This is a genomic window from Nostoc sp. LEGE 12447 (assembly GCF_015206985.1).
In the GTDB taxonomy this organism is placed as follows: Bacteria; Cyanobacteriota; Cyanobacteriia; order Cyanobacteriales; family Nostocaceae; genus Nostoc.
The window spans coordinates 57,672-115,342 of sequence record NZ_JADEXT010000008.1 but is presented as its reverse complement, the minus strand read 5'-3'; the positions used below and the strand labels follow the sequence as shown (position 1 = coordinate 115,342).

The 57,671-nt window shown below is 41.8% G+C and carries 38 protein-coding genes and 2 pseudogenes (2 of these 40 cut by a window edge); 12 read left to right on the top strand and 28 right to left on the bottom strand.

Annotated features, from left to right (window positions below; all coding sequences use genetic code 11):
• Positions 1-171 carry the final stretch of a Ni/Fe hydrogenase subunit alpha gene (locus tag IQ274_RS11820; protein ID WP_194142378.1) on the top strand. Its footprint begins 1,278 nt before the window's first position, so the window shows 171 of its 1,449 coding nt (coding positions 1,279-1,449); its start codon lies off the left edge, out of view; its stop codon occupies positions 169-171.
• A 215-nt stretch (positions 172-386) separates the two neighbouring features.
• Entirely contained in the window at positions 387-1,142 is a 756-nt protein-coding gene (locus IQ274_RS11815; protein WP_194142377.1) for a TspO/MBR family protein, read from the top strand.
• A 161-nt stretch (positions 1,143-1,303) separates the two neighbouring features.
• On the opposite strand, the gene IQ274_RS11810 is transcribed toward IQ274_RS11815, so the two are convergent.
• Positions 1,304-2,374: a Photosystem Q(B) protein 1 gene (locus IQ274_RS11810; protein WP_194142376.1), complete on the bottom strand. Its 1,071-nt coding sequence runs from the start codon at positions 2,372-2,374 to the stop codon at positions 1,304-1,306.
• Between the two features lie 293 nt (positions 2,375-2,667).
• Here IQ274_RS11810 and IQ274_RS11805 point away from each other — a divergent pair, with 293 nt between their 5' ends.
• Together IQ274_RS11805 and IQ274_RS11800 are read left to right on the top strand one after the other, a co-directional pair.
• The gene (locus tag IQ274_RS11805; protein ID WP_163935924.1) at positions 2,668-3,123 is read left to right on the top strand and encodes a hydrogenase maturation protease; all 456 of its coding nucleotides are present in this window, start codon (positions 2,668-2,670) and stop codon (positions 3,121-3,123) included.
• Between the two features lie 31 nt (positions 3,124-3,154).
• A complete protein-coding gene (locus tag IQ274_RS11800; protein ID WP_194142375.1) occupies positions 3,155-5,962 on the top strand; it encodes a bifunctional acetate--CoA ligase family protein/GNAT family N-acetyltransferase in 2,808 nt (935 codons plus the stop codon).
• Positions 5,963-6,365: 403 nt separating this feature from the next.
• Here IQ274_RS11800 and IQ274_RS36475 read toward each other — a convergent pair whose 3' ends face one another.
• The 19 genes and pseudogenes from IQ274_RS36475 to IQ274_RS11710 form a co-directional block, all read right to left on the bottom strand.
• Positions 6,366-6,515, bottom strand: coding sequence for a hypothetical protein (locus IQ274_RS36475; protein ID WP_322745227.1), 150 nt, complete (start codon positions 6,513-6,515; stop codon positions 6,366-6,368).
• A gap of 70 nt (positions 6,516-6,585) precedes the next feature.
• Positions 6,586-7,155, bottom strand: a complete 570-nt coding sequence (locus IQ274_RS11790; protein ID WP_163935906.1) for a pentapeptide repeat-containing protein — start codon at positions 7,153-7,155, stop codon at positions 6,586-6,588.
• Between the two features lie 247 nt (positions 7,156-7,402).
• The gene (locus IQ274_RS11785) at positions 7,403-7,861 is read right to left on the bottom strand and encodes a dienelactone hydrolase family protein (RefSeq protein WP_322745226.1); all 459 of its coding nucleotides are present in this window, start codon (positions 7,859-7,861) and stop codon (positions 7,403-7,405) included.
• A gap of 227 nt (positions 7,862-8,088) precedes the next feature.
• The gene (locus tag IQ274_RS11780) at positions 8,089-8,751 is read right to left on the bottom strand and encodes a phosphoribosyltransferase (protein WP_163935899.1); all 663 of its coding nucleotides are present in this window, start codon (positions 8,749-8,751) and stop codon (positions 8,089-8,091) included.
• Between the two features lie 12 nt (positions 8,752-8,763).
• Positions 8,764-9,696 carry a ribose-phosphate diphosphokinase gene (locus IQ274_RS11775; protein WP_194142374.1) on the bottom strand — a complete coding sequence of 311 codons (933 nt, stop codon included), beginning with the start codon at positions 9,694-9,696 and terminating at the stop codon, positions 8,764-8,766.
• 2 nt (positions 9,697-9,698) lie between these two features.
• Positions 9,699-10,460 (bottom strand): PRC-barrel domain-containing protein, encoded by a 762-nt coding sequence (locus IQ274_RS11770; RefSeq protein WP_194142373.1) that lies wholly within the window; start codon positions 10,458-10,460, stop codon positions 9,699-9,701.
• A 612-nt stretch (positions 10,461-11,072) separates the two neighbouring features.
• Positions 11,073-11,261, bottom strand: coding sequence for a hypothetical protein (locus tag IQ274_RS11765; RefSeq protein ID WP_163935889.1), 189 nt, complete (start codon positions 11,259-11,261; stop codon positions 11,073-11,075).
• 214 nt (positions 11,262-11,475) lie between these two features.
• A complete protein-coding gene (locus IQ274_RS11760) occupies positions 11,476-11,676 on the bottom strand; it encodes a hypothetical protein (RefSeq protein ID WP_163935886.1) in 201 nt (66 codons plus the stop codon).
• Between the two features lie 689 nt (positions 11,677-12,365).
• Positions 12,366-13,514, bottom strand: coding sequence for a hypothetical protein (locus IQ274_RS11755; protein ID WP_163935883.1), 1,149 nt, complete (start codon positions 13,512-13,514; stop codon positions 12,366-12,368).
• Between the two features lie 22 nt (positions 13,515-13,536).
• A complete protein-coding gene (locus IQ274_RS11750; protein ID WP_163935881.1) occupies positions 13,537-13,764 on the bottom strand; it encodes a hypothetical protein in 228 nt (75 codons plus the stop codon).
• 36 nt (positions 13,765-13,800) lie between these two features.
• Complete coding sequence (locus tag IQ274_RS11745) at positions 13,801-14,139, bottom strand: hypothetical protein (RefSeq protein ID WP_228058153.1); 339 nt, start codon at positions 14,137-14,139, stop codon at positions 13,801-13,803.
• Positions 14,140-14,906: 767 nt separating this feature from the next.
• Entirely contained in the window at positions 14,907-15,512 is a 606-nt protein-coding gene (locus IQ274_RS38010; protein WP_345940644.1) for a carboxylate-amine ligase, read from the bottom strand.
• Positions 15,509-16,018 (bottom strand): carboxylate-amine ligase, encoded by a 510-nt coding sequence (locus IQ274_RS38005; RefSeq protein WP_416209834.1) that lies wholly within the window; start codon positions 16,016-16,018, stop codon positions 15,509-15,511. Before IQ274_RS38005 ends, IQ274_RS38010 begins: the two co-directional genes overlap by 4 nt.
• Positions 16,019-16,302: 284 nt before the next feature.
• Positions 16,303-16,398 (bottom strand): annotated as a pseudogene (locus IQ274_RS11735) (IS5/IS1182 family transposase); the annotation flags it as partial.
• Positions 16,399-16,415: 17 nt separating this feature from the next.
• The gene (locus tag IQ274_RS11730) at positions 16,416-16,607 is read right to left on the bottom strand and encodes a hypothetical protein (protein ID WP_190936748.1); all 192 of its coding nucleotides are present in this window, start codon (positions 16,605-16,607) and stop codon (positions 16,416-16,418) included.
• Positions 16,608-16,794: 187 nt separating this feature from the next.
• A complete protein-coding gene (locus IQ274_RS11725; RefSeq protein WP_194142372.1) occupies positions 16,795-17,397 on the bottom strand; it encodes a YbhB/YbcL family Raf kinase inhibitor-like protein in 603 nt (200 codons plus the stop codon).
• 84 nt (positions 17,398-17,481) lie between these two features.
• Complete coding sequence (locus tag IQ274_RS11720; RefSeq protein WP_194142371.1) at positions 17,482-17,679, bottom strand: archease; 198 nt, start codon at positions 17,677-17,679, stop codon at positions 17,482-17,484.
• A 49-nt stretch (positions 17,680-17,728) separates the two neighbouring features.
• Entirely contained in the window at positions 17,729-18,910 is a 1,182-nt protein-coding gene (locus IQ274_RS11715; protein WP_194142370.1) for a M20 metallopeptidase family protein, read from the bottom strand.
• A 14-nt stretch (positions 18,911-18,924) separates the two neighbouring features.
• Complete coding sequence (locus IQ274_RS11710) at positions 18,925-19,356, bottom strand: pentapeptide repeat-containing protein (RefSeq protein ID WP_194142369.1); 432 nt, start codon at positions 19,354-19,356, stop codon at positions 18,925-18,927.
• A gap of 352 nt (positions 19,357-19,708) precedes the next feature.
• Between IQ274_RS11710 and IQ274_RS11705 the strand changes: the two genes are divergently transcribed.
• From IQ274_RS11705 to IQ274_RS11695, 3 genes are all read left to right on the top strand, one after another.
• Entirely contained in the window at positions 19,709-19,873 is a 165-nt protein-coding gene (locus tag IQ274_RS11705) for a hypothetical protein (protein ID WP_194142368.1), read from the top strand.
• Between the two features lie 63 nt (positions 19,874-19,936).
• Positions 19,937-20,503 carry an HPF/RaiA family ribosome-associated protein gene (locus IQ274_RS11700; RefSeq protein WP_163934890.1) on the top strand — a complete coding sequence of 189 codons (567 nt, stop codon included), beginning with the start codon at positions 19,937-19,939 and terminating at the stop codon, positions 20,501-20,503.
• A 742-nt stretch (positions 20,504-21,245) separates the two neighbouring features.
• Positions 21,246-21,563: a hypothetical protein gene (locus IQ274_RS11695; protein ID WP_163934865.1), complete on the top strand. Its 318-nt coding sequence runs from the start codon at positions 21,246-21,248 to the stop codon at positions 21,561-21,563.
• A 92-nt stretch (positions 21,564-21,655) separates the two neighbouring features.
• On the opposite strand, the gene IQ274_RS11690 is transcribed toward IQ274_RS11695, so the two are convergent.
• The 7 genes from IQ274_RS11690 to IQ274_RS11660 all read right to left on the bottom strand — a co-directional run bounded on the left by IQ274_RS11690 (position 21,656) and on the right by IQ274_RS11660 (position 29,090).
• Positions 21,656-24,133 (bottom strand): filamentous hemagglutinin N-terminal domain-containing protein, encoded by a 2,478-nt coding sequence (locus IQ274_RS11690; protein ID WP_194142367.1) that lies wholly within the window; start codon positions 24,131-24,133, stop codon positions 21,656-21,658.
• A gap of 117 nt (positions 24,134-24,250) precedes the next feature.
• Complete coding sequence (locus IQ274_RS11685; protein ID WP_228058152.1) at positions 24,251-24,568, bottom strand: hypothetical protein; 318 nt, start codon at positions 24,566-24,568, stop codon at positions 24,251-24,253.
• A 221-nt stretch (positions 24,569-24,789) separates the two neighbouring features.
• Positions 24,790-24,960 carry a hypothetical protein gene (locus IQ274_RS11680; RefSeq protein ID WP_163934892.1) on the bottom strand — a complete coding sequence of 57 codons (171 nt, stop codon included), beginning with the start codon at positions 24,958-24,960 and terminating at the stop codon, positions 24,790-24,792.
• Positions 24,944-25,210 (bottom strand): hypothetical protein, encoded by a 267-nt coding sequence (locus IQ274_RS11675; protein ID WP_228058151.1) that lies wholly within the window; start codon positions 25,208-25,210, stop codon positions 24,944-24,946. The genes IQ274_RS11680 and IQ274_RS11675 overlap by 17 nt, the downstream gene beginning before the upstream one ends.
• Before the next feature lie 208 nt (positions 25,211-25,418).
• Positions 25,419-26,312 carry a bile acid:sodium symporter family protein gene (locus IQ274_RS11670; RefSeq protein ID WP_228058150.1) on the bottom strand — a complete coding sequence of 298 codons (894 nt, stop codon included), beginning with the start codon at positions 26,310-26,312 and terminating at the stop codon, positions 25,419-25,421.
• 138 nt (positions 26,313-26,450) lie between these two features.
• Positions 26,451-28,805: an arylsulfatase gene (locus tag IQ274_RS11665; protein WP_194142366.1), complete on the bottom strand. Its 2,355-nt coding sequence runs from the start codon at positions 28,803-28,805 to the stop codon at positions 26,451-26,453.
• A gap of 75 nt (positions 28,806-28,880) precedes the next feature.
• On the bottom strand, positions 28,881-29,090 hold the full coding sequence (locus IQ274_RS11660) for a hypothetical protein (protein WP_163934869.1): 210 nt from the start codon (positions 29,088-29,090) through the stop codon (positions 28,881-28,883).
• Between the two features lie 819 nt (positions 29,091-29,909).
• Here IQ274_RS11660 and IQ274_RS11655 point away from each other — a divergent pair.
• Complete coding sequence (locus IQ274_RS11655; protein WP_194142365.1) at positions 29,910-32,606, top strand: PAS domain S-box protein; 2,697 nt, start codon at positions 29,910-29,912, stop codon at positions 32,604-32,606.
• A gap of 45 nt (positions 32,607-32,651) precedes the next feature.
• Here IQ274_RS11655 and IQ274_RS36470 read toward each other — a convergent pair whose 3' ends face one another.
• Positions 32,652-32,945: a hypothetical protein gene (locus tag IQ274_RS36470; RefSeq protein ID WP_228058149.1), complete on the bottom strand. Its 294-nt coding sequence runs from the start codon at positions 32,943-32,945 to the stop codon at positions 32,652-32,654.
• Positions 32,946-33,149: 204 nt separating this feature from the next.
• Here IQ274_RS36470 and IQ274_RS11645 point away from each other — a divergent pair.
• The 4 genes and pseudogenes from IQ274_RS11645 to IQ274_RS11630 all read left to right on the top strand — a co-directional run.
• A pseudogene (locus IQ274_RS11645) lies at positions 33,150-34,431 on the top strand (transposase).
• Positions 34,432-35,276: 845 nt separating this feature from the next.
• Positions 35,277-48,446: a non-ribosomal peptide synthase/polyketide synthase gene (locus tag IQ274_RS11640; protein WP_194142364.1), complete on the top strand. Its 13,170-nt coding sequence runs from the start codon at positions 35,277-35,279 to the stop codon at positions 48,444-48,446.
• Positions 48,443-52,192, top strand: a complete 3,750-nt coding sequence (locus IQ274_RS11635; protein WP_194142363.1) for a type I polyketide synthase — start codon at positions 48,443-48,445, stop codon at positions 52,190-52,192. Before IQ274_RS11640 ends, IQ274_RS11635 begins: the two co-directional genes overlap by 4 nt.
• A gap of 71 nt (positions 52,193-52,263) precedes the next feature.
• Positions 52,264-57,671, top strand: the 5' portion of a protein-coding gene (locus tag IQ274_RS11630; RefSeq protein ID WP_194142362.1) for a non-ribosomal peptide synthetase. It continues 4,465 nt past the right edge of the window; the window shows 5,408 of its 9,873 coding nt (coding positions 1-5,408); the start codon lies at positions 52,264-52,266; its stop codon lies off the right edge, out of view.

Genomic DNA, 57,671 nt, shown 5'->3' with positions numbered 1-57,671 from the left:
TTTATTCACAGTTCAGAAATTGCTGAAGGGATGTTAAACCGCGTTGAGGCGGGAATCAGAGCTTTTGACCCTTGTTTGAGTTGTTCAACTCATGCGGCAGGACAAATGCCTTTGCATATTCAATTAATTGGGAGAGATGGGAATATTGTAAATGAAGTTTGGCGAGATTAATCTATTCTGAATTCTTGCTTAAAAACAACACAGCTACAAAAGTTATCTCCTAACATTCGACATTTGCATGGCTAACAATAACTGATTAATGAATCGAATGCGAGATTCTATTCCAGATACCTCTGAATCTAAAGATTTCTTGTTCTCCTCTGCCTAGAGTAATGGAATAGCGATATAATCACCTATTGTTACAAACTAGACACAATATCTTAATTATGAATCAATCCAATAATAGTGGAATGCTTGAACAGTTTGTCAATACAGTGATGGGGGTAAAAGCTGGGAATCAACAACAGTATCGAGATACATCAATAGCTACTACACAAGAACTAGATATCAGAGCAATTTTAGTTTATACACTAGGAACTATCCTACAAATAGTAGTTATGATTCTCGTCTTACTGGGAATGGAAAAATTAGTAATGTTAATTGATAGCAATTCTTCTTTTACCAGTTGGTTTAGCACTTTATTGACTGGATTACTTTTTGCTCTCTTAAGTATCCGTTCACGGATTTTTTCTCTTTTAGATAATACCCGTTCTCGCCAGACTTATGACCAGGTAATCAGACCAAGATGGTCTCCTCCACCTTTAGTATTTCCCATAGTTTGGATGATAATTGCCGCTTTGCGGGTAATTTCTTCTGTATTGGTTTGGCAGCAAATGAATCACCAATTTTTAGTGCTGCCTTTAATTTTGTTTGTGGTACATCTGGCTTTAGGGGATACTTGGAATACTATTTTTACTGTAGAACGGAGATTAGGTGCTGCTGTTCCTGTAGTTATTTTAGGCCCTTGGTTATCTGCTGTAGTGGTGACGGCAATTTATTGGCAAACTAATCCTGTAGCGGGAATGACTTTATCATTTTCTTGTGTATGGCTAACTGTAGCTGCTGTATTGGTATTTAGAATTTGGCAATTAAATGGATCTGAGCCATTGTATCCTTTAAAATTAACACCTCTGGAGAAATAAATACCCAAAATTCATCAAGACAAGAAAGCAAAGAAAAAGCTCACTTGACTTTTTAGTACCGTATTCAAAATTCTTCTGATGAAAAACCTGCCTGCAATATTGACTAATACTAGAATTACAGGCAGGTTAAAAACCACTATAAAAATGGATGGATGCAATCTTTAACTAACTGGAATAGGTTGACCACTAGACAAAACTAAAGGAAAATTATGGACATTAGGAGCGTGCATTGCATTTATACCCAGATTGGCACGGTTCAGTATATCAGCGTTGGTTCTAATTACTTCACCCCGACTATCTAAGATGGAATGATTAAAGTTCAATCCATTGATATTAAACGCCATCGAACATACACCCATCGCTGCAAACCAAATACCCACTATTGGTAATGCTGCTAATAAAAAATGGAAAGCACGATGATTTTTGCTAGCAAAGGTAGGAATCAACAAGCGTCCCAAAAAGCCATAGTGTCCTGCCAAATAATTGTAGGTAACTTTCTTCTGACTCAACTTATGTCCGGCATTAATTGATTGATTTTCATCAGTATTCCGAATTAGCGTTGAAGTCACCAAAGAACCATGCAAAGAACTCAACAGTGCGCCACCGAATACACCTGCTACACCCAACATGTGGAACGGGTGCATAAGGATATTGTGATCCCCTTGGAAAGCCAACATAAAGTAGAAAGTTCCAGAAATTCCCAAAGGTAAACCATCAGAAAAACTACCTTGACCAATGGGATAAACTAGCAAAACGGAAGTAGCTGCGATTACGGGTGCAGAATAGGCAATTGCTATCCAGGGTCGCATTCCCAAACGATAGCTCAATTCCCAAAGTTGCCCTAAAAAGCACCAAATACCAATCAGAAAATGCAGCACAATCAATTGATATGGCCCACCATTGTAGAGCCATTCATCGATTGATGCCGCGTCCCAGATCGGATAAAAATGCAAACCAATGGCAGCAGAGGTCGGTACAACTGCGGCTGTAATTAAGTTATTACCATCCATCAGTGAACCCATAATTGGCTCACGAATGCCATCCATATCTACGCTGGGAGCGGCAATAAAAGCCAAAATAAAACAGGTGGTGGCAGCCAACAAGGTGGGAATCGCCAACACACCAAACCAGCCGATGTAAATCCGATTTTCTGTACTAGTAATCCAGCGACAAAAACTATCCCAGAAATCAAAAAAATTAAATTCTCTTTGAGGTTGAACAATGGTACTCATGGTGTGTAGCTCCTAAGCAATTCCAAGTTCAAAAATTTTCACTACTTTTGGCAGATGCCTATCTCTTTTGCTTAACCTATGTTTCTTGCTTCACAAATTTTCAAGCTAATTAATGCAATAGTTGGGCATCTTTATCTTGAAGTTAGAAAAAGAATTTGAGGAACTTGTGAGCATTTCTGCCAAGTTTCTCTATCTCCTCACAAGTTTCTCAAGTTTTTTATCTAACTTTAAAATAGTGTTAGACAGCTAAAAATATGAATTCTAATGCGATGGGCTACGCTCTGCCGGAAGCGATGTCTACGACGGGCTACGCCTACGCCATTGGTTACGGTAATGAGTTGCGTAGTGATGATGGCATTGGGCAACGAGTAGCTAAGGCGTTGCATCTATCAAACGTGAAATCTCTGGCTGTCCATCAACTCACCCCTGAACTTGCTGAAGCTTTAGCCTATGCTGATTTGGCAATCTTTATCGATGCTTGTTTCACTTCTGAAAGTTCTCAAGTGCGGGTACAATCACTTTCATCTGAATCTTTCAATATTATCGCTGGACATACAGCCGATCCGCGATCGCTCTTAGCTCTCACTCAAGCACTTTATAATCGTTGTCCACCAGCTTGGTGGATAAAAGTACCAGGCGTAAACTTTGAATTAGGTTGCTACTTATCACCATTTGCTGAAATTGGAGTAGCGATCGCTTTACAAAAAATTACCCAGATTATAGACGAAAATTTCAGCTTACTTCTTTAAAATATATTTCCACCACAGGTAACAGCAACTCATGCAAAAGCCTATCCAGTCATCTGGCAATCGCGCCTATGATATTTTGCGAACTGAGAAAGCGAATCCCCTTGATGCGATCTTTGCACCAAAAAGTGTGGCTGTAATTGGTGCTAGCGAAAAAGCTGGTAGTGTTGGGCGTACTCTATTATGGAACTTGATTAGCAATCCTTTTGGTGGAACTGTTTTCCCTGTTAATCCCAAGCGGCACAGCATTCTGGGAATCAAAGCATACCCGACTATCTTTGATGTACCCGAATTAGTGGATTTAGCAGTGATTGCTACCCCCGCAACAACAGTCCCAGGTATTATTGCTGAGTGCGTGGATACAGGTATCAAAGGTGCAATTATCCTCAGTGCTGGTTTTAAAGAAGCTGGCGCTGAGGGTGTAGCCTTAGAACAGCAAATACTTGAGCAAGCGCATCGTGGCAAAATGCGGATTATTGGCCCTAATTGCTTGGGTGTAATGAGTCCACGCACAGGTTTAAAAGCAACTTTTGCCAGTACAATGGCGCGTCCTGGGAATGTCGGCTTCATTAGTCAAAGTGGAGCGCTTTGTACGGCTATTCTTGATTGGAGTTTTCGGGAAAACGTTGGTTTTAGCGCCTTTGTTTCTCTTGGCTCAATGCTGGATGTGGGTTGGGGAGATTTGATTTACTATCTGGGTGATGACCTGCATACCAAAAGTATTGTCATTTACATGGAATCAATTGGAAATGCGCGATCGTTTTTGTCAGCAGCGCGGGAAGTTGCTTTAACTAAACCGATTATTGTCATAAAAGCAGGTCGGACTGAAGCCGCAGCCAAAGCAGCAGCTTCCCATACTGGCGCACTGACAGGAAGTGACGAAGTTCTGGATGCAGCTTTCCGGCGTTGTGGGGTGTTGCGCGTTAATAGCATCTCTGACCTGTTCGATATGGCAGAGGTGCTGGCAAAACAACCCCGTCCCCAAGGGCCACGCCTGACAATTTTGACTAACGCAGGTGGGCCTGGAGTACTTGCTACTGATGCTTTGATTGCTGCTGGTGGAGAAGTTGCACCAATTTCTGAAGAAACTAGCGCATCCCTTAATGAACTATTACCAGCACATTGGAGTCACGGCAACCCGATTGATATTCTGGGCGACGCTGACCCACAACGATATACCAAAGCGTTGAAAATTGCTGCTAAAGACCCAAATAGTGACGGCTTATTGGTGATTCTCACGCCTCAAGCTATGACAGACCCCACCCAAACAGCCGAGCAATTGAAACCTTATGCACAGATAGCTGGTAAACCCATCCTTGCTAGTTGGATGGGGGGAGCAGATATTGCAGCAGGTGAGATGATTCTCAATCGCAACCATATTCCCACATATCCTTACCCTGATACTGCTGCTCGAATATTTAGTTATATGTGGCAGTCTAGTTATAACCTGCGTGGTATCTACGAAACTCCGGTAATGCCTGCACTTGATCCTTCATCAGGGATACCAGACCGTAACTGTGTGGAAAAAATTATCCAAATAGCCCGTCAGGCTGGGCGAACTATTCTTACAGAGTTTGAATCGAAGCAGATTTTAGCTGCTTATGGTATTCCGGTGGTTGCAACTTGCGTTTCTAAAAGTGAGGATGAAGCAGTTCAATGTGCTGAAAAAATTGGTTATCCAGTTGTTTTAAAGCTGTTTTCCGAGATAATCACTCATAAAACTGATGTTGGCGGTGTGCAATTAAATCTGAGAGATGCTGAAGCTGTACGACACGCTTACAACACTATTAAATTATCCTTACACGATAAACTACAACACGACCCTCATTACTCAGCACTTAGCACTCAGCACTCAGCACTCTTCTTAGGTGTAACCGTGCAGCCGATGGTAAAAATGGCTGGTTATGAACTGATTATCGGCAGTAGTATCGATGCACAGTTTGGCCCGGTGTTGCTTTTTGGCACAGGAGGACAACTAGTAGAGATTTTTCACGATCGCGCGATCGCACTTCCACCCCTGAATACAACTTTAGCGCGGCGTATGATGGAGCAAACGCAGATTTACAAAGCGCTGAAAGGAGTCCGGGGACGCAAAAGTGTTGATTTGGCTGCCCTTGAACAATTAATGGTGGTATTTAGTCAATTAGTTGTAGAACAGCGTTGGATTAAGGAAATCGATATTAACCCGTTGCTGGCTTCATCTGAACAATTAATTGCCCTCGATGCGCGGATTATCCTTCATGAACCGAGTGTTAAAGAAAACGAACTACCAAAGTTAGCAATTCGACCATATCCTACACAATATGTCAGCAATTGGACTATGAAAGATGGCACTCCGGTTATTATTCGTCCCATCCGTCCAGAAGATGAACCGTTGATGGTGCAATTTCACAAGATCCTCTCAGAGCAAAGTGTTTATTTTCGTTATTTTCACTTAATTAAACTCCAGTCAAGAGTAGCGCATGAACGCCTAACACGTATTTGCTTTATTGATTACGATCGCGAAATAGCCCTAGTTGTGGAATATCAAAACCCCGAAACCCAGACACGGGAAATCTTGGCAGTCGGGCGGTTAAGTAAAATACATGGTACGAATGAAGCAGAATTTGCTATTGTGGTGTGCGATCGCTCTCAGTGCCAAGGTATAGGAACCGAGTTACTACAAAGGTTACTGCAAGTTAGTCGAGATGAGCAACTCAGCACTATCACTGCTGATATTTTGGTTGACAATTATGGTATGCAAAAAGTTTGTGAAAAACTAGGTTTTCGTATTCAACACACAGATGATCCAACTGTACTGAAAACCGAAATCGATATCAAAACATTTCACCCCGAAAATTAACGTGCGCCTCCGTTGGAGACTCACATAAAATTAATACTCATCGCAATACTACTCGGTTAAGCATTTTGAACTCAGAATTTGGTTTGGGGAAAAGGTTAAAGGGTAAGGGTTAAAGGTTTTTTCTTTCCCTTTTCCCCCGCCCCTTATCCCCAGAGGGGACCCCACCTTCCCCTTTTCCCCTTAACCGACAAGTATTGATACTCATCGACAAATTGAGGATGAACCCACAGAAATTCACGGCGTTTGTTCTGCACCCGCACTAGACCACCAAAACTAGGATCTTTTTGTTTCAGAAGGGCGTGTAATTCTCGCAAAATCGAGCCTTAAGCACGGATTGCATCGCCTTCCAAGAAGGAGGCATCGATTTTTCTTTTTGGGCGTTGCTGAGTGCGGTATGAATTAATCAAACACCAGGATAAAACGATACTTCAAGTAATTCAGATTTTACCAGACGCGCATCAGCCGAAACGCGATCGCCTTCTTTCAATTGCATAACATCCCCACGCACCAGTTCCCGTGCTGGTATTTGCTTGAGTTCACCATCTCGATACACTTTTACCTACATCGGTAACACATTCTTGAGTGCTGATAATGCTTGTTGTGCCTGAGACTCTTACCAAAAACTAAATATGAATAGTACCGTCAGGCATAATTGTCCCAGTTAAAAAGGCTTCACTTATATCTGTTGCATTTAAATTTGCCCCAGTCAGGTTTGCGTCACTCAAATTGGCCTCACTTAAATCAGCACCAGTGAGATCAGCTTCTCTCAAATCCGCCTTCCACATCCTGACTCCACTCATTTTGGCATCACAGAGATTCACACGCTGCAAGTTAGCTGTACTGAGTGATGCCATATGCAAACTTGCATTACATAAGTCTGCATCACAAAGATATGCACCGCTAAGGTCTGATTCATTCAGGTTAGCTGTCGATAGAGTAGCTTCACACAAATCTGCACCACTTAAAATCACTTCTGATAAATTTGCGTGTTCAAGGTTCGCGCCTTGAAGATTTGCTTGACACAAATTAGCGCCACTCATGGATGCTTTTGTGAGATTAGCACCACTTAGGTCTGCTCTACCAAAGTCTACACCACCTAAGTTAACACCTCTGAGGTCAGCTTTTGGTAAGGCAATACCGTAGAAGTTCCTTTCGCCTGCTGCATATCGATTTAGAAGTTCTTTAACGTCCATAGTCTTAAGTTTTAGTGAAATTTTAGTTTTCTATTAATGCTGCTGTAGTAACAATCCTTCGTCAATGTCCAATGCTGCTAGGGGATTTTCTGTATCTAGCCATACAACTTGGGCTTCTAGTTTGTCATTTACAAAAATTTTTGTGATACTTTGGTGGCTAAGTATTGGGGATTGGGAACTCTAGCAAAAGTAGGTTGTGAATAAGCCATGAGTGATGATTGTAGAACTAGGCTAAAGCCCTACACCCTTATCTGAGATAATACGTAAACCATTCACTTGCCAGTCGTGCTACTGCGGCTAATTTACCTGGTTCTTCAAATAAATGGGTGGCTTGGGGAACAATCTCTAAGCGTTTTGGCGATCGCAACTGTTCTAGTGTATCCTCGTTCATTGCGATCACTGGCATATCGTAACCCCCAACAATCAACAATGTCGGTGCTTTGACATAAGGTAAGGCTGAAGGAGCTAAATTAGGTCGTCCGCCACGGGAGACAATAGCCTGCACAACTTCTGGGCGTTCTGCGGCGGCAACCAGGGCTGCACCGGCTCCTGTACTAGCACCAAAGTAACCGACTTTTAGGTGTCGGGTATCTGGGTTATGTACTAGCCAATCTGTAGCCCCAACTAACCGCGATGCCAACAAAGCAATATCAAAGCGTAAATGTCTTGTTCGGAGGTCAATTTCTTCTTCTTCCAGAGTCAGCAAATCAATTAATAAAGTTGCGAGTCCCGCCTGTTGTAAGACTTCAGCAACATAGCGATTACGCGGACTGTGACGGCTGCTACCACTACCATGAGCAAATAATACTATGCCTGTAGCATGTGATCGGGAATCACCAAATTGCCCTCTAGCTGTACCTCACCTGCTGTCACCGACACCAGATGTTCTCGGGGGTTCTGTATTAATGTCCTATCCATTGACTCAACCTCCATTTACGAGTCGTTTGCTACCAGTAATTTTTGTCTTGTCAAAAGTTCACATACCTCTGCGTCGGTTGTTTGCTCAAAATCCTCGTACCAAATACCGATCGCATACAAATCTTCTGGCATCATCACGCATACAACTTTATCTACTTCTGCTTGCAGTTCTTCACAGGTGGATGCTGCTGCGACTGGAACTGCAACCACCAGTTCGCGGGGTTGTTGTTTTTTCAATGTTGCGATCGCTGCACGAATAGTTGCACCCGTAGCAATACCGTCATCTACAAGAATAATCGTATGATTTTTGACTTTTGGTAACGGATGATTACCCCGATAGGCTAGGTTGCGACGCTCTAATTCCCGCATTTCAATTGCTGCTACTTCATCAATAGTTGCTTGAGGAATCCGCAACCAATCTACAACATTTTCATTCAATACATGTACTCCTCCAGTAGCGATCGCACCCATCGCCAGTTCCTTGTGTTCAGGTACACCAAGTTTTCGCACTAAGCAAACATCTAATGGTACATCTAGTGTCCTTGCTACTTCAAATGCTACAGGTACACCGCCACGAGGAAGCCCTAATACTAAAACATCTGGACGATTGGCATACTCTGTTAACTGAGCAGCTAATAGTTTCCCAGCTTCCGTCCGATTACGGAAATTTTGCCACATATTTTTATACCTCTAAAACAAATCACTAATTGAACCATCAGTTTTAAATCGTTGAATAGTAGTAGCAATTAAAGGTGCGATTGAGACAATTTTTAATTGCTGCCAGTCGGTTTCTTTGGGAGTCACACTGTCGGTAACAAAAATCGCCTTAACGCTGGGATGACTTAACTTAGCCCGCGCTTCCTTGACAAACAACCCATGAGTAGCAGCAATAATTATTTCTGGACGTGCTTCGGCTTTGAGTAGGGCTTCAATACTTTTAGCAAGAGTGCCGCCAGTGGAAATCATGTCATCGATAATTAAGCAGGCACAACCCTTTACATCCCCGACAACACGAGTCACCTCTGTTTCTGTGCCACTGGTGCGGTGTTTGTGTAGCACGACTACAGAATTATCAAGTTTTTGGGCATATTGAGTAGCCATCTGTACGCGACCCGTATCTGGCGATACAACTACGAAATTAGGTGGTAAGTAATGGCGTATAGCTTCGCAAAAAATTGGTACAGCCGTCAGACTATCTACAGGAATGCGAAAGAAACCTTCAATTTGCAGTGTGTGTAAATCTAGTGTAACAACATGATTTACCCCGACAGCCTGTAATACTTCAGCTACCATACTGGCGGTGATTGGTTCGCGCCTACCGTGACGTTTATCTGCACGGGCGTAGCCAAAGTAAGGAATAATCGCTGTAATTCGAGTAGCCGCCGCCCGACGACAAGCATCTGCAAAGGCTAAAAGTTCTACTAGATGGTCATTAACAGGTGGTGCAGTGGACTGGAGGATAAACACAGCCTTTTGGCGTACCGATTCCAGTAACCGCACATTTACCTCACCATCTGGAAAGCGTTCAACTAGAGATTTACCCAAGGGGATATTGAGTTTCTGGGCAACTGCGGCAGCTAAATCAGAGTTAGCTGTGCCAGCAAAGAGGATGAAATTGTCCATAATCAAGACTTGATTTGGTGGATTTGCTTCCAGGCGGCATCTAGAGACGCTTTTGCACGCTCTTCTGCACGGGCAATACTTTGTTGTAAACTATGCCATTGCTCTTGCAAAAACTCTGTAGCTTCTTGCAAAACGTGATGAGCATGATTAGTAGAAGCTGCTACTTCGTCGCTGACTTCCTTGATTTTGACGCGGACAACTTCTGGTTTATCTTCAGGGGCAATCAGATGATGTAGGCGATCGTCTATTATATGTACCAGATGTTGTACCTGTTGTGATTTCTCACTGAAAAAACCCTTCAATCCTTCTGACTCTCCCCTAAGTTGGTTTTGAACATCTTCACGGATAATTACTTTATCGGTAGTAATTTCCTCGACATCTTCAGGATAAAGCACTGCTCTGCCACCAAAAGGAGTCGCAATTTCTCCAGCCACAATGTAAGCAGCGATTTCTCCTGTTTGCCAATCAAATAAAAAATCTTCCACCCAGCCAAGGGTTTCACCTAGCGTAGATTCAATCTTAATTTCATGCAAGCACCGAAGATTTTCTGGAGTGTCAATCACTGGGGGATAATAGACAGAAACCGCACCCATGCCTACCCCAGCAATTCCTTCTACTGGTAAATAAGTTTCCCCACCCGAAAAATAAGCAATACGTCCAGAATCATCTAGCCAGACTTCTTCTAACTCACCAACAAAATCAGCCGTTGAGCCATCTATTGCTATGCAACCGATAATTTGACTGCGACGCACAACGTTGAGCATAATTCCCCTCCAATACTCTCTACTTCTCTTGGAGTTTGATCAATAAACACAGTGGCTCACTTCTTACCACATTGTTGTTTTAAAAATGAACTCTACTTTAAGGTTAGAAATAAAATGTGAGGAAAACGTGAGGAATTGTTAATTAAATTCTCTAACAAAAGTAGTGGTGTGTCTATCTTTAGATAGTGGATTAATAAACCACAGAGACACAGAGGCACAGAGATTGTAGAAGAGATTTATGTACGAAATTAAAGTAGACGTGCTAGTAGAAGGGATTAGAGACGTAAATAGAAAGATGGAGTTTTTGTACTTTTTTAGAAGAGGTTGAAATTATTTATCCTCAAATTCAGCAACGCCCAAAATCCCAGTCTGATAGCAGGGATATACTTGATTATTATTTTTAATACTCATTCTAATGCCAATTAATCGACTATTTCTAATAAAGACTAGTTTATTATCAGGTATTGCTCATCAGCTGATCGCTCGACCTTTGGGTTCATCTCACAAAATTGCATTGCTCCCAGTAGCGAGTATTTGGTTAAATTTATGGCAGCCTGGGGCGGATTCTTCACCTCAGATGATGGAACAAGCTAATGGGAGTCTACAGAGCAATTATACCAATGCTACCGCGATTACTATAATCGCTTGAGCAGGGGTTAGGAACGCTGCACCGTTAGCTGTCAAGAATGCCGCAAGCGTGGTAGCTGCGGCAACTGCATCACCACCATTAACGGTAGTAGATTCTTCGGAATGTACTTGGGTAAACAGTTCCTTATTTTCGAGATCGATAATTTGCAACATAATTGTGTTCTTCTTAATTAAGCACATCTAGTCAGAAAGGTAAGTAATTATTCACTCCCCTACTCTCAGAAAAGTTTCCGAAAAAATGAAGTCTAAAAAATGCGCCCACCTCACTTTGCAGTAGTGAATGTCCGGTTGAATTTTTGGGAACCCAACAAGGGGCGCACTCTTTACATCATTTGATGGAACTAGCTAACAGAAGGTAGCATAGGGATTATACTGCTGCTATCGCTGTTACTATAACTGCTTGAGCAGGGGTTATACCGACCTGAATCGCAGTCCGAGCAGCTAAGAATCCGGCGAGTGCGGTAGCACCGTTAACCGCATTACCACCACTAACGGTAGCAGATTCTTCAGCAGACATTTCAGAGAACAGTTCGTTCTCTTGAACAGATTGCATGATTTGAGTTGACATAAAAGACTAACCTCACTTACTTAACCTTTACCTTTGTAGGTGTTATTAACCTACATATTTATGATGATTTAATTAGATATTTTTTTACTGATTCTAGGGGGAGATGTTAAGTAAATATTCTTCTCATTCTTTGGGTTGATGAAAACATGAAATAAAGGAAAATATTCGATTAATACAAAAATTTTAAAACAAGTAATTTACAACAATATAATCACAAAAAATAGAGAGGCAAACAAATGCTGCCTCTCTCCAATCGCTACTTCACATCATATACAAACTTCTCTTAAATCTAACTTGCAACCCCTACAAAAAAGTGCAGACGAGCAGGCATTCAAGCCTCTATTCTTGAAAGCGAGAGGTACTCTACGAGAAGCCATTCGCTCTATAGAAAGGAGTTTTAACAATCAGTTATATATTGCATTACTTGTATCATGATAAATAAAACCTTAACTAATATTTGCGCTTTGAAAAAAATTCCAAGTTTATTAGGCAATTGAGCCTGTAAATCTTGGTTCAATGCCATTTAAACTCTACTTATTAGCTGTCGCAAATTTCGATTTAAAAATAAAAACATTTTTGGTATATGAGTTAAGGAGGAAAGATTTTTTTACTCTTTCCTCCTTAACTTTTCTCTAGTCCACAACCGATAATGTTAGGTTAGTGGACTACTAATTGGCTAAGATGTGCTTCTAAAGCATCTGTTCTGCAATTTCTACCCGCAGGAGCGATCGCACATTTTCGATTTGATTGACAATAGTAGCTACTGACGAGCCAGCAAATAGTAACCCTACAGCAGCCGGGGTGTTATTCACCAAAGTCGCAACCAGTGAACCAGAATCACCACCAGCAGAAATATTAGTGGTAATAATTTGATCCTTGAAACGGGCTACCTTGCCGTTACCATAGCCGACATCAACAGTGGCGCTAATCGCTGTAATTCTACCGCTTGTAAAGTTTGTAGTGCGCCCAGTTTTAAACACAGGCATTCCCACAGTTACATCCTGCTTGCGTCGCCAGCCTCGCACATAACCCAACCAGTAGATTTCCCGATCAATATCATGAAATGCTGCTTCTGCGATCGCAGCATCTACAAGGTTGCGGTGCTGTTCTCTAGGAATTGTTGGTTCAAAGTCAATCGGTACAAATCGGTTCAGACGAGCGATAACATCTGTAGAAGCGTTTCCGCCATCAAAGGGGCCTGGTTGCAATATAGGATCGCCCACCGCAGCATCGTTGCTGTTAGCCAAAACGTGATTATTGCTGAGAATATAGTAACGGGGTGGAGTACCTACACCATGCACAGGCGGATTAGTAGAACCTCCTGGCAAAATATCATACACGCAAGTAGCAATAGTCCCTGCGGTAATCTTGTAATGTCCAACGCTGTAGCCTCCTTCAGCTGGGCGGGCGCGTTTAGCCAGCAACTCAACCCCCATCTCTGGTATCTCCATCCTTTCAGTAACACGATAAGTTCCAGTTGCACCATTAGTAGGTTGCATTAACTCGGTTCTTACCTGTGTGGGTTTTTGGCGTAACTCTCCCACTCCCGCGAAAGGATAACCGATTTCCAAAACATCAGTTTGCATATCTGCCAATCTCGATGGTATGAGATCAGCCCTACTCAACTCATCTCTTGGTATCTTGTGAGTTACTAATGTCAATAATGCTGGCTCACCTGTAGGTTCTCCATTCCGCCACTTTACGCCCACTCCCAAACCAACAACATTGGGGCGTAGCTGTTGTGGATTCATAAACTCTTCTACGGCGGCTCTGTGAGCTGTTTGTACCTCTGCTGTGTACTGTTGAGACAGTATCATCTTATTTTCATCTAATTTCATATCAAATCTCCCGTTGATTTGCTTAAATTTGTGCTGTTACAGTCCCAATTTCTTCAACATCTGTCTCACACCCTTCTATGGACTTGGGAACAACTTCCTGAGGCTGCAAATCGGATTCTGGAACTTTTTGAGTTACAAAAACCTTAATCACTGTCTTTCCCCTCCTCTCACCAATGCCAACCCCTGTAACGTTGGGTAGCCTCATCAGTTGTTCCTCGTAATCCTGTTTAACTGTATTAACTTGGTTCATCGTCATCTCCTATTTACAGAGATAAAATGCTTGTTATTATTTAGGCTGTGCTTGAATAGATCCCGTCACTTGTGTATCTACTTTGAATCCATTTAACTGCTTTGGTATTTGCTTTTGCACATTCAGAGATTCATTTTCTAAATACACTTTGATGCAAGGTTTATCTTCATATTCACTAATTCCCACACCAACAACACCATTAATACGCAGTAAATCAGATTCGTATTGCTCTTTTACCTGTTCAATAGTTTGCCTAATTGATAAGGAGTTTGACAAAAGCAAAGGTTGTTTATCTTGATTTACGGTAAATAATGGTAAAAATAGTAAACTTGCTAATGCTATAATAATAAAAACTAATATCACTTTATTATCCATATAACATTGTGTATTTTATAGGGAGAATTAAAATTTTTGTTAAAAAAATATTTTTTAAACAAAGGATGTGTGAGGTTATTCTTCTTTTTATCTAAACAAAAAAAGTTTTAAATTTTTATTGATCACCTGCAATATAAGCTAATTAGCTAAAGTGCCATATTCATTACTTCGGGATAATTTTCTATGAGTCCCAGTTTCATGCTAATATCATTAAACAATCCTGTATGAATATCGACAATACGCCTAACTTCTACGCAGCCAAGAAGGAAATTTTTATGCTCAAGCTTATTCTGAAAACAACTCCAATCCGCTACTAATTCTTCAATTATATTATCAGTTATTTTTTATTCTCAGTTTTAAATCTATAAATCTGCCACCATGCCCCAAAAATTGCTACAAAGACACCAATAGCTGTAATAATTTTCCCTATATCTATATTCATAGCTACTACCCACATGGTAATTTCAATTTCAAGAAAACCTTGTTAATACTTTTCTCATTGATTCACAAGGTATTCCTAAATGGTAAAAAATAACTAGATTAACTTATCAGGCAATGGATATAGTTTTTGAAAATATTTATCTCTACCTCAAGAGTGTGAAAGAGACAAAAACCTATGTCTTAAGAAAGGTATACTGATACTAATTTGAACAACTATTAGCTTTTTGGGCTTTTCTATCCGTCGAACTCACGTTAAAATCAAGCAGATGAATTAGTATGAAAAATGTGATCGCCGTAAGATATCATCAAATCCAAAGGTGATTAAATCATTTGTGTGTATACTGTATCTTGTCTTCTGGTACTAGTAATTCAGCTTCTAACTCGCTGACTAAAGAAGCAACTACTGCTTTTACAGAACCTGTGCTTTCAAACACTCGCCGTTGTCGAATATAACTTGCTCCTTGGTCTAATCTTTTTTCTAATTGGAATAGATATGAGCTATTTCCCAACGTATCGGCAGTTTCTGCTAGTACATTCAAGATATCTTTAACTATATTCCTGATGGATCTGCTATTACCTTGTTCATCTTCAATATAATTAGCATCTAAACCCCAACGAGATGCGCGAAAGTAGTTTTCTCTTTCAATCAACCAAGGAAGGGGAGTTAGCAAAAATTCTGTTGGCTTTCCTTGACTGTGATGATGCAAATACACAATTAAAGAATGGATAAAAGCCGCCAACATCATTGATTCTTTGATCGTTGGTTGAGCATCCATTACCCTAACCTCAAGAGTTCCGAAATCAGGTTGGGGACGCAAATCCCAATGGATATCGCGGATAATCTCAAACATCCCTGCATGTTGAGAATTAGCAAAGAAATTAGCAAAATCCTGCCAATTTTTAAAAGTGGGACAAATACCATAGGTTCTCATCGATGATAAAAACCTTTGGCGAAAGGAAGCAAAGCTAGTATCCTGACCCACCAAAAGGGTGAACTAGCAGACAGAGCCAACAAAATGGGGAGATAGGGTTTAAGTCTGCCCATAACATCTATAGCTGCATCACCCGATGGCATTCCTACATGAAGCTGAAGCGCACAAGTCATCATTAAATCTGCGAGATAGCCAGATGTATGTTGCTGGGACAGATACCTGGGAATAGGGGTAATAGCGGCAAAGCGATCGCAACATGGATAAGTTCCGGCTGCACAAATAGTCATACCCAGTGCTTGACATCTAGCTTTGAGGTCACGCAGAATTGCAAAAATATTGGCTTCTAACTCATAGATATTTGAGCAAACTTTGGAAGCAATCTCTACCATCGCTTGATTAAATTCTGGTTGAATCCAGGAATTTTCAGGAGCTTGTGCTAAAAGCGGTAAAATGCCATCTACCAATTGCAGCGTATAAGGATTGAGTAATTGCAACTCAATTTCCATCCCTAGTAGTCTGCCAACCCAAAAATGCGCTTGTGAGGTCTGGGGAAAGGGGAAAGGGTAAGGGATTTAAAACCTTTCCCCCTGCCCCTTATCCCCACTTCGTGGGGGCCCCACCTTCCCCCTTTCCCTTTACCCCGCCAAGTTCACTTGGCGAAGATAAACCGGACATAGACCCAGCCCGGATACTGATGCCTTGATGTTCTAGTTCGCCCTTGAGGCGATCGCCTCTAATTTCTCATTTAGCTTTGTGATGAATCATCAGAGACCATTTATAAAGTAAATCTTTAGCTGGCTAGTAGACGAAATAGCATAATACGAGTCATCACGGCATATATCGTAGCTTCACTCATTTTGGGAAGACGTTCATAATCCTTACTTAAACAGTTTGACTATTTACTCAAACATCAATATTTATCTGTTCTATTTGTCGAGCAGCTTTTTCCCACATCTTAGCTGAAGTTTCATCTTGCCAATGAGTTCGCAAATATTCTGCTTTTTTGTGACATATTCGCTCTAACATCTCTAGGATTGCAGCTAATGTCAATTTATCGATTAATTCTTCTAAAGCATCCATGTATTCTTTGTGCATACGAATAACTCCTGAATGTTAGAAATATCTTCTGTTCATACCCATATTTTTGGAACCGTCAAAGTATATTACTAACCAATATTCCACCTAAGAGTGAAGTTTTGGACTCACACACAATTCAATTACACTCAATTAGACTCAGATTTCTGCTTAGTCCTTTTGAGAAAATCATCAATTCGCAGGAAGTCTAACGCTGACTTTGGTAGCATCCGATTAACTCTGCTGTTGCCAAAATATGACCCTTCATTGCTTGCCAAATTTGCTCTTTTGTTGCGCCTGGTGGCAAACCCAAGTTTTTGTCTAAAGCATAAAGTTTGAAGAAATACCGATGTGTACCACTAGGAGGACAGGGGCCACCATAACCTAATTTGCTAAAATCATTCTTTCCCTGCACTCCACCACTTGGTAAGGTTTTCGTAGCAGTAATGTGTTCTGGTAATTGCCGAACTGTAGGAGGTATATCGTAAAGTACCCAATGTACAAATGTGTGTCTGGGTGCATCTGGGTCATCGACTATTAATGCTAAACTTTGGGTTTCTTTTGGAGGTTCATCCCAGCTAAGAGTAGGCGAAATATCAGCACCATCACAGGTATATTTGGCAGGAATTTGGCTATTAGATCCAAAGACACTTTCTAATTTCATGCTTTTCCTCTCTGTTGTTAATTTACTGCTTAGGGTGGAGGCAATTTTGGTATTTTTATTACCCACAGAACTACAAGCGATCGCAGATAATTCTACTAACCCAATTATACTGAAGCTTTGAAGTAGAAAGACTCGCCTCCTAACCATTAACTTGCACCTAAGATTTTTATAAATTTTTATGACAAATAATCATCTTAATACTTGTTGCTGCTTCTAAAAAAAAGATGAATTTCAAAATTCAAATTTGAAATTTGAATTTTTGGCAGCAATTCTTAACAGATGAAAAAAAATGCTGCCTAAATAATAAAGAGCGATCGCTGCTTGGATAAATAACTGAGTTAAATTCCGCCCCCAAACGCGATAAGCCCAGTCAGCTGTATGTTCAACTTCTTGAAACCCTGCCAAATTGATTAAATCTACGCTTTTCATGAATATTACTTAAGATATTGGTAAAATTTTGATTGCCTTCTGCTGTTTTTTACTGAGAATTATCTGCATATTCTGCGATCGCTTCTCGAACCACCCGATCAAAGAAAGCTGCGCCAACTTTCAATGCTTCTTCGTCAAAGTCAAAGGAAGGACTATGCAAAGGAATGTTCTCACAACCTTGTTGACAAGCACCAAATCTGACGTAACACCCAGGAACGTGTAACAAGTAGAAAGAAAAATCTTCTGCTCCCATGCTGGGATAATCCATTGTGACTAATCCCTTGGAACCCAAAATCTCAACTACAGCCCGTCGAGCAATTTCTGTTTCTTTTCCTGTATTAATGACAGGTGGGTATCCGTGGCGAATTTCTACCTCTACTCTGGCATTGTGCAGTTCTCCCACGGCTGTGGCTATGCGCTTTAGTCCGTCAATTATGTGGTTCTGCACATCTAAGTTTGTTGTGCGAATAGTACCTTCTAGAATTGCTTCCTCAGCGATGACATTACCTGCACTACCTGCTTCTACTTTACCGATGGTAACTACTGAAGGATAGGCGGGGTTGATTTCTCGTGAAACCAGGGTTTGCACAGCCATAATTAGCAGTCCGGCAACAACTACAGCATCAACAGCTTCATGAGGTCTAGCTCCATGTCCGCCTCTTCCTTTGACACGAATAGTAAAGCCATCAGATTGGGCAGTAATTACTCCCTTGGCAACCATAATCTCTCCGACTTGGTAGTGACGGGTAACATGACCGCCAAAGATGGCATTTACGCCTTCTAAAGCACCAGCTTGGATCATGACTTTCGCGCCACCACCCTTTTCCTCAGCAGGTTGAAAGATGAAAACCACGTTTCCCGGTGGCGGATTCTCTTTCAATAAAGCTACTGCGCCCAACACCATTGCCATGTGACCGTCGTGACCGCAGGCGTGCATCTTACCTGGGTGCAAAGAAGCAAAGGGCAATCCCGTATTTTCTTGTCCGGGGAGAGCATCCATATCAGCCCGCACAGCAATTGTCGGCGCTTTTTGTCCACTATTGATCAGCTTGGCAATGATGCCACTACCCACCCCACCATACGAAAAAGGAATACCTAAACGCTTAAGTTCATCTATTACGATGGATGCTGTCTTTTTTTCCTCAAATGCCAGTTCAGGATAGCGGTGTAAATATCTGCGTAAATCTACCATTAGAGGGAAGACTTTCTCAGATGTCAGGACATGAGCCATAACATATCTCCTTATTATTCTTCCAACTGCATCATTTTGGCGCTTACAGGGTCAAAATCCTCTGAAAAAACTGTGTAGCTGTCATATTTGGCTGCATTTAAGTTAGCCCCGTTCAAGTTAGCTCCTCTTAAATCTGCACCTCGGAGGTCAGCTTCACTCAAATCTGCTCCTACCAATTTATCTTTAAACAAATCTGCACCACTGAGGTTAGCTCCTCTCAGATTTGCCTTTCTTAAATAAACTCCACTGAGATTAGCACCACTCAAGTCTGCTCTACTAAGCTTGGCTGCATCCAAGTTGGCTCCGCTAAAGTCTACTCCTTCTAAATAAGTTTCTTGTAAGTCAACTTTAGATAACTCAGCTGCGCGAAAGTCTCTTTCTCCTGCTTCATACTTTCTTTTGAGTTCATGAGCACTTTTCACTGGTTGATTAGATAAGTTTTGCATAGTAAATTCACCAGTTTTTATAAGTTAGGAGTGTTTAAAATTCCAAGTGCAACGTGGCTAATTATTTGGCTTTAATTTGATGCTAAAAGAAAAATTTGAAGAACTTGTGAGGTAGTTTTGCTTTTCTCACAACTTTCTCAAATTTGTTATCTAACCTAAAAGATATCTGGTAAGCGGCGGTCAGTTATGGCTACTATCAGTCAAATCAAAACAAGATTCCGAAATCGCGCTGAAGCAGGGCAACAACTAGCTAAAATTATCAGATACATTGATTACTGAGTTGTAATTGTTGCTATATATGTCGCAGATATCACGATTTTTCCTTCCTGATTTAGTATGGGAGGTGAGTAGAATGACCATTGCAGCCACTCAACCAAAATTGCAGGTAAAAAAGGTAATTAAGAAAAAACAGTTATCTCAACATTCAACAGATATTGGTACTCCTCAAGTTCCCCTCCGTCAACTCCCAGTAAAACAAGAGCATGAGTTGTTATGTGATTGGAAAAACGCATCTTAATTAGCACCTTGCCTGAGCAATCTCTCAATCCAGGCAAGAGACACTTGAGAAATAGGAGAACACATGATAATCCCACTACAAATCACCTTTCACAATATTCCAGCATCAGAAGCAGTAGAAGCAAAAATTCGCTCCTTAGCTGATAAACTAGAGCATTTTTATAACCGGATTACGAGCTGTCGAGTCATAGTTGATGCCCCACATCGACATCACCGTAACGGTAAACTTTACCAGGTGCGAATTGACATCACTGTGCCAACGGGGGAAATCGTTGTCAGACGTGACCCACCTGAACATCAATCTCACGAGGATATTTATGTAGCAATTCGTGATGCTTTTGATGCAGCCAAGCGCAAACTGCAAGACCACACCAGTATGCTGCGTCAGGAAACCAAGACTCACGCAGAACAGCCTCATGGACGAATTGCGTCTTTGTTCTCTGATGAAGGCTACGGTTTTATCGAAACACCTGATGGTAGCGAAGTTTATTTTCACCGCAACAGTCTATTCAATGGTGATTTTGAGCAGTTGCAGGTGGGAGATGAAGTTCGTTTTGCAGAGGAAGAAGGTGATAAAGGACTGCAAGCTAGTACTGTTAGATTGATTGGTAAGCATCACCTACAAGGTTGAGGCTGTTGATTTAAACCACTTTTTGAATAGTCTAGGGAGCATTAACCACTTCTTCACAAGTTCCTCAAATTTTCCTTTTAACCTCAAGATAGGAGGAGAGTCTTTATTTGTTAAGCTGTTTCACATAAGTGTTGACTGTTAACTGTTAGTGATTTGTGTTTTAGCTTACCCCTCTTCTGTCACTCTCCGAAAACATTTACTATTTCTAAATTCTAGAGCTTTTGTATAGCAAGCAATCACACGCTTATTTTCTAATAACAAATACAAGACCCATTTTTTCTAATAGGATAGCTTGTATTGATTGCCTTATCAGGCTTCTAGCGATCGCCCTCCCGGAGAGTGACAGAAGAGGGGTAAGGCTAATCGAATTGAGACATAGCTAACTTCCTACTGCAAAATAGATATTCTTAAGTATTAAGCCTGAGTATATAGGAATCATATTTGATTTCTGAAAAAAACTACGAGATAATACGGAGAGATAATTTTGTCTAACAGCGAACAATAATAAATCAGTATCTACAAGCTAAAATCGCAGAATTACAAGAATTTATAGATGAGTGTCCAGATGCTTGATAAGAGACAAAATGTTCTAAAATGCTTATAGAATAGAGAGTGTAGCAATTTGTGGTAAAAGGAAAAGAGGATTTATTCTCAACAAGTTTTATTTAATAACTAAAGGGCTGGTTAGAGCATTTAACTTCTGTACTACAAAAGGAACAGTGAATTGCTGAGGCACAGCGAAATGGTGCTAGTATTCACAACAACGACGCTTAAGAACGCTCAAGTCAAACCCATGCCCGATTCAGAAGACCCAAAGCAAGTCTCCAGTAATGACTTACGCAATTCACAGTTTGGTGGTGGGTTGATTAACGCTGGCACAGTGAATGCTGGGCAAATTGGCGGCGACATCTACAACATTCACCTTGGGCAGCAGACGGCAGTATCACGTAATTCAGTTCAATCGCAGAATCAACGCCAGCGATCGCTCTCTGAAAGAGATTCACTAAAGGTAGCGATCGCCCTTAGCATCATTCCTGGAGTAAATAACTCACTTATCTAATATAAATAGAAAGGGTACGACTCTGATCACCAAAGACTTCCTTTACTGATTTAAAGTTAGAGTTCCCATTCAGGGCATTATTTATAACGTCATTAATTTTTAGGAACAGCAGCACAGGTTAATGGTTGTTGCGCCTGAGTAGGAGATTTATCTGCAATCAACTCAATTTTTCCTTGTGTATTACGTCGCCAACCTGTAGCCTGGACAAGAACTGCCTCTTTTGTGGGTATTTGAGCTATCACTTCGCCTGTTTTGCGGTATGCAGTCAGATTGCGGATATCAGACCAAGTGTGATCGCTCGTTACCTGCTGAAGGGGATTTTGCGGCACACCACCTCGTCCCGTTGCCACAAAGCGGCTGCCTTCACTATCCGCGCAGCCTGTAGCAATTTGCTGGGATGGATCGGTGACATTTGCAGGCAGTTCCACTAAACCCGAATTTGGATCGATACCGATAGTATTAACTTGAACCGTGCCACTCACCCCAAATTGGGAACTGGCGGTGATGTCACTTTCTGGAGTGAGTTGGGGACGGAATTTCAGCCCAAAGATGCCTTGGGTGGTGATTTGGATATTACCACCTCTGCCTCGTACTGCATTGGCAATAATGTCGCTGTTTTTTAAGCCGACGATGATAGGTGCATTGATGTTTATATTACCTCCATTCCCTGAACCTCCAGCTGTTGAGGTTATCTGGCTATTGTCTTGTAGAAGCAACAGGTTTTTAGCGGACAATTTAATATTGCCACCATTACCGGATTCTGTTTGTGCTTGAATAAAGCCTTGATTCTTTAATTGGATGGCATCTGCACTGATATTAATATTGCCACCATTTCCACTACCTTGACTGGTGACACTGACTGTCCCGCCATTCGTCAGCGTTAAGTTCGGTGTGGTAATGCTCAAAGTGCCGGCATTCGCCGTTAATATATCTGGCAGACCGAATCGTTTCCGCAATAAAGCATCGGGTCGGATGGTGGAGGCGTTAATGCTACTATTAGTTGCCCGACCTTGACCATTGATTGCGATCGCTTCAGTAGCATTGATGCTCAAATCTCCCCCATTACCTGCAAAAAATGAGGTGGTAGCAACTGCTCCCCCATCCAAAATTTGCAATTTGGCAGTATTCAGGGTCAAGGTTTTGGCACTTCCGGTTGCAAATGTAGTTGAGCTAATGTTGCTGTAAAGTCCAGAGGGACTTTCTCCCATCACCGTGGTGTTGGTGTTGCGAATCGTCACTTTACCGCTAGAACCACTGCCAAAGGTAGCCGAAGATAGTGAGGCACCGCTTGATACTAGTAGACTATTGCTATTGACAAAAACATCACCAGCATTCCCAGTGCCTAGTGTAGTAGTGTTGACTGTGGTGACATCAGCAGGATTATTGGGTGAAAAGCCAGACAGTTCAATGGCGGTTGCATCAATGTAAATATTGCCACTGGGAGCTTTTCCAAAAGTTGTGCTATTCAACCCCGCTCCCGACTTGATAGTGAAGTTGGGAGTAATAACGCTGATATTCCCACTAGCTCCCATACCAAAAGCATTACTACGCACTCCGCTCTGAATTGTGCCATCAGTTGTTTTGCCAATCAAATCAACCGCCTCTGTAGCCTGAAGGCGAATGTCGCCGCCGGGGAGATTGCCAAAATTTTGCGCCAGTACTAGAGAGCCATCGGTGAATTGAATTTGCCTACCCTGAATTTGAACGGAACCTGCATTCACGCCGCTGATATCTAATAGCGATCGCTGTGCCAATTGAATATCGCCAAAGCTTTGTACATTACCATATCCCAGTGTATAGCCCTGTGCGGTTGGTATCAGGTTGACCAATGCTTTTCCGCTTACACTACCCAATTCAACTCGCCCTCTTTCAGCGATCAGGTTTGCCCCATTTAGATGTATGTCGCCACCCACTAAAGCTAGGGTGTTTCCCGGCTGTACCCGCAGTTTTGTAGAATTGGGAGTCTGAATCGGGGGAAGCAGAGCCAGTCCACTGACATTCCTCAAAGTATGTCCTGTACCTTGAATGTTGATGGGTGCGGGATTGTTACCCAGTTGCAACCCAATGGGAACATTGATACTCAACAAGGGGGCAGATTCAGAATTAATTACACTAAACTCAGCGCCATCGGCAAATTTAATACTGCTGGCAGTGCTACCAATAAATGAACCCCCAATATTTAGTTGGGCATTGGCTCCAAAGATTATCCCACTAGGGTTGATCAAGAAGAGACTGACGGGGTTGTTGCCGTTAATCGTCTGAATCAAGCCATCAATGTTAGAAATATTACCGCCGGTAACACGGCTGAAGATGGTAGAAATGTTGGGCGTGTTTACTAAATCAAAAGTAGCCGAACCGCCAGTGGGAACCGAAAACTGCTGGAAACTGTGAAATAAGTTACTGTTGGCGGCACTACCATTAGTAATGGTGAAGTTATTACCGCTTTGGGAGACAGCAGTATTGAGGGTGCCATCGGGAGTTAGCTGGGCACTTACAGAGGCACACCAAAGGAACATCCCACCTGTCAGCATTATATCGATCAAACCCCAGCAAACAGAAGGTGCTTTCATCGCTCACTTTCTATTAATAATATATATAGGGTTCCCTAAACGGTATTGTGTTTGAACACCATCAACAGTTTTAGTAGTCATCTTGGTGTAGCTTTGTGAAAACGAAACAATCCATGTTCAGAGTGTCTCTTTAAGATAAGCGATCGCAAACTTCATCAACACCCCATCCACACAAGCAATTCCCAATTGCGGAAACTTCGCCAGCAACTTCTTGATCGCAATCACAAGTGCCGGATCATCATTCCAACACTCTTGCAAGAACTCAAAGCCCGGATTCTCCCCTGAATTTGCTGCTCGATTCAGTTTCTCCCTTCTTACAGGTGGAATATTTGACCTCGCTACGATCGCCTCATGTGACCATTTTTCAGTGACGGGCGCGGCGGAACCTTCACCCTCATGATCTGCTTTGACTTCTATGGCACAACGAATCCTCAAGCAACACTGGCAATAAATGGGGGATTGTATGTAGGAAGAGATTCCGATCCAGGAAATAAAAACTTACTGGTTGATGGTCGCATCAAATTAGAATCAGGTGTCATCCAAAGAGGAGGCCTATCTACATCTTCTGAAATCCTATTTGGTTTTGTTCATTTCTAGCCAGTTGTAGAGCCTTAACTGAACTCTTTTGATTGCTGCATCAATTATGTAGAGCGTTTTTACAGCACTCGTTTGACAACTGGCATAGCACGGGACACCAGAAGCGGAAAGTTTTGCCACATCCCTCGTACAACTTCTTCGCTGTCCCGTTGTGTTGCTAACTCCATTGAAACTGCAACCCAAAGCCATTGGATGCCAAATTGCCAGAATTGTTCAGGGTATTCTCCCATACTCCGACTCCAGAAGCGTCAACAATTTCTCTTCCACAGCAGTAAGATAAGGTCGATTCAGCTTACCCAATAACTGCAACAGATTTTTGACTGTCTCCTCCAGTGAGTCTGAATACACCCGATTAATGCGATCGCTGATTTCTTTGATCTGCTCACATTCAGCAGGCAAGTAATCGTAAGATTTCAGGTGCTGCGACCCAACGGCGTACTCGCCATCCCAGGTTTTGACAGTACAACTGAATTCGCCCACATGGTTAACGATACCCCAGCAGCTATCTTTGCCTCTTACCCCTCTTCTGTCACTTTCCGGGTATTCTAAATAAAAGTATTAGAAGAAAAAACCCTGGAAAGTAAGTAGGACAACGGATGTAGAATTACAAATCCTGAAACATCTGGCAAGAGATGCTCATCCAACAGTTGCGATCGTAGATGAATATTTTCCTCTAATTTGTGAGAAATTACGGTAATCTGCGTTTATTCCAGAATGAGTAAAGAACACCTACAAAAGCTCCCAAAATGAGATAAGCCACCAGTGTCGGAATCACCTGCTGTTGTACATGATTCAAAATAGCGATAAACAAAGCTAAACCAAAATTGCGAGCAATACAGAAAATCGCCAAGGTAGATCGGGTATCATCATCGAATCGGCCTAAAGCGTGTCCCATTCCTAGAGAGGCAATCACCATAATTGCGATCGCTACCAGTGGTAATTCCCCAACTTTGGAAAACATTGGCAGCCCTAAGATGCACACTAAAACAACTAGCGCCAAAAAGAGACTGTTAGCAATAAAAGTCAAGAGTTTAGCAATCTGTTGGGTAAATGTAGGTGCGAACTTTTGCATCAAAATACCGAGACTGACGGGTAATAACTGCACCATAATTACTTGTCGGGCAACTTCTAAAATTGCCACCTTTTGTGAAATACTCGCAAATAAGGTGGCGAAAATTGCCAAGGTAATGGGAGTAACAAAAACCGCAAGTATTGCCAGAGTTAGCTGAAGACTTGCTGAGTAGTGGAAGCTGCCTCCAGCCTGTTGCGATCGCTTTGTGGTCAGAGGCGCACCCGGAGAAGCTGCAAGTATTGCCAATCCGATCATCACTGCCGGTGGTAAGTTAAACAGTTTCAACAGGAGAATAACTACTAGAGGAACCAGCACAACAACCGCTAAAAGCGCACGGAATACTAAGGCAGGTTTTCGCCAGAAGGAGCGCATCTTTTCAAAAGAGAGGTTGCACCCTATGGCTAACATCAGAGAAAAAATAGTGACTTTAACGAGAACCAGTAATAAGGGATGGTGCATGGCTCCACTGATAGCGTAGCGTAAAGCCTTCTCTACGAGAGGCTGCGCCAACGGCATGGCTTCTCTACGAGACGCTACCGCGAACGCTTAGAGCGAGTCCGCGTTCGCTTTTAGCGTCTCGTAGAGAGCGTCTTGCAATTTTTAATTAATAATTTTTAATTTTTAATTGGAGCAAAGCGACTTGACTCTCTACTGTCGTGCCATAATGGTACGCATTTCAGCTTCCTTATCTTGAATCAAATCTCCACTAACATCCACTATCACACTATAAATCTTGCCCGTAAACTTGAAGGGCGGTTCATAATCGGGTGTTACAGGCGCACCAGGGGCAATTCCACAAGTCACACCACTGGTCAGACCTAGTGCTAAGGGAGTAGTTACAGGGACATCGGCTTGCCCAACTAATTTCCCATCGATATAAAGTTCGGCGCGACCTGGCGTTCCTTTCCCCTTGGCTAAATCTGGTTGACCCGTGACTTTAAACTCAAAGCGCAACTGGTGACGACCTTCCGGCACAGATAACCCAGACTCGACATGATAGAGCGATCGCGCTACATAATTATGAACCCAGTGCAGTTTGCCATCTTTGACATAGAAGGAGTAGCCACTATCATTACCCCCATGAGCAAGTAATATTCCTTCTGCGCCACCTGTGGGAATTTCCACATCAGCCGTAATACTGTGAGAACGATTGAGCAACTTGACGGCACAATTGGCTGGGATTGCCTGAGTATCAGGATAGTAAGTATAGCGGCTACGATTGACGACAATCTGAGGACGTTCTTCTGCAAATCGTTGTACGCCTCTGCCATCCACAGGCAACACATTGTATTTACCCGCCTCTACGTACCAAGTGGCAATCATTTCAATTAATTTAGGGCGATTATCAGCCGCAATATTGTGATTTTCCGCAAAATCTGAAGCGACGTGATACAGTTCCCAATGGTGGGTATCCAAGTCCGTCAGAGTTTCCGCCGAAATCGCCTCACCAAAAAACTGCCCTGCTTCTGTAAATGAGGGGCCAGGCCAAGGACAAACCGCCCGCCAACCATCATAGTAAAGAGAACGATGTCCCATCATCTCGAAATATTGGGTCAGGTGCTTAGTAGGTACGGTACTATGATTAAAAGTATGGGCAAAACTGACACCTTCAATGGGAGATTGAGTAACACCCTTAATCGTTGTTGGTGGTTCAATTTCCAGTAATTCCAGCACAGTCGGTACTAGGTCAATAGCATGAGCGTACTGAGTACGGATTTCACCTTTTGCCTCAATGCCTTGATTCCAATGGACTATCAAGGGATCGCTGATTCCACCCCGATAAGTTTCCCGTTTCCAACGACGGAAAGGCGTATTTCCTGCCCAAGTCCAACCCCAAGCATAATGGTTGAAAGTTTCTGGACTGCCTAGCTTATCTAGTGCCTTGAGATTTTCCTCTAGGGATTCTGGCACATTGTTAAAAAAGAGGTTCTCATTAACTGAACCAGTTGGCCCCCCTTCAGAACTGGCCCCATTGTCCGAAATCACCATAATTACAGTATTCTCGAACTCACCAATAGATTTCAGAAAATCGAGTAAGCGACCGATATGGTGGTCAGTGTGGGTTAAAAAGCCAGCATATACTTCCATCATCCGGGCATAAAGCCGTTTTTCTGCGGCTGAGAGGGAATCCCAGTGCGGGACATCGGGATCATGGCGGGAAAGTTCGGCATCTGCGGGGACAATCCCCATTTCCTGCTGACGGGCAAAAACCTTTTCCCTGTAAGCTTCCCAGCCATCATCAAACTGTCCGGCGTAGGCATCAGCCCATTCTTTCGGCACATGATGGGGGGCGTGCATCGCACCAGGACAGAAATACATGAAAAAAGGTTTATTGGGGGCAACCTGCTTGGCATCAGCGATAAAGCTAATTGCCTTGTCTGCCAAGTCTGCGGTCAAATGGTAGCCTTCTGCGGGGGTCTTTTCTGGCTTAACGGTGTGGTTGTCATAAACCAAATCTGGATAATACTGGTGGGTTTCTCCGCCTAGAAAACCATAAAAACGTTCAAAACCGCGACCAAGAGGCCAGCGATCATAGGGGCCGGCCGCAGATATCTGGTCTGCGGGCGTTAAATGCCATTTCCCGATCGCATAAGTGTTATAACCCTTCTGTAATAATATCTCCGAGAGAAACCCATTCTCAAAAGGAATATTCCCATTACCACCGGGATAACCCGTAGAACCTTCTGTAATGCAGGACATGGCATTAGAATGGTGATTGCGCCCAGTCAGAAGACAAGAACGGGTGGGTGAACACAACGCCGTTGTATGTAAATTGTTGTAGCGTAAGCCATTGGCGGCTAGTGCGTCTAGGTTGGGTGTTTTGATGGGACTTCCGTAACATCCAAATTGCCCAAAGCCTGTATCATCGAAAACGATAAATAGGACGTTTGGTGTTCCTTCTTTAGATCGCAACGGTTCTGGCCAAGCTGGACTGGATTTATCAACTGTCCGACCGATGACACCGGGGAAAGTATTTCCGGGTTTATATTCACGCAGAGACATAAATCTGACCTCTTGAGAATATGTAATTTTTAACAAAAACCCCAAAATTCTATATCCTCTTTAGGACTGGTTAATTTATAAATTCATTGCCCGAATTATCACACCCATAAAACTAACTAAGCCAATTACGAGTAAAGCCACTCCGATAATTTCTGCACTGTGAGAGGTTTCGTAGGTATAGCGATTATTTTGGATTTGTTTAAGTAACCGACGGCTGTACAGAGTGAATCTGCTTCGTTGTTGGCTGAAAATCAGGACTGTGGTGTTGAGCCGAGAGACTATCATGTTCGCGTAGCATCTCGTAGAGATGGTACTTGTTCCGCCACGCCCATTGCCGTAAATGAATTTTCTTCAAGTTCGGCGATGTGTAGTGACAAGCCGTTTCACGTCTACGCTAATCAAACACATGGTCAAGTAAAACAGGGTTATTCTGCTGTGTTGGTCTTGGAGTGAAAGCGGATCACGAGGGCAAAGGTTCCGCCGCGTCCGTGCCAAATGCTGAAAAGTGGTCACATAAGGCTATAGTTGCAAGCGTATGCAGAAACTCAAAGTTGCGGCGAATTCGGGGGAGAATCCGGGGTTTGACTTCTTGCAAGAGTGCTGGGATGATGATCCCGCGAAAGCAGATTGTGATCAAGAAATTGCTGGCGAAGTATCCGCAGTGGGGGATTGCTTGTGTTGATGGGGTGCTGGTTGATTGGGAGGGATAGCCAAGAACCCTCATACTATACTCGACATAATACCCTGGCAAACAATATTAAGCAGATTAAAGAATTGATGCTGTTAAGCAACAGGTGCTACCTTTACGTAACACTTCTTATCTCTAATTCAAAATATAAATGTTTACTTTACACCTCTTTTGGGAAACCTTTATTTAGTAGAGAATTAAGTTAAAACTAGCTTTTTCAGTAAAAACTAGTAGACAGTTATGGCCTCTACTATTAAGTTGATTACGTATTTACTCGTAAATTAAACAGGCTTCATAGGAGCTGATATTCAACGGTTTTTAGCTCGATAATATCCTATTAAGACGGTTATTAAATTTATGAAAAATGCATCAACTTATTTTACCTTTAACAAAAAAGATTTATACCTAAATATCTGATGAAATTAGTAGAATCTGGGTACAAACAATCTGAAGAAAAATACTCTCGATTTTTCTCACTTTCTATAGATTTATTGTGTATTGCTAACTTTGACGGTTATTTTAAGTATTTAAACCCAAAATGGGCACAAACATTAGGTTGGTCAGATGAAGAACTTATTAGCAAACCCTTTATCGAATTTGTTCACTCTGAAGACCGTGAATCCACTATCATCGCAGCCAAAAAAATTACACAATCTGTAGATGCAATCAGCTTTGAAAATCGGTATCTTTGTCGGGATGGTTCTTACAAATGGCTGTCGTGGAATGCAACTGGCTTCAGTGAAGAAAACTTGATTTATGCAGTAGCTCGTGACATTACTCTTAATAAACAGAAAGAGATAGAGTTACAGAAGTCTATCCAAGAGCTAGAAGCTTTTAAATTTGCCTTAAATGCCCATTCACTGGTAGCTATTACTGATAATACCGGAAGAATAACTTATGTTAATAACCAATTTTGTGAAATTTCTAAATATTCTAGAGAAGAACTTTTAGGGCAAGATCATCGTATTATCAATTCTGGACATCATACAAAAGAATTTTTTGCAAATTTATGGAAAACTATTGCTAAAGGAAAAATATGGAAAGGAGAAATTAAAAATAAAGCCAAGGATGGCAGTTTTTATTGGGTAGATACTTTGATCGCCCCAATGTTGAACCCAAATGAAAAACCCTATCAATATGTGTCTATTCGTACGGATATTACACAGCGTAAGCTTTCAGAGTTAGCTTTATTGGAGCGATCGCGCTTGTCAGTTTTGAGTGCAGAAGTCAGTTTAGCCTTATCTCAAAGTGGTACACTTCCAGAAATTCTGCAAAACTGTACAAATGCTATTTGCCAACATCTTGATATCGCCTTTGTTTGTATCTGGACATTTGAAAGACAGACAAATCAGCTACAATTACAGGCTGGTGTTCATTGTACAGATGTTGCTTGTAGTGCTTTGAGCGATACCCAAGATTTCCCAAATCACATGGTTTTAGCTAATAACATCATTGGCTTAATGAATCAAAACCACCAAGCTATTTTTAATGGAGAACTATCAATTAATAACTCAGAAAATCTTCTTGATTCTACATTTTCAATTGTTCGATTTTCTGCTTATCCCCTGATAGTAGAGCAGCAGGTAATCGGTATAATAGCTTTATTCAGCAAGCAGTTATTTACTGAACCAACTCATAATTTATTAAATTGGATCGCCAACAATATTGCTGTGGCTATTGACCGCATCTTGGCACGAGAAGAACTCCTCAGCCGGCGGGAAGCCTTATTACTGCGTCTAGCTAGTCAAATCCGCAGTTCTCTTAACCTAGATATGATCCTAGAAACTGCTGTTAATGAAATTCGTAGCTTATTACAAATTGATCGTTGCTACTTTCTTTGTTACTTACCGCACCCATCTCAACCAAGCCTGACTATTACCTATGAAGCACGAAATCTTAACTTACCAACGATGTTAGGCAGTCTTCCACTGCAAAAAAATACTTTTTTAACAAAAATACTTCTCTCTCAAGAGCTAATTTGTATCGACAATACTAATAGCAATTCACATCTTGATTATGATATACAAGAACTTTTAATTGAGTTTGGCATTACATCTCAACTACTGCTACCAGTTAAAAGTAATTCCGGAGAGATTGGGGCAATTGTGTGTAGTCATTGCAGTGGCGATCGCATTTGGACTAATAGTGAAATTAGCCTGCTACAAGCTGTTTGCGATCAACTAGCGATCGCCATCGATCATGCACAGCTTTATACCCAAAGTCGCTCTGCTACTTTAGCTGCTCAAACTCAAGCCACAAAGCTCACCGAAACCTTGCATAAATTGCAGCAAACTCAATCTCAACTGATCCAGAATGAAAAAATGTCCAGCTTAGGACAATTAGTAGCTGGAGTTGCCCATGAAATTAACAATCCAGTTAACTTTATTCACGGCAACTTAACCTATGCTAACGAATACTTTAAAGAGATGTTAACTCTATTGCACCTTTATCAGCAACACTATCCCAACCCCCAGGCAGAAATTCACGATTTTGCTGAAAAAATTGATTTAGGATTTATTACCGATGACCTTTCCAAACTCTTGTATTCAATGAATATGGGTACTAATCGTATCCGTGAAATTGTTCTAGGATTGCGGAATTTTTCTCGCCACGATGAAGCAGATAAAAAACTAGTTGACATTCATGAAGGAATTGAAAATACACTATTAATTTTGCATCATCGCTGGAAAAATAATGGTATTGGATTGGATATATCTATTGTTAAAGAGTATGGAAACTTACCCTTGGTTGATTGCTATCCTGGGCAGCTTAATCAAGTATTTATGAATGTTTTGACTAATGCAATCGATGCTTTAGAAGAATCAATGAGCAATTTAAACAAAACTGATAAACAACCGCAAATTATAATTAGGACTGAAATTTTAGATAATAAACTTGTTGTAATTCGAATTGCTGATAACGGATTAGGGATGGAGGAAGACGTTAGAAAACGGTTATTTGATCCCTTTTTCACAACAAAACAGGTGGGTAAGGGAACAGGGCTAGGGCTGTCAATTAGCTACCAAATTGTAGTAGAAAAACATGGTGGAATTTTGAATTGCTTATCAGAACCAGGAAAAGGCACAGAATTTTGGATTGAAATTCCAATTTAAACAGAATTGAATAAGCCCATCAGAAAAATTCTGGCAACTTTACTTTCATTGTTTTAGACTTCGAACCTCTAAAAATGCGATAGCGATTAAACACCAAGGCATCAGTTCCACAAACCTGGTGTAACTCACCGAGTTGGGAAATGCTCCACGCCAGCTTTGTAACACATGCAATGTATAAAACTCCTTGAAAGTCTTATAACCACTACCATGAAATGCAATGGCTATTGTCATCACCTCTGATAAATGCATCCTTGATTTACTGCGCCGTTCTCCCATTGTTGATGGTAGCTGTGGTACTTGCTGCCACAAGCTTTCCCATTGGTTGCAAAAATCATCCATATCAGAGAAAATTTGTACGATATCGAGGCGAGATACAATGGTAGACTAAGCCCTGACCCTCATTTTTCTTAGATATTTTTAGTCTCGGCGTTTTTTTGTGCCTTTTTTGCTCATTCTCAATCAATCTTAGCGTAGGCGTAGCCCGCCGCAGGCATCGCACGCAACACCTGCCCAGTTTCTTATGTTTCATATCTAGCAAGCTTTTTGCCGTTGTCTAACCATCGAACTCAGGTTATGTTAGCAATGAGGGGCCGAGTCACTATGTTAGGAATATCACGTTGGGTAGGGATTGGTGGTAGCTATCGGACAATGCCCTTGCTTCTTTCATACAGTAATACCTTGGGCCACGTTGTTTTGGCTGTTTTTCCGCAAGCATTTGTTTCGTGCAAATGAGGTATATTTGCTTGCAGGAGATGAAGTTGTAGTCAGTAAGGCAGGTAAAAAAACTTATGGATTGAATAGATTTTTTCTAGTCTAGTAAATAAACCGATATCAGGACTATCTTTTTTTGCATTATCGCTAGAAAGTGTTCAATAAAGACACTCATTTCCAATTTTGATAGAACAGGTGATCAAGAGCGATGTAGAAAAAAATAGCCCATCACCAAATCCAGAAGTACAAGCCCAAGATAAACGTAAATGTGGACGACCAAAAGGGAGTAAGAACAAAAACAAAACAGAAGTAATTCTAACATCTGAATTACTAAGAATTAAAAAAGATTAATGAGTTAGTCAAGTTAGTAGCTAACTTTATACCCTTGACCTACTTAGTTTTAGAGTGTCATTTAGGGAACAATAATGCCTTGCAGATGGCTGGCCAGGTTAACTTGCATATCATTTCTAAACTTCGCTGCGATTTGGCACTATATATACCTTATCAAAACCCTGACCCCAATTGTCGCTCTCGCCGTAAATACGGTGATAAGATTGACTATTGTAATATATCTGACAAATATTTGTGTAAAAGTAGGATTGACGAGGATATCAAAACGGATATTTATCAAGCTACTTTACTCCACAAGGAATTTGCTCAAGCACTGAATATAGTTATTTTAGTCAAAACCAATATTAAAACTAATGCTTGTAGTCATGTAATTCTATTTTCTAGTGACCTATATTTTTCCTACAAACAGATAATCGATTATTACAAGCTTCGTTTTCAAATTGAGTTTAACTTTCGAGATGCCAACAGTTTTGTGGATTAGAAGATTTTATGAATTTAAGCCAAACTGCCGTGACTAATGCTGCTAACGCGAGCATTCTTTATGGTCAATTTATCTCATCATCTTCTATCTGATTTTCGTCAACAGAATCCCGACTCCGGCATTATTGATCTTAAGGCTTACTACCGTAATTTTCGATATGTTCATGAAATGTTAAAAATCCTTACCGAAATCCCTGAGCCTATTTTATTAACTCAGATTTTTGCCAAACTTACTTCTTTAGGACGCATTCATCCCATTTCTACAGGCGTTGAACCCTCGTAAATTGGCAACAGTATTGTTTAACTGGAATTTTTTCATAGTATTACATGATAACAATAATTATTCTCGTAATGAGAATTGCTGCACTATCTAGGCGATTCTGTAGCTAGTTACACCTAACTAATAATTAGTAATTATTGCTAATTAACTATTTTAAATATTTTTACTGTCACTTAAATGTCTTAACTGTCCACTTAAATGTCTTAACTGTCTTAACTGTCCACTTAAATGTCTTAACTGTCTTAATTATCCACTTAATTATCTTAAATTATCTACTTAAGTGCTATTGCATTTTATTGATAAAAGTGAGATTATGTGTTTAGCTAAGATAAGTACAAAAAAGATAAAAAGTTATAAGTAACGTAATAAGTATTGGATATTAAATCACTTATTTGCAGGTATGATTAAGTAACTATTCTATTGTTGCATTTTAAAAAAGCTAAAAAATAATGCAAATAATCACCGCTTATTAGTTTCAAGACAAAATGATTGTTAGTTTTGAGGAAAATCAACGTTTACCTTTGTCTTTTTAAGCTTGATTCATAAGAAGCCGTTATGAAATAAAAAAATATATGTAAAAAAATGGAGAAAATAATCATCAGCAGTAAGCATGTTTTACTATTTTAAAGGAATTTTAATAATTAGTGCCCATTGATACAAATATTAAAAGCTTATTTCTTAAACATTTTAGTTATTTAAATTATTCAAAGATAATCCAATAATTAATTATACTTGAAAAACCTCTATCAACTTGAAATTTAAATATTAGTATTTGGTTTTTGAAAACGGATTTTTGTGCAAAAAATTATCATATCTCTAAACATTTAAATTAATTTGAAGTAAGCCTAATGAATGTAATTGGAAAAATAAATTATCCACTCTCCTATGGTCAAGAAGCAATGTGGTTTGTTTCCCAAATTGCGACCGAGGGTATTGCCTATAATATTTTTATTACCGCAAAAATTAATTCATGTTTAAATATTGCTGCTGTCAATCGTGTATGGGAAAAAATTATTGAACACCATCCTATTCTCCGAACCACCTATACTATTCATGAAGGCAAACCCGTTCAGCAAGTTAATCAACAGCATAAATTTAATCTTGATGTAGCAAATGCCAGCGATTGGAGTGAAAACCAATTAAAAGAGAAAATATTTGCTATAACCGACCGTCCTTTTAATTTAGAAAAAGATTCAATTTTGAGGGTTAATTTATTTACTCGTTCAACAAAAGAACACATTCTCTTGCTGACAATGCACCACATTGCAGGTGATATGTGGTCTTTTGATTTACTGCTGAGTGAATTTCAAACTTTGTATGCTAAGGAAATTGAGCAAGTTAGTCAAGAGCAGAACCAAACCGCTCCAGATTCTTTGACTGAAAATAAATCTTATTTAGATTTTGTTCGCTGGCAGTCAGAAATGCTATCTGGTTCTAGAGGAGAAAAACTGTGGCAATACTGGCAAAAACAATTAGCTGGCGAATTACCAATTTTAAATCTGTTTGCAGACAAACCCCGTCCCCCAGTACAGACTTATCAAGGAACAGGATATAGTTTAAAACTAGACGAACAGTTAATTCAAAAACTCAAATATCTAGCTCTAGCTTCTGGAACAAGCCTTTATCAGGTATTGCTAGCAGCATTTTACGTCCTACTTTATCGCTACACGAATCAAACAGACATCCTCATAGGAAGCCCGATGAGAGGTAGGTGGGGTAGAGAGTTTAAAGAGATTGTTGGCTACTTCGTTAACCTGAACGTTTTACGAGTTTCTGTCCAGGAAAACACCACGTTCAAAGAATTTCTTGCTCAAGTTAGTAAGACAGTTAGAGAAGCCCAAAAGCATCAAGATTACCCTTTTTCTCTGTTAGCAGAACAACTCCAGCCACAAAGAGATATCAGTCGTTCTCCTTTATGTCAAGTTAGTTTCACTTGGCAAGCACACCGTTGGTGTGAACCAACAGAAAATTCTTTGCACAGTGGAGGAGAACAACTGCTTGAGATAAAACCATACTTGCTGGGACATCAACGGGGTGCAGACTTTGATCTGAATTTAATGGTGATGGAAGCTCAGGGAGTACTGCAACTCTGCTGGCAATACAATACTGACTTGTTTGAGGCTAGTACAATCACGCGTATGGCAGGCCATTTTGTTACCTTGCTTGAAGGCATTGTAGTTAATCCTCAAGAGCAGATTTGGCAATTACCTCTGCTGACAGAAATTGAACAACAGCAGTTATTAGTTCAGTGGAATGATACAGGTGTAGATTATCTCCAAAATAAATGTATCCATCAGTTATTTGAGGAGCAAGTAGATAGCACCCCCAATGCTGTAGCAGTGGTGTATGAAAATCAACAACTGACTTACCAGCAGTTGAATTATCGCGCTAACCAATTAGCCCATTACTTGCAATCTTTGGGTGTGGGTGAAAATGTGCTGGTGGGTTTGTGTGTAGAACGTTCCTTAGAGATGGTGGTGGGACTATTGGGGATTCTCAAGGCGGGTGGGGCTTATGTGCCACTTGACCCTGAGTATCCTGCTGAACGCTTAAGCTTCATGCTCACAGACACTCACGTAAAAGTGCTGTTGACTCAAGAGAAATTAGTTGAATCTCTTCCTCAACATCAAGCCCGTGTCGTTTGCTTAGATACCGACTGGCACAGCATTAGCCAAGCAAATCAGGATAATCTCAACAGCACAGTCAGTGCAGAAAACCTCTCTTATGTGATTTACACCTCCGGTTCTACAGGCACACCCAAGGGAGTCGCCGTCACTCATCAGGCCGTCAATCGACTGGTGTTAAACACCAATTATATACAGTTAACAGCTGATGAATGCGTTGCTCAAGCCGCAAATATTGCTTTTGATGCAGCCACCTTTGAGATTTGGGGAGCATTGCTTTCCGGAGCCAAGCTAGTCATTATCACTAAATCTGTATTGCTGCTTCCAGAAGAATTTGCTGTCAATATCCACAAGCATAAAATCAGTGTCTTATTTTTAACTACAGCTTTATTTAATCAGTTAGCCAGTGTTGTCCCGCAAGCATTTAGTTCTCTACGATATCTATTATTTGGTGGTGAAGCGGTTGATCCCAAATGGGTGCTTGAAGTACTAGATAAAGGCGCTCCCCAGCATTTGCTCCATGTGTATGGGCCAACAGAGAACACGACGTTTTCTTCTTGGTATTTGGTAGAGGACTTAGCAACGACAGCCACAACTATTCCTATTGGTCGGGCGATCGCAAATACGCAAATCTACATCCTTGACCAAAGCTTACAGCCTGTACCAGTAGGTGTGCCAGGAGAAATATATCTTGGTGGAGCAGGATTAGCACAGGGCTACTTCAACCGCCCTGAATTGACAAAAGAGAAATTCATCCCCAATCCGTTTGAGAAGGCAGGAAGCAGGAGGCAGGATAGCGCAGCGGTAGCGAGTCCGCGAGCGTCGGCAGGAGGCAGAAGGCAGAAAGTAGAAGGGAGTAAATTATATAAAACGGGGGATTTGGCACGTTATTTGGCAGATGGCAACATAGAATACTTAGGACGCATTGACAATCAAGTAAAAATACGTGGTTTCCGCATCGAGTTGAGCGAAATCGAAACAGTCCTGAGCCAACATGGTGATGTGCAAGTATCTTGTGTCATTGTCCGGGAAGATACCCCTGGTGATAAACGTTTAGTCGCCTATGTGGTAGCACATCAGGATTGTAAACCCACAATCAGCGAACTGCGGCAATTCCTCAAAGCAAAACTCCCAGATTACATGGTGCCAAATGCAATAGTTATCTTGGAGTCACTGCCGCTTACTCCCAACGGCAAAGTAGACCGTCGTGCCTTACCCACACCGGATTTACACAGTGAACGGCAAGATAAATTCGTTGCACCTCGTAATCCAATGGAAGAAATGCTGGCACTCCTTTGGACACAAGTGCTGAAAGTAGAGCTTTTAGGCATTCATGACAACTTCTTTGAACTTGGTGGACACTCGCTACTAGCAACACAATTAGTTTCACGCATCCGCAACCTTTTTAAAGTGGAACTAGCATTACGTGAGTTGTTTGCAAGAGCGACAGTAGCGGAATTAGCACAATCAATTAGGCAGTTACAGCAACAAGACTTAGAACTCTCTGAACGACCTATCTTACCAAAGGTGAGGGATGCAGAATTACCACTGTCTTATGCTCAACAGCGTCTATGGTTTTTAGATCAGTTCGAGCCGAATAGCGCCTTTTACAACATTCCTATGGCTTTGCGTCTAGTGGGAAATTTGAATCAACCAGCCCTAGAACAAAGCTTACAAGAGATTATTCATCGCCACGAAGCTTTACGCACCAACTTTATTACAGTTGATGGAAAACCTTCTCAAATTATTCAAACGAAAAGAGAACAGGGAACAGGGAACAGGGAACAGGGGACTGTATCAATTGTTGACTTCAAGGATTTATCTACAAACGAGCAAGAAATAGCTTCAAAGCAATTAGCGCGACAACAAGCTATTGAGCCTTTTGACCTGGCAAACGGAGCATTAATCAGGACAACATTACTAGTGCTGTCGGAGACAGAACACATATTGTTAGTTTGTATGCATCATGTTGTCAGTGATGGCTGGTCAATGGGTGTGTTTGTTCAAGAACTAGCAGCGCTGTACGATGCTTATGCTCAAGGTCAGCCGTCACCTTTAGCACCGCTACCAATTCAGTATGCAGATTTTGCTATCTGGCAAAGAGAGTGGTTGCAAGGAAATGTACTGCAAAACCAACTAACTTACTGGCAACAACAACTGGCAAACGCACCAGCCCTATTGTCGCTGCCCACAGACCGACCCAGACCTGCTGTGCAGACTTTTGCTGGTGCATATCAAAAGTTTGCCCTCTCTGCTAAACTCACTGGTAGGTTGATACAACTGAGTCAGAAACAAGGGGTGACTTTGTTCATGACACTGTTAGCAGCGTTTGATACCCTGCTTTACCGCTACACAGGTGCAGAAGACATTTTGGTAGGGTCTCCCATTGCTAACCGCGATCGCAGTGAAATTGAAGGGTTAATTGGCTTTTTTGTCAATACTTTAGTCATGCGTACTGACTTAGCAGGCAACCCCAGTTTTAGCGAATTATTGACTCGTGTCCGCGAAATAGCAATGGAGGCATATTCGCATCAGCATTTGCCTTTTGAAATGCTAGTGGAAGCATTGCAGCCAGAACGGGATCTTAGCCATACACCGCTATTCCAGGTGATGTTTACACTTCAGAATGCACCCATATCGACCGTGGAGTTAAATCAGTTAAGTGTCAGTTCAACGTTGATAGAAGGTACAACTGCCAAGTTTGATCTTACCTTGTCAATGGAAAATACTGCTGATGGAGTAGTGGGTGTATGGGAATATAGCACTGACTTGTTTGATGCCAGCACTATTGAGCGAATGACGGGTCATTTTGTGACATTGCTTGAAGGTATTATTGCTAACCCACAACAGTCCATTTCTCAATTGCCCCTGTTGACAGAAGTTGAGCAACAGCAGTTATTGGTTGAGTGGAACGATACTCAGGTAGATTATCCCCAAAATAAGTTTATCCATCAGTTGTTTGAGGAGCAAGTAGCGCGTACACCCGATGCTGTAGCGGTGGCGTTTGAAAACGAACAACTGACTTTCCAGCAGTTGAATAGTCGCGCAAATGAGTTAGCACATTACTTGCAGTCTTTGGGAGTGGGAGCAGATGTGCTGGTGGGTATTTGTCTGGAGCGATCGCTCTTGATGGTAGTAGGACTGTTAGGGATTCTTAAGGCAGGTGGAGCTTATGTACCACTTGATCCAGACTATCCTAGCGATCGCTTGAGCTTTATGCTAGAAGATGCTCAAGTGAGAGTGCTGCTGACACAACACCAACTCAAGGAAAAGTTACCTCAGCATCAAGGGCAGGTTGTATGTTTAGATACTGACTGGCAATTTATTTCTCAGTCAAGTCAGAAAAATCCAATTACTACAGTACAAGCTAGTAACTTGGCTTATGTGATTTACACATCTGGTTCCACTGGCAAGCCCAAAGGAGCAATGAACACGCACTTGGGAATTTGTAATCGCCTGCTATGGATGCAACAAGCTTATCAATTAACAGCACTAGATTGCATTTTACAGAAAACTCCTTTTAGCTTCGACGTTTCAGTTTGGGAGTTCTTCTGGCCATTAATCACAGGAGCGCGTTTAGTTGTAGCTAAACCAGGAGGACATAAAGATAGTGCTTACTTGGTCAACCTAATTTTAGAGCAGCAGGTTACTCATGTGCATTTTGTTCCTTCTATGCTCCAGGTTTTCTTAGAAGAACAAAATCTCGAAAATTGCCGTAGCTTGAAACGAGTGATCTGTAGTGGTGAAGCTTTGCCTGTAGAACTTCAGGAACGCTTTTTTGCTCGGTTAGAGTGTGAATTGCACAATCTGTATGGCCCAACAGAAGCGGCAATTGATGTCACCTATTGGCAATGCTTTCCAAATGGAAATCTTAGGACAGTACCGATTGGTCGTGCGATCGCCAACACACAAATTTACATTTTAGACGAGCATCTGCAACCTGTTCCTGTAGGTGTAGCCGGAGAATTGCATATTGCTGGTGTCGGGTTAGCAAAAGGCTATCTCAACCGTCCCGATCTGACAACCGATAAATTTATCCCCAATCCGTTTAGCAGAGAAGTAGGGGAGCAGGGGAGCAAAGGAGCAAAAATTCTTCCTAATTCCCAGTCCCTAGTCCCCAATCCCCAGCTTTATAAAACTGGAGATTTAGCGCGTTATTTACCAGATGGCACAATTGAATACATCGGGCGAATTGATAACCAAGTAAAAATACGAGGTTTCCGCATCGAATTGGGAGAAATTGAGGTATTACTGAACCAATGTGAGGACGTGCAGGCATCTTGTGTTATTGCCCGCGAAGGTACGACGGGGGATAAATGCTTAGTCGCCTATGTAGTGCCACATCAGCACTCTAAACCCACAACCAATGAACTGCGGCAATTCCTGAAAGCAAAGCTACCAGACTACATGGTGCCAAGTGCTTTTGTAATATTGGAATCAATGCCACTCACTTCTAACGGCAAAGTAGACCGTCGCGCTTTACCCGCACCGGATTTATCCAGCGAAATCAAAGATAAATATGTAGCCCCACGTACTCCAATTGAAGAAATACTGGCGCAAACTTGGTCACAAGTACTGCAACTGCCACAGGTAGGCATACATGATAACTTCTTTGAACTTGGGGGACACTCACTATTAGCAACACAATTAGTTTCACGCATCCGCAACATTTTCAAAGTGGAACTACCATTGCGAGAGTTGTTTGCCGCCGCCACACTAGCCGAATTAGCACGAGAAATTGAACAATTACAGCAACAAGACTTACAACTGTCTGCACCACCTATCTTACCAAGGGCGGAGAATGCACAATTAGCACTGTCTTATGCTCAACAGCGTCTGTGGTTTTTAGACCAATTCGAGCCAAACAGTCCTTTCTACAATATGTCCATAGCCTTGCGTTTAGCAGGAACTGTGGAAGTTGCCGCATTAGAACAAAGCTTCCAACAAATTATTCATCGCCACGAAGCGTTACGTACTAATTTCATTACAGTTGATGGACAGGCAACACAAATCATTCAAACAGAAACGAATTGGACAGTATCAATTGTTGATTTGAAGCATTTATCTACAACTGAACAAGAAATAGCTTCACAGCAATTAGTCCAACAACAAGCTATTCAACCCTTTGAGTTGGCAACACAAGCATTAGTGAGAGCAACATTAGTAGTGCTATCGGAGACAGAACACATACTATTAATGTGTATACACCACATAGTCTCTGATGGCTGGTCAATCGGTTTGTTTCTCCAAGAACTAGCAGCACTGTACAATGCTTATTCTCAAGGTAAAAGCTCGACCTTAGCGCCACTGCCGATTCAATATGCAGATTTTGCACTGTGGCAAAGACAGTGGTTACAAGGGGAAGTACTACAAAGGCAATTGAGTTATTGGCAACAAAAATTGGCTTCGGCACCAGCCTTATTGTCGCTACCCACAGACCGGCCTAGACCATCTGTGCAAACTTACCAAGGGACACATCAAGAGTTTGCACTTTCTGAAGAACTAACTGGTAAGCTGGCAAAACTCAGCCAAGAGCAAGGGGTGACTCTGTTCATGACGCTGTTGGCAGCGTTTGATACTCTGCTTTACCGCTACACAGGTACAGAAGACATTCTGGTGGGTTCGCCAATTGCTAACCGCGATCGCAGTGAGATAGAAGGGTTAATTGGCTTTTTTGTCAATACTCTAGTTATGCGTACTGATTTATCAGGCAACCCCAGTTTTAGCGAATTACTGGGTCGTGTTCGAGAAATGGCAATGGAGGCTTACTCGCATCAGCATTTGCCTTTTGAAATGCTGGTAGAAGCATTGCAGCCAGAACGGGATCTCAGCCATTCACCACTGTTCCAAGTGATGTTTGTCCTCCAGAATGCACCGACATCTGGATTAGAACTAACTGGGTTAACTGTCAGCTCATTGCCAATAAAAGGTACAACTTCAAGGTTTGATTTAACCTTAATCATGCAAAACTCTCCTACTGGGCTGATAGGGGTGTGGGAATACAACACTGACTTGTTTGATGCTAGTACCATTGAGCGAATGACTGGTCATTTTGTGACCTTGCTTGAAGGTATTATCGCTAACCCAGAGGAGCGAATTTCCCAATTACCACTGCTGACACAACTGGAACAACAAAAGTTACTTGTCGAGTGGAACGATACTCAGGTAGATTATCCACAAGATTTGTGCATCCATCAGTTGTTTGAGAAACAGGTGGATAGTACACCCGATGCGATTGCGCTAATCGCACGCTCCGCGAACGCAGTTGTATTTGAAGATCAACAACTGACTTACTATGAATTAAACTACCGCGCTAACCAGTTGGCACACTACTTGCAGTCTTTGGGTGTAGGATCTGATGCCCTAGTTGGTCTGTGTGTAGAGCGTTCTTTAGAGATGGTCATAGGACTTCTGGGGATTCTCAAAGCGGGTGCTGCTTATGTGCCACTTGACCCAGAATATCCGCCTGAGCGTTTGAGCTTTATTTTAGAAGATGCTCAAGTTTCAGTATTGCTAACCCAGCAGTCAATTCTTGACAGATTGCCCCAGCATCAAGCAAACCAAGTTTGTTTGGATACTGACGCTCAACTGATTTCCCAGTGCAGTCAGGACAATCTCATCTCCGACGTACAAGCAAATAACTTAGCTTATATAATTTATACTTCTGGTTCTACAGGTCAACCTAAAGGTATAGCCATGAATCAGCTTGCCCTTAGCAATCTGATCTTGTGGCATCGGGAAAATCTGAAAATTCCTCGTGGAGCAAAAACCCTACAATTTGCTTCGATTAATTTTGATGTCTCCTTCCAAGAAATATTCACTACCTGGTGTTCTGGAGGTACATTGTTCTTAATTGGGGAGGAATTACGCAGAGATACATCAGCTTTGTTAGGTTTTCTCCAACAAAAAGCAATTGAAAGAATGTTTCTCCCCTTTGTTGCCTTACAGCAACTAGCTGAAGTTGCTATTGGTGGTGAATTAGTTAATAGTCATTTGCGGGAAATCATTACTGCTGGGGAACAGTTGCAGATTACTCCCGCTATTTCCCAATGGTTAAGCAAACTAACTGATTGTACATTGCACAATCACTATGGGCCATCAGAGAGCCATTTAGCCACCAGTTTTACTCTGACTAATTCAGTAGAGACTTGGCCGCTACTTCCTCCCATTGGTCGTCCCATTGCCAACGCGCAAATTTACATCCTAGACAGGTTCTTACAGCCTGTACCCGTTGGTATACCAGGAGAATTGTACATTGCTGGTGTCCTTTTATCGCAAGGTTACTTCAACCGACCAGAGTTAACACTTGAGAAATTCATCCCTAACCCCTTTAAAAGAAGCAGGGGAGCAGGGGAGCAGGGGAGCAGAGGGGAAACCTTTAATTGCGATCGCCTTTATAAAACAGGGGACTTAGCACGCTATTTAAGTGATGGCAATATTGAATACTTGGGGCGTATTGACAATCAGGTGAAAATTCGGGGTTTCCGCATCGAGTTGGGAGAAATTGAAGCAGTACTGAGCCAACTTGATGTGCAGGCATCTTGTGCGATGGCTACGCCCGCCGCAGGCATCGCCCGTGAAGACATTCCTGGGAACAAACGCTTAGTGGCTTACATTGTGCCTCAAAAAGAGCAGAAACTCACAGTCAGCTTTGTGCGTAGCTTCCTAAAGTCAAAGTTACCAGAATATATGGTGCCAAGTGCGATCGTTATCTTAGATGCTTTACCGCTTACCCCCAACGGTAAACTAGACCGACGCGCATTACCCGCACCTGATTTACACAGCCAATTATTGGACAAATATGTTGCCCCACGTAACCCAATCGAAGAAATTCTGTCGCTAATTTGGGCGCAAGTTCTGAAAGTAGAGCAAGTGGGTATACATGATAACTTCTTTGAACTTGGAGGACACTCCCTACTAGCAACGCAACTCATCTCCCGCGTGCGTACTAGCTTGAAAGTAGAACTACCATTGCGTAGCTTATTTGCTGCACCAACCGTTGCGGAATTGTCCCAAAACATTCAGCGATCGCAGCAACAGGATTTAGAACTAATAGCATCACCCATCTTACCAAGGGCAGAGAATGCAGAATTACCACTGTCTTATGCCCAAACACGGCTATGGTTTTTAGACAAGTTAAACCCGAACAGCGCCTTCTACAACTTCCCCATAGCTTTGCGTTTAGTCGGAACTCTTAATCGAACTGCCTTAGAACAAAGCTTACAAGAAATTATTCATCGCCACGAAGCCTTACGCACCAACTTTGTCATCGTTGATGGAAAACCTTCTCAAATTATTCAAACACAAATAAATTGCACACTCTCAGTTGTTGACTTCAAACATTTATCTACAACCGAGCAAGAAATAGCTTCACAGCAATTAGTGAAACAACCCTTTGACTTGGCAAATGAAGCATTAGTCAGAGCAACATTAGTAGTGCTGTCCGAGACAGAACACGCCTTATTAGTGTGTATGCATCACATAGTCAGTGATGGCTGGTCAATGGGTGTGTTTGTTCAAGAGCTAGCAGCCTTGTACAATGCTTATTCTCAAGGTGAGCCGTCACCTTTAACACCACTGCCGATACAGTACGCAGATTTCGCAATTTGGCAGCGAAATTGGTTGCAAGGAGATGTCTTACAAAGTCAATTGAGTTACTGGCAACATCAACTGGCAAACGCACCAGCTTTGTTGTCACTACCTACTGACCGACCTAGACCATCTATGCAGACTTTTGCAGGAGCATATCAACAGTTTGCGCTCTCAAAGGAATTAACTGATAAACTCACGCAACTAAGCCAGCAACAAGGAGTTACTTTGTTCATGACGCTGTTAGCAGCGTTTGATACCTTACTTTACCGCTACACAGGTACAGAAGACATTTTGGTGGGTTCGCCAATTGCTAACCGCGATCGCAGTGAGATAGAAGGGTTAATTGGCTTTTTTCTCAACACTTTAGTTATGCGTACCAATTTGGCTGGCAATCCTAGCTTTAGCGAATTACTGGGTCGTGTTCGTGAAATGGCGATGGATGCATACTCTCATCAGAATTTGCCTTTTGAAATGCTAGTAGAAGCATTGCAGCCAGAACGGGATCTCAGTCACACACCACTGTTCCAAGTGATGTTTGTCCTCCAAAATGCTCCTATGTCTCAACAATTGGAGTTGACTGGGTTAACTGTCAGTCCACTGGTGGTAAAAAGTACAACTACCAAGTTTGATCTTACGTTGGCAATGGAAAACACTACCACCGGACTGGTTGGGATGTGGGAATACAACACTGATTTGTTTGATGCATCCACCATTGAGCGAATGACGGGTCATTTTGTGACATTGCTGGAAGGTATTATTGCTAACCCAGAGGAACGAATTTCTCAACTGCCACTGCTAACAGAAGTTGAGCAACATCAACTTTTAATAGAGTGGAATGATACTCAGGTAGATTATCCACTAGATAAGTGTATCCATCAGTTGTTTGAGGAGCAGGTTGGGCGTACACCTGATGCTGTGGCAGTTGTGTTTGAAGATCAACAACTGACTTACCACGAGTTAAATAGTCGTGCTAACCAGTTGGCGCACTACCTCAAATCTTTGGGTGTGAGAGCAGATGTGCTGGTGGGCATTTGTGTGGAACGCTCAATAGAAATGGTGGTGGGACTATTAGGTATTCTTAAGGCAGGTGGGGCATACCTACCACTTGACCCTGAGTATCCGACTGAGCGTTTGCACTTTATGCTAGAAGATGCTCAAATTTCGGTGTTGCTGACTCAGCAGAAACTCCTTGATAGGCTGGCCCAACATCAAGCAAACCTGGTTTGTTTAGATACTGACTGGCAGCTTATTTCTCAGTTAAGTCAGGATAATTTAATCACTGAGACGCAAGCAACTAATTTGGCTTACGTGATTTATACCTCCGGTTCTACAGGTCAACCCAAGGGAGTGCTGATTGCCCATCAAGGATTATTAAATTTGGTGTTCTGGCATCAAAACACTTTTAACATCACGACCTTAGACAAAGCCACTCAGCTAGCAGGAACAGCATTTGATGCTGCTGTATGGGAGTTGTGGCCTTACCTGACCGCAGGAGCAAGTATCTACTTAGTCAAATCTGAGTTCCTTAGCTCGTTAGTGAAGCTACGAGACTGGTTGATTTCCAAGAAGATTACTATCAGTTTTCTGCCAACACCATTGGCACAGGAATTATTGTCTTTGGAATGGCCAACTGAAAGTTTGGCTTTGCGAACCATACTGACTGGAGGAGATAAGCTTCATCAGTATCCATCAGATTTAGTCCCCTTCCAACTAGTGAATAATTATGGCCCAACTGAAAATACTGTTGTTACAACTTCTGGGCTGGTAGTTGCCAAGGAGCAAGATCAGATATCACCGAGTATTGGGCGAGCGATCGCCAACACTCAAATCTATATTCTAGATAGTAATCTGCAACCAGTTCCCATTGGTATCCCAGGAGAGTTACATATTGCTGGTGTTGGATTGGCAAAAGGCTACCTTAACCGCCCCGAACTGACAACTGAAAAATTCATCCTCAATCCGTTTAAAAGAAGCAGGGGAGCAGGGGAGCAGGGGAACAGAGGAGCAAAAATTCTTCCTAATTCCCAGTCCCTAATCCCCAGTCCCCGGCTTTATAAAACTGGAGATTTGGCACGTTATTTATCCGATGGCAACATTGAATACCTGGGACGCATTGACAATCAAGTAAAAATTCGGGGCTTCCGCATCGAGTTGGCAGAAATTGAAGCATTACTGGGACAACATGATGATGTGCAGATATGTTGTGTCATTGCTCGTGAAGAAACTTCAGGTAATAAGCGCTTAGTCGCCTATGTAGTGCCACAAAAAGAGGTGACACCCACAACGGACGAACTGCGTCAGTTTCTTGACGAGAAACTGCCTGGGTATATGGTGCCAAGTGTTTTTGTGATGCTGGAGTCCTTACCCCTAACACCCAACGGCAAAGTAGACCGTCGCGCTTTGCCTGCTCCAGATTTACAACAGGAACTATCAAATTATGTAATGCCAAATACTGAAGTAGAAAAAATCATTGCTGGCATTTGGCAAACAACGCTGGAAGTAGAAAAAGTGGGAATTTACAATAATTTCTTTGAACTAGGAGGTCATTCGTTACTACTGGTACGAATTAATCAGCAATTACAAGAAAAATTTGGTTTGGAAGTGTCAATAGTTGATATGTTTAATTACCCAACTATACATAGATTAAGCCAATATTTAAGCACTAAACTTAATAAAGAAGATACATTAATCAAACAAAATAATTCTCGCCCTCAATCTTCAACTGAAACTAAAGCTTTCAGAAATCAACAATTACAGCTTAGGCAACAGTATCTTTCTCAAAGGAAGGGTAAAAGATTATGATAAATTCCCTTAATACTAATGATTTCAATAATTCTGAAATAGCAATAATTTCTCTTGCTGTTAGATTCCCAAAAGCCAAAGATATTGACTCTTTTTGGCAGAATTTGCATGATGGCGTAGAATCTATCTCTAGGTTGACGGATGAAGAATTGATAACTTCTGGCGTTTCTCTAGATTTACTGAATAATCCTAATTATGTAAAATCTAGTGCTGTTTTATCAGACATTGAATTGTTTGATGCTAATTTTTTCGCTTATAGTGCGAAAGAAGCTGAGTTAATAGATCCCCAACAACGCTTATTTTTAGAATTGGCGTGGGAGGCAATAGAAAAGGCTGGTTATGATCCGCATACCTATAATGGGTTAATCGGGGTTTATGCTGGTGTGGGAATGAACAGGTATCTTGTCAACAATCTCTACTCTCATCATCAATTATTAGAGACAGTTGATCCACTGCAATTAACAATCTCCAACGATAAAGATTTCTTGCCAACACGAGTTGCATATAAACTCAACTTGACTGGGACAGCAGTGAATGTACAAACAGCCTGTTCGACTTCTTTAGTTGCTGTTCACTTAGCTTGCCAAAGTCTATTAAATTATGAATGTGACATGGCTTTAGCTGGGGGAGTTACTCTCAGCATTCCTCAAAAAATAGGTTATTTGCATCAAGAGGGAATGATTCTTTCTCCTGATGGACACTGCCGTGCTTTTGATGCTAAGGCACAAGGAACAATTGCCAGTAGCGGTGCTGGGATTGTGGTATTGAAAAGATTAAAGGATGCGATCGCAGACCGCGACCACATCCATGCAATCATTAAAGGTTCGGCAATTAATAATGATGGTGCAATGAAAGTAGGCTTCACTGCTCCTAGCGTTAGCGGTCAAGCAGCAGTCATTGCCGAGGCTCAAGCTATAGCTGGTATAGATGCCGAAACAATTTCCTATATTGAAGCTCATGGCACTGCTACACCTTTAGGAGATCCCATTGAAATTGCCGCTTTAACTCAAGCTTTTAATCAAACTACCGATAAAAAGGGTTTCTGCGCTATTGGTTCGTTAAAAACCAACTTAGGACATTTAGATACAGCAGCAGGTGTGGCAGGTTTGATTAAAACTGTATTAGCACTGCAAAATAAAATGCTGCCTCCTAGTTTGCACTTCGAGACACCTAATCCCAAAATTGATTTTGCTAACAGTCCTTTTTATGTCAATACAACCCTGACGGAATGGAGAACAAATACCACTCCTCGCCGTGCTGGAGTTAGTTCTTTTGGTATCGGGGGTACTAATGCTCATGTAATTTTAGAAGAAGCACCCTTAGAAATTAAAAATTTAAAATTTAAAATTAAAAATTCTAAAGATGCTATTGAACGTCCTTTACACTTATTGGTACTCTCGGCTAAAACTGCGAGTGCGCTTGAGCAAGCAACAGCTAATTTAATCACGCATTTAAAAGAGCATCCAGAACTGGACTTAGGCGATGTAGCTTATACCCTCAATAGTGGTCGGCGGGGTTTTAATTACCGACGGATGTTAATTTGTCAAGGCTTAGAAGATGCTGTCAAAACTCTTGGTAGTTTAGCAGCCCAACAAGTTTTCACTAACTATACAGAGATTACAGAACGGTCTGTTGTCTTTATGTTTCCCGGTCAAGGTTCTCAGTATGTGAACATGGCGCGGGAAATTTATGAAACTGAGACAGTATTTAAAGAACAAGTTGATTATTGCTCAGAAGTTCTTAAACCCTTACTAGGGCTAGATTTACGTTACATACTTTACCCCAGTGAAGAAAAGATTGATGAGGCATCAAAGCAACTTCAACAAACAGCGATCGCTCAACCTGCTATTTTTGTAATTGAATACGCCCTAGCTAAATTATGGCAGTCTTATGGAGTGGAGCCACAAGCTGCGATCGGTCACAGTATTGGCGAGTATGTAGCAGCAACTCTAGCAGAAGTTTTTTCCCTAGAAGATGCCTTATCTCTGGTAGCAGCACGCGGACAAATGATGCAGCAGCTTCCCACTGGAGCAATGCTTTCAATTCCACTACCCGCAGACAAAATAAAATCCCTACTAGGGCAAGAACTTTCTGTTGCAGCGATTAATCAACCCTCCCAGTGTGTAGTTTCCGGTTCCACAGCAGCAGTAGATGCACTACAAAATCAGCTTGCTGCTCAAGGGATTGAATGTCGCCGACTGCATACTTCCCATGCCTTCCATTCGCAAATGATGGAACCAATCTTAAAGGCATTTGCAGAACGAGTCAAAAAAGTTACTTTAAATCCCCCAAAGCTTCCTTATATCTCCAACCTGACTGGTAATTGGATTACAGTTACCCAAGCCACAAATCCCGACTACTACGCTCAACATCTGCGTTCCACTGTGCTGTTTGCCCAAGGTGTCGAGAAATTATTGGCAACTTCTGAGCAAGTCTTGCTAGAAGTGGGGCCAGGACACACACTAACTACATTAGTCAAAAGACATCCAGACAAAGCAGCTGCACAAACGGTGTTGACTTCGGTACGTCATCCTCAAGAAAAACAATCTGATAATCATGTTTTATTCACTACATTAGGTCAACTCTGGCTGGCTGGAGTCAATATAGATTGGTTTGGATTCTATAGTCACCAGGAGCATTACCGCCTTCCCTTACCGACTTATCCCTTTGAGCGCCAACGTTATTGGATTGACCCCCCACAAAAAACAGCTTGGGGACAGTTGCAAGCATTACCCACACCATCACAATTATGGACATCGCTTGTACAAGGAAGTCAAAATCAAGCAAATACTAGAAATGTAGAATTCAACGAGTTAACATATCAGGAAAATAGACAGTGGTTGGATCGTTTATGTACAGCCTACATCAACTCTGCATTCAGGCAATTAGGGGCTTTTAGCAATGCCGAAGAAAAGTATTCTTTGGAGAATTTGTTGGCGCAATGCCATATTTCACCTCGCTATCAGCAATTGTTTTCTAGATGGTTGCAAATATTAGTTGAGCAAGGACAACTACAGGAACATGAGGGGTTATTTACTGGGCTACTGCCATGTTCACAAGATTATATTAATGAACATTTAGAAGAAGTTAGAGTGAGGTTTGCTACTTCATCTTTAGTAGATTTAGATTTAGTGCAACGCTGTGGTGAAAATTTAGCTGCTATTGTTGTTGAACAAGAACCCTTAGAGATTTTCAATGAACTGGTTTACCCAAAAGAAAACAACGGTTCATATTCAGAATCTCCCTTAAATACTTACTACAACTCTATTTTGCACTCAAGTTTGGGACAGGTGGTCAAATTATTGCCATTGCCTCAAGCTTCTGCATCAGCCGCATTTAGCATAAAATCTAGGCTAGAACAGAATAATCAGAAATCAGAGATTTCATTACAAAGAAAGCCGGATATTTTTCAGCCAGAAAAATTATCTGCACTCCACTCCAGACCTGATTTGCCTAATTCTTATCTAGCTCCCCGTAATGAGATTGAGCAAAGACTTGCCGATATATGGGAAGAATTATTGGGAATTAAACAGGTGGGAATCCATGACAATTTTTTTAAATTAGGAGGAGATTCTTTAATAGCCGTTCAAGTTTTATCCCGAATACGAAATATTTTTTCTATCCGATTATCTGTAGCAAATTTATTTGAGTCACCCACAATAGCTGAAATAGCATCAAAGCTAGAAAAACAAATAGATCTAGATACAAGCTTTGGCGCAGGTGAGAGAGAAGAAATAACAATATGAGTAACAAATAATTTTAAATTACGAATTACGAATTACGAATTACTAATTAGGCGAATAGAGGTAATGTTTCTGTGAATATCGAACAATTGGTAGTTGATCTTAGTAAACAGGGTGTAAAGTTGTGGGTTGAAGGTGAGCAGTTGCGTGTTAATGCTCCAAAAGGGGTATTGACACTAGAAACTCGTGATTTATTAGCTAAAAATAAAGCAGAACTTATCTTCTTGCTGCACGAGAAAAATGCGGACAACGATACAGATTCACCCCTGATCAAAGCCGAGCGTCCTCAGAACTTACCTCTGTCTTTTGCCCAAGAACGACTCTGGTTATTAAACCAATTGGAACCAGATAACCCCTCCTATAACGAACAAGCCGCTCTAAAACTTCACGGTAAATTAAACGTCGTGGCGCTAGAGCAAAGCCTCAACAAAATTATCCATCGCCACGAAGCTTTACGTACTAACTTCCGCACTATCAACGAGCAGCCAGTCCAGGTAATTACTGACAGCTTAAACTTAAATGTGCCAATAGTAGACTTATCAGAATTACCTGAAAGTGAAAGAGAAATCGCTTGCCAACAATTAGCCACAACTGAAGCTAATCGACCCTTTGACCTTGCTAGTTCTCCTTTAATCCGAGCTTCTGTGGTTAAACTCACAGAGGTAGAATACGCTTTGGTACTAACAATACACCACATTGTAGTGGATGGTTGGTCAATAGGCGTATTGATGCGCGAGTTAGCAACCATTTACTCAGCCATCTGCAATAACTTGTCCCCAGAGCTACCTGAGCTACCAATTCAGTATGCCGACTTTGCTATTTGGCAACGGCAATGGTTGCAATCAGAAGTACTCCAAACACAGCTTGATTACTGGAAGCAACTCCTCAAAAACGCTCCTACCTTACTAGAATTACCCACAGACAGACCAAGACCAGCGATTCAAACTTTTCGGGGCGAAATTCAATATGGAGAATTTTCAGTTGAACTGAGTGAAGCGATCGCTAATTTCACTAGGCAAGAAGGAGCCACCCTATTCATGACGCTGTTTGCGGCATTTGTCACCTTGCTTTATCGCTATACAGACTCCGATGACATTGTAGTGGGTACGCCCATTGCTAACCGCGATCGCTTGGAACTTGAAGGGTTAATTGGTTTTTTTGTCAATACTTTAGTATTACGTACCGATTTGTCGGGCAACCCCAGTTTTCAGCAATTGCTAAGTAGAGTGCGCCAAATGACACTACAAGCTTATGCTCATCCAGACCTGCCTTTTGAGGAGTTGGTAAAAGCATTGCAGCCACAACGCGACCTCAGCCATACACCACTATTTCAGGTGATGTTTGTCCTCCAGAATGCGCCCATATCTGAGATAGAGCTTGCTGGCTTAACTATCAGTTCATTGCCAGCCCAAAGCGCAACTGCCAAGTTTGATTTAACTTTATCAATGCAGAATACTGCAACTGGATTGGTGAGTGTGTGGCAGTACAATGCTGACTTGTTTGATGCCAGCACAATCGAGCGGATGAGGGGGCATTTCCAAACATTACTCGAAGGAATTGTTGCTAATCCTCAAAAGCAGATTTCACAATTGCCTCTGCTAACAGAAATTGAGCAACAGCAGTTATTACTAAAGTGGAATGATACAGGGGTAGATTATCCCCAAGATAAATGCATTCATCAGTTATTTGAGGAGCAGGTTGAACGTACTCCCGATGCTGTAGCAGTGGTGTATGAAAATCAACATCTTACGTACCACGAATTAAACTGTCGCGCTAACCAGTTGGCGCACTACCTCAAGTCTTTAGGTGTAAAAGCCGATGTGCTAGTGGGTATTTGTGTCGAGCGTTCCTTAGAAATGGTGGTGGGACTGCTAGGGATTCTGAAGGCGGGTGGCGCTTATTTGCCACTTGCTTCAGACTATCCTACCGAGCGTTTGCGCTTGATGTTAGAAGATGCTCAAGTTTCAGTGTTGCTGACTCAGCAGAAACTCATTGACAGATTGCCTGAGCATACTGCACAACGTGTTTGTTTAGATGCTGACTGGCAGGTTATTTCTCAATGTAGTCAGGATAATTTAATACCTGAGACACAAGCAACTAATTTGGCTTATGTGATTTACACCTCCGGTTCTACAGGTCAACCCAAGGGAGTGCTGATTGCCCATAAAGGATTGCTAAATTTGGTGTTCTGGCATCAACGCACTTTTAAAATCACGACCTTAGACAAAGCTACTCAGCTAGCAGGAACAGCATTTGATGCTGCTGTATGGGAGTTGTGGCCTTACCTGACCGCAGGAGCAAGTATATATTTAGTCAAACCTGAAATTCTTTTATCCCCAGTGGATTTGCAAGATTGGTTGGAATCGAAAAAGATCACTATCAGTTTTCTGCCAACACCAATGGCAGAGCAATTATTGTCTCTGGAATGGCCAGAAAGTACAACTTTGCGAACTATGCTAACTGGGGGGGATAAGCTTCATCGATATCCATCAGGTTTACTCCCTTTCCAGGTAGTGAATAATTATGGCCCAACTGAAAATACTGTTGTCACAACTTCAGGACTAGTAGTTTCTAATGGGCGGGATAATAATATTTCACCACCCATCGGTCGCCCCATAGCCAATGTTGAAATCTATATATTGGACTCTTATTTACAGCCAGTACCTGTAGGTGTACCAGGAGAATTGCATATTGGTGGTGCAGGATTAGCAAAAGGCTACCTTAAACGTCCAGAGTTAACACAAGAAAAATTCATCCCCCACCCTTTTAGTGATGAACCACATTCCCGCCTTTACAAAACTGGGGATAAAGCACGCTATTTAAATGATGGCAATATAGAATACGTCGGACGTATTGACGACCAAGTAAAAATACGTGGTTTTCGCATTGAGTTGAGCGAAATTGAAGCAGTATTGAACCAACATAGCGATGTGCAGGCAGCTTGTGTTATTGCTCGTCAAGATAATCCTGGTGATAAACGTTTAGTCGCCTACGTGGTAGCACATCAGGACTGTAAACCCGCAATCAGCGAACTACGGCAATTCCTCAAAGCAAAGCTGCCAGAGTACATGGTGCCGAGCGCTTTTGTCATCTTGGAATCCTTACCCCTAACTCCCAACGGCAAAGTAGACCGCCGCGCCCTACCAAAACCAGACTTAGACACCACACTGCTTGAAAAATATATTGCCCCGCGCACACCCATTGAGGAAATGCTGGCACTCCTTTGGGCACAAGTGCTGAAACTAGAGCTTGTAGGCATACATGATAACTTCTTTGAACTTGGAGGGCACTCACTACTAGCAACGCAACTAGTTTCACGTATCCGCAACATTTTCAAAGTGGAACTACCATTGCGTGAATTGTTTGCCTCAGCAACAGTTGTCGAATTGGCGCAATCGATTGGGCGATTGCAGCAACAGGACTTAGAACTTTCTACACCATTCATTGCACAAAGGGCAGAGAATGCTCAATTACTACTGTCTTATGCTCAACAGCGTCTTTGGTTTTTAGACCAGTTCGAGCCGAACAGTGCCTTATACAACATCCCCTTAGCTTTACGTCTAGTCGGAACTCTTAATCAAGTTGCTTTAGAACAAAGCTTGCATGAAATTATTGCTCGCCACGAAGCCTTACGCACCAATTTTGTAACCGTTAATGGAAAACCTTCTCAAATTATTCAAACACAAACGAATTGGAAAGTTTCAGTTGTTGGCTTAAAGCATTTATCAACAACTGAACAAGAAATCGCTACACAGCAATTAGCGCAACAACAAGCGATTCAGCCTTTTGATCTGGCAAATCAAGCATTAGTTAGGGCGACATTAGTAGTCCTGTCCGAGACAGAACACATCTTGTTAGTGTGTATGCACCATATTGTCTCTGATGGCTGGTCAATGGGTGTGTTTCTTCAAGAACTAGCAGCACTGTACAACGCTTATTCTCAAGCTCAACCGTCACCTTTAGCACCACTACCGATTCAGTATGCAGATTTTGCACTGTGGCAAAGGCAATGGTTGCAAGGAGGCGTACTGCAAAGCCAACTGAGTTACTGGCAACAGCAACTCAAAGATGCACCAGCCTTGTTGTCTCTACCCACAGACCGACCAAGACCTGCTGTGCAAACTTTCGCTGGCGCACATCAAGAGTTTGCACTCTCACAGAAGCTTACTCAAGGATTGATACAACTAAGTCAAAAGCAAGGAGTAACCTTGTTTATGACACTGTTGGCAGCTTATGATACCCTGCTTTACCGCTACACAGGTACAGAAGACATTTTGGTGGGATCTCCCATTGCTAACCGCGATCGCAGTGAGATAGAAGGGTTAATTGGCTTTTTTGTCAACACCTTAGTTATGCGTACTAACTTGGCAGGTAATCCGAGCTTTAGTGAATTACTAGGTCGCATTCGAGAAACGGCAATGGAGGCATACACTTATCAGAATTTGCCTTTTGAAATGCTGGTGGAAGCATTGCAACCACAAAGAGACCTCAGTCATACACCATTGTTCCAAGTGATGTTTGCACTTCAGAATGTGCCTTTGTCTGGAGTAGAGTTGGCTGGGTTAAGTGTCACTCCATTGATGCCAGAAAGCAGAACTGCCAAGTTTGATTTAAATTTATTCATGCAGAATACTGCTACTGGACTAGTGGGTGTATGGGAATATAACACTGACTTATTTGATGCCAGCACAATTGAGCGGATGACGGGCCATTTTGTGACATTGCTTGAGGGAATTATTGCTAACCCAGAACAGCAAATCTCACAATTGCCCCTGCTGACACAAATTGAGCAGCATCAATTATTAGTGGAGTGGAACGATACAGGAGTAGATTATCCACAAGATTTGTGCATCTATCAGTTATTTGAAGAGCAAGTTCAGCGCACCCCCGATGCTGTAGCGGTTATATTTGAAAACCAACAACTTACTTACTACCAATTAAACTGTCGCGCTAACCAGTTGGCAAATTACTTGCAGTCTTTGGGAGTGTCCGCAGATGTGCTGGTGGGTATTTGTGTGGAGCGCTCCATAGAAATGGTTGTGGGATTACTGGGCATCCTCAAGGCGGGTGGGGCTTATGTGCCACTTGACCCAGACTATCCCCAACAACGTTTGAGTTTCATATTAGATGATGCGGCGCTGCCAGTGTTGTTAACTCAGCAATCATTATTGGAATCTTTGCCAGAGCATACCGCACAGGTAGTATGTTTGGATAGCGATCGCCAACTCATTGAGCAACACAGTCGAGAAAATCCACTTACTGGCAGCAAACCAGAAAACTTGGCTTATGTAATTTATACTTCAGGTTCTACAGGCAAACCAAAAGGAGTTCAAGTTAGCCACAACTGTGTAGTCAACTTTTTAGCTTCCATGAGTCATTGTCCAGGATTAACTGACTCTGATACTTTCTGTGCCGTTACTACCATATCCTTTGACATTGCGGCTTTGGAACTATATCTGCCACTCATAGTAGGAGCAAAGGT

Coding starts and splice junctions, on each gene's coding strand:
- IQ274_RS11815 (WP_194142377.1), top strand. CDS start 387: ATGAATCAATCCAATAATAGTGGAATGCTTGAACAGTTTGTCAATACA.
- IQ274_RS11810 (WP_194142376.1), bottom strand. CDS start 2,374: ATGAGTACCATTGTTCAACCTCAAAGAGAATTTAATTTTTTTGATTTC.
- IQ274_RS11805 (WP_163935924.1), top strand. CDS start 2,668: ATGTCTACGACGGGCTACGCCTACGCCATTGGTTACGGTAATGAGTTG.
- IQ274_RS11800 (WP_194142375.1), top strand. CDS start 3,155: ATGCAAAAGCCTATCCAGTCATCTGGCAATCGCGCCTATGATATTTTG.
- IQ274_RS11790 (WP_163935906.1), bottom strand. CDS start 7,155: ATGGACGTTAAAGAACTTCTAAATCGATATGCAGCAGGCGAAAGGAAC.
- IQ274_RS11780 (WP_163935899.1), bottom strand. CDS start 8,751: ATGTGGCAAAATTTCCGTAATCGGACGGAAGCTGGGAAACTATTAGCT.
- IQ274_RS11775 (WP_194142374.1), bottom strand. CDS start 9,696: ATGGACAATTTCATCCTCTTTGCTGGCACAGCTAACTCTGATTTAGCT.
- IQ274_RS11770 (WP_194142373.1), bottom strand. CDS start 10,460: ATGCTCAACGTTGTGCGTCGCAGTCAAATTATCGGTTGCATAGCAATA.
- IQ274_RS11765 (WP_163935889.1), bottom strand. CDS start 11,261: ATGTTGCAAATTATCGATCTCGAAAATAAGGAACTGTTTACCCAAGTA.
- IQ274_RS11760 (WP_163935886.1), bottom strand. CDS start 11,676: ATGTCAACTCAAATCATGCAATCTGTTCAAGAGAACGAACTGTTCTCT.
- IQ274_RS11755 (WP_163935883.1), bottom strand. CDS start 13,514: ATGAAATTAGATGAAAATAAGATGATACTGTCTCAACAGTACACAGCA.
- IQ274_RS11750 (WP_163935881.1), bottom strand. CDS start 13,764: ATGAACCAAGTTAATACAGTTAAACAGGATTACGAGGAACAACTGATG.
- IQ274_RS11745 (WP_228058153.1), bottom strand. CDS start 14,139: ATGGATAATAAAGTGATATTAGTTTTTATTATTATAGCATTAGCAAGT.
- IQ274_RS38010 (WP_345940644.1), bottom strand. CDS start 15,512: ATGAGAACCTATGGTATTTGTCCCACTTTTAAAAATTGGCAGGATTTT.
- IQ274_RS38005 (WP_416209834.1), bottom strand. CDS start 16,018: ATGGAAATTGAGTTGCAATTACTCAATCCTTATACGCTGCAATTGGTA.
- IQ274_RS11730 (WP_190936748.1), bottom strand. CDS start 16,607: ATGCACAAAGAATACATGGATGCTTTAGAAGAATTAATCGATAAATTG.
- IQ274_RS11725 (WP_194142372.1), bottom strand. CDS start 17,397: ATGGTTAGGAGGCGAGTCTTTCTACTTCAAAGCTTCAGTATAATTGGG.
- IQ274_RS11720 (WP_194142371.1), bottom strand. CDS start 17,679: ATGAAAAGCGTAGATTTAATCAATTTGGCAGGGTTTCAAGAAGTTGAA.
- IQ274_RS11715 (WP_194142370.1), bottom strand. CDS start 18,910: ATGGCTCATGTCCTGACATCTGAGAAAGTCTTCCCTCTAATGGTAGAT.
- IQ274_RS11710 (WP_194142369.1), bottom strand. CDS start 19,356: ATGCAAAACTTATCTAATCAACCAGTGAAAAGTGCTCATGAACTCAAA.
- IQ274_RS11705 (WP_194142368.1), top strand. CDS start 19,709: ATGACCATTGCAGCCACTCAACCAAAATTGCAGGTAAAAAAGGTAATT.
- IQ274_RS11700 (WP_163934890.1), top strand. CDS start 19,937: ATGATAATCCCACTACAAATCACCTTTCACAATATTCCAGCATCAGAA.
- IQ274_RS11695 (WP_163934865.1), top strand. CDS start 21,246: ATGGTGCTAGTATTCACAACAACGACGCTTAAGAACGCTCAAGTCAAA.
- IQ274_RS11690 (WP_194142367.1), bottom strand. CDS start 24,133: ATGAAAGCACCTTCTGTTTGCTGGGGTTTGATCGATATAATGCTGACA.
- IQ274_RS11680 (WP_163934892.1), bottom strand. CDS start 24,960: ATGGGAGAATACCCTGAACAATTCTGGCAATTTGGCATCCAATGGCTT.
- IQ274_RS11665 (WP_194142366.1), bottom strand. CDS start 28,805: ATGTCTCTGCGTGAATATAAACCCGGAAATACTTTCCCCGGTGTCATC.
- IQ274_RS11660 (WP_163934869.1), bottom strand. CDS start 29,090: ATGATAGTCTCTCGGCTCAACACCACAGTCCTGATTTTCAGCCAACAA.
- IQ274_RS11655 (WP_194142365.1), top strand. CDS start 29,910: ATGAAATTAGTAGAATCTGGGTACAAACAATCTGAAGAAAAATACTCT.
- IQ274_RS36470 (WP_228058149.1), bottom strand. CDS start 32,945: ATGGATGATTTTTGCAACCAATGGGAAAGCTTGTGGCAGCAAGTACCA.
- IQ274_RS11640 (WP_194142364.1), top strand. CDS start 35,277: ATGAATGTAATTGGAAAAATAAATTATCCACTCTCCTATGGTCAAGAA.
- IQ274_RS11635 (WP_194142363.1), top strand. CDS start 48,443: ATGATAAATTCCCTTAATACTAATGATTTCAATAATTCTGAAATAGCA.